Annotated in this window: 45 protein-coding genes; 21 read left to right on the plus strand and 24 right to left on the minus strand. The window is 31.7% G+C overall.

Features of this window, described 5'->3' with window-relative positions:
• Positions 1 to 150 precede the first annotated feature (150 nt).
• From ACIQ06_RS13590 to ACIQ06_RS13600, 3 genes are all read right to left on the minus strand, one after another.
• The gene (locus ACIQ06_RS13590; RefSeq protein WP_396147195.1) at positions 151 to 660 is read right to left on the minus strand and encodes a hypothetical protein; all 510 of its coding nucleotides are present in this window, start codon (positions 658 to 660) and stop codon (positions 151 to 153) included.
• Positions 661 to 842: 182 nt separating this feature from the next.
• Positions 843 to 2,171 (minus strand): anion permease, encoded by a 1,329-nt coding sequence (locus tag ACIQ06_RS13595; protein WP_396147197.1) that lies wholly within the window; start codon positions 2,169 to 2,171, stop codon positions 843 to 845.
• A 26-nt stretch (positions 2,172 to 2,197) separates the two neighbouring features.
• On the minus strand, positions 2,198 to 2,842 hold the full coding sequence (locus ACIQ06_RS13600) for a DUF47 domain-containing protein (RefSeq protein WP_396147199.1): 645 nt from the start codon (positions 2,840 to 2,842) through the stop codon (positions 2,198 to 2,200).
• A gap of 159 nt (positions 2,843 to 3,001) precedes the next feature.
• Here ACIQ06_RS13600 and ACIQ06_RS13605 point away from each other — a divergent pair, with 159 nt between their 5' ends.
• Together ACIQ06_RS13605 and ACIQ06_RS13610 are read left to right on the plus strand one after the other, a co-directional pair.
• Positions 3,002 to 4,630 (plus strand): acyl-CoA carboxylase subunit beta, encoded by a 1,629-nt coding sequence (locus ACIQ06_RS13605; RefSeq protein WP_396147201.1) that lies wholly within the window; start codon positions 3,002 to 3,004, stop codon positions 4,628 to 4,630.
• Positions 4,631 to 4,753: 123 nt separating this feature from the next.
• Complete coding sequence (locus ACIQ06_RS13610) at positions 4,754 to 6,373, plus strand: M1 family metallopeptidase (RefSeq protein WP_396147204.1); 1,620 nt, start codon at positions 4,754 to 4,756, stop codon at positions 6,371 to 6,373.
• A 9-nt stretch (positions 6,374 to 6,382) separates the two neighbouring features.
• Here the strand turns inward: ACIQ06_RS13610 and ACIQ06_RS13615 are convergent, their stop codons facing one another.
• Genes ACIQ06_RS13615 through ACIQ06_RS13635 form a run of 5 tightly spaced genes read right to left on the minus strand, consistent with a single transcriptional unit; the run spans position 6,383 to position 9,407 of the window.
• Positions 6,383 to 6,772 carry a hypothetical protein gene (locus tag ACIQ06_RS13615; protein WP_396147206.1) on the minus strand — a complete coding sequence of 130 codons (390 nt, stop codon included), beginning with the start codon at positions 6,770 to 6,772 and terminating at the stop codon, positions 6,383 to 6,385.
• 24 nt (positions 6,773 to 6,796) lie between these two features.
• On the minus strand, positions 6,797 to 7,138 hold the full coding sequence (locus ACIQ06_RS13620) for a DUF5615 family PIN-like protein (RefSeq protein WP_396147208.1): 342 nt from the start codon (positions 7,136 to 7,138) through the stop codon (positions 6,797 to 6,799).
• Complete coding sequence (locus tag ACIQ06_RS13625) at positions 7,135 to 7,365, minus strand: DUF433 domain-containing protein (protein ID WP_396147210.1); 231 nt, start codon at positions 7,363 to 7,365, stop codon at positions 7,135 to 7,137. Before ACIQ06_RS13625 ends, ACIQ06_RS13620 begins: the two co-directional genes overlap by 4 nt.
• Before the next feature lie 58 nt (positions 7,366 to 7,423).
• Positions 7,424 to 8,470 carry an AMP-binding protein gene (locus ACIQ06_RS13630; RefSeq protein WP_396147212.1) on the minus strand — a complete coding sequence of 349 codons (1,047 nt, stop codon included), beginning with the start codon at positions 8,468 to 8,470 and terminating at the stop codon, positions 7,424 to 7,426.
• Entirely contained in the window at positions 8,463 to 9,407 is a 945-nt protein-coding gene (locus ACIQ06_RS13635) for a lysostaphin resistance A-like protein (protein ID WP_396147214.1), read from the minus strand. The genes ACIQ06_RS13630 and ACIQ06_RS13635 overlap by 8 nt, the downstream gene beginning before the upstream one ends.
• Positions 9,408 to 9,479: 72 nt before the next feature.
• On the opposite strand from ACIQ06_RS13635, the gene arsC reads away from it, so the two are divergent.
• On the plus strand, positions 9,480 to 9,821 hold the full coding sequence (arsC, locus tag ACIQ06_RS13640) for an arsenate reductase (glutaredoxin) (RefSeq protein ID WP_396147216.1): 342 nt from the start codon (positions 9,480 to 9,482) through the stop codon (positions 9,819 to 9,821).
• 101 nt (positions 9,822 to 9,922) lie between these two features.
• Positions 9,923 to 12,364, plus strand: a complete 2,442-nt coding sequence (locus tag ACIQ06_RS13645; protein WP_396147218.1) for a TonB-dependent receptor domain-containing protein — start codon at positions 9,923 to 9,925, stop codon at positions 12,362 to 12,364.
• Between the two features lie 67 nt (positions 12,365 to 12,431).
• Here ACIQ06_RS13645 and ACIQ06_RS13650 read toward each other — a convergent pair whose 3' ends face one another.
• Both ACIQ06_RS13650 and corA read right to left on the minus strand, forming a co-directional pair.
• Positions 12,432 to 12,599, minus strand: a complete 168-nt coding sequence (locus ACIQ06_RS13650) for a hypothetical protein (RefSeq protein WP_344816299.1) — start codon at positions 12,597 to 12,599, stop codon at positions 12,432 to 12,434.
• A gap of 96 nt (positions 12,600 to 12,695) precedes the next feature.
• Positions 12,696 to 13,766, minus strand: coding sequence for a magnesium/cobalt transporter CorA (gene corA / locus ACIQ06_RS13655; RefSeq protein ID WP_396147220.1), 1,071 nt, complete (start codon positions 13,764 to 13,766; stop codon positions 12,696 to 12,698).
• A gap of 69 nt (positions 13,767 to 13,835) precedes the next feature.
• On the opposite strand from corA, the gene hutI reads away from it, so the two are divergent.
• The 12 genes from hutI (at position 13,836) to ACIQ06_RS13715 (ending at position 25,454) form a co-directional block, all read left to right on the plus strand.
• Complete coding sequence (gene hutI / locus ACIQ06_RS13660) at positions 13,836 to 15,074, plus strand: imidazolonepropionase (protein ID WP_396147222.1); 1,239 nt, start codon at positions 13,836 to 13,838, stop codon at positions 15,072 to 15,074.
• A 126-nt stretch (positions 15,075 to 15,200) separates the two neighbouring features.
• Positions 15,201 to 15,770, plus strand: a complete 570-nt coding sequence (locus ACIQ06_RS13665; RefSeq protein WP_396147225.1) for a hypothetical protein — start codon at positions 15,201 to 15,203, stop codon at positions 15,768 to 15,770.
• 10 nt (positions 15,771 to 15,780) lie between these two features.
• Positions 15,781 to 15,963, plus strand: a complete 183-nt coding sequence (locus tag ACIQ06_RS13670; RefSeq protein WP_396147227.1) for a hypothetical protein — start codon at positions 15,781 to 15,783, stop codon at positions 15,961 to 15,963.
• A gap of 190 nt (positions 15,964 to 16,153) precedes the next feature.
• Positions 16,154 to 16,630: a hypothetical protein gene (locus ACIQ06_RS13675; protein WP_396147229.1), complete on the plus strand. Its 477-nt coding sequence runs from the start codon at positions 16,154 to 16,156 to the stop codon at positions 16,628 to 16,630.
• 243 nt (positions 16,631 to 16,873) lie between these two features.
• The gene (locus ACIQ06_RS13680) at positions 16,874 to 17,494 is read left to right on the plus strand and encodes a hypothetical protein (RefSeq protein WP_396147231.1); all 621 of its coding nucleotides are present in this window, start codon (positions 16,874 to 16,876) and stop codon (positions 17,492 to 17,494) included.
• Positions 17,495 to 17,774: 280 nt separating this feature from the next.
• Entirely contained in the window at positions 17,775 to 18,236 is a 462-nt protein-coding gene (locus ACIQ06_RS13685) for a GNAT family N-acetyltransferase (RefSeq protein WP_396147233.1), read from the plus strand.
• Between the two features lie 186 nt (positions 18,237 to 18,422).
• Entirely contained in the window at positions 18,423 to 19,508 is a 1,086-nt protein-coding gene (gcvT, locus tag ACIQ06_RS13690) for a glycine cleavage system aminomethyltransferase GcvT (protein WP_396147235.1), read from the plus strand.
• A gap of 115 nt (positions 19,509 to 19,623) precedes the next feature.
• On the plus strand, positions 19,624 to 20,340 hold the full coding sequence (locus tag ACIQ06_RS13695; RefSeq protein ID WP_396147237.1) for a YebC/PmpR family DNA-binding transcriptional regulator: 717 nt from the start codon (positions 19,624 to 19,626) through the stop codon (positions 20,338 to 20,340).
• Positions 20,341 to 20,443: 103 nt separating this feature from the next.
• A complete protein-coding gene (locus ACIQ06_RS13700; protein ID WP_396147239.1) occupies positions 20,444 to 20,836 on the plus strand; it encodes a hypothetical protein in 393 nt (130 codons plus the stop codon).
• A 351-nt stretch (positions 20,837 to 21,187) separates the two neighbouring features.
• Positions 21,188 to 23,098 (plus strand): SPFH domain-containing protein, encoded by a 1,911-nt coding sequence (locus ACIQ06_RS13705; protein ID WP_396147242.1) that lies wholly within the window; start codon positions 21,188 to 21,190, stop codon positions 23,096 to 23,098.
• A 120-nt stretch (positions 23,099 to 23,218) separates the two neighbouring features.
• Positions 23,219 to 25,003: an ABC transporter ATP-binding protein gene (locus tag ACIQ06_RS13710; RefSeq protein WP_396147244.1), complete on the plus strand. Its 1,785-nt coding sequence runs from the start codon at positions 23,219 to 23,221 to the stop codon at positions 25,001 to 25,003.
• A 70-nt stretch (positions 25,004 to 25,073) separates the two neighbouring features.
• Complete coding sequence (locus ACIQ06_RS13715; protein ID WP_396147246.1) at positions 25,074 to 25,454, plus strand: hypothetical protein; 381 nt, start codon at positions 25,074 to 25,076, stop codon at positions 25,452 to 25,454.
• 42 nt (positions 25,455 to 25,496) lie between these two features.
• Here the strand turns inward: ACIQ06_RS13715 and ACIQ06_RS13720 are convergent, their stop codons facing one another.
• The 8 genes from ACIQ06_RS13720 to ACIQ06_RS13755 all read right to left on the minus strand — a co-directional run bounded on the left by ACIQ06_RS13720 (position 25,497) and on the right by ACIQ06_RS13755 (position 32,584).
• Positions 25,497 to 26,666, minus strand: coding sequence for a proline dehydrogenase family protein (locus ACIQ06_RS13720; RefSeq protein ID WP_396147248.1), 1,170 nt, complete (start codon positions 26,664 to 26,666; stop codon positions 25,497 to 25,499).
• A gap of 48 nt (positions 26,667 to 26,714) precedes the next feature.
• Positions 26,715 to 28,007, minus strand: coding sequence for a DASH family cryptochrome (locus ACIQ06_RS13725; RefSeq protein WP_396147250.1), 1,293 nt, complete (start codon positions 28,005 to 28,007; stop codon positions 26,715 to 26,717).
• Positions 28,004 to 29,539: a cryptochrome/photolyase family protein gene (locus tag ACIQ06_RS13730; RefSeq protein ID WP_396147252.1), complete on the minus strand. Its 1,536-nt coding sequence runs from the start codon at positions 29,537 to 29,539 to the stop codon at positions 28,004 to 28,006. The genes ACIQ06_RS13725 and ACIQ06_RS13730 overlap by 4 nt, the downstream gene beginning before the upstream one ends.
• A 65-nt stretch (positions 29,540 to 29,604) precedes the next feature.
• Positions 29,605 to 29,748 carry a DUF2256 domain-containing protein gene (locus ACIQ06_RS13735; RefSeq protein WP_396147254.1) on the minus strand — a complete coding sequence of 48 codons (144 nt, stop codon included), beginning with the start codon at positions 29,746 to 29,748 and terminating at the stop codon, positions 29,605 to 29,607.
• The gene (locus tag ACIQ06_RS13740) at positions 29,714 to 31,222 is read right to left on the minus strand and encodes a deoxyribodipyrimidine photo-lyase/cryptochrome family protein (RefSeq protein ID WP_396147256.1); all 1,509 of its coding nucleotides are present in this window, start codon (positions 31,220 to 31,222) and stop codon (positions 29,714 to 29,716) included. Before ACIQ06_RS13740 ends, ACIQ06_RS13735 begins: the two co-directional genes overlap by 35 nt.
• Positions 31,223 to 31,225: 3 nt before the next feature.
• Entirely contained in the window at positions 31,226 to 31,867 is a 642-nt protein-coding gene (locus tag ACIQ06_RS13745; protein ID WP_396147258.1) for a flavin reductase family protein, read from the minus strand.
• A gap of 12 nt (positions 31,868 to 31,879) precedes the next feature.
• The gene (locus ACIQ06_RS13750) at positions 31,880 to 32,278 is read right to left on the minus strand and encodes a DUF2452 domain-containing protein (protein ID WP_396147260.1); all 399 of its coding nucleotides are present in this window, start codon (positions 32,276 to 32,278) and stop codon (positions 31,880 to 31,882) included.
• 3 nt (positions 32,279 to 32,281) lie between these two features.
• Positions 32,282 to 32,584 (minus strand): TIGR03643 family protein, encoded by a 303-nt coding sequence (locus ACIQ06_RS13755; protein ID WP_344816280.1) that lies wholly within the window; start codon positions 32,582 to 32,584, stop codon positions 32,282 to 32,284.
• A 149-nt stretch (positions 32,585 to 32,733) separates the two neighbouring features.
• Between ACIQ06_RS13755 and aroB the strand changes: the two genes are divergently transcribed.
• The 5 genes from aroB to ACIQ06_RS13780 all read left to right on the plus strand — a co-directional run bounded on the left by aroB (position 32,734) and on the right by ACIQ06_RS13780 (position 36,961).
• A complete protein-coding gene (aroB, locus tag ACIQ06_RS13760; protein ID WP_396147263.1) occupies positions 32,734 to 33,795 on the plus strand; it encodes a 3-dehydroquinate synthase in 1,062 nt (353 codons plus the stop codon).
• A 56-nt stretch (positions 33,796 to 33,851) separates the two neighbouring features.
• Positions 33,852 to 34,031 (plus strand): hypothetical protein, encoded by a 180-nt coding sequence (locus tag ACIQ06_RS13765; RefSeq protein WP_396147265.1) that lies wholly within the window; start codon positions 33,852 to 33,854, stop codon positions 34,029 to 34,031.
• 51 nt (positions 34,032 to 34,082) lie between these two features.
• Positions 34,083 to 35,483, plus strand: coding sequence for an arginine decarboxylase (locus ACIQ06_RS13770; RefSeq protein WP_396147266.1), 1,401 nt, complete (start codon positions 34,083 to 34,085; stop codon positions 35,481 to 35,483).
• Positions 35,484 to 35,563: 80 nt separating this feature from the next.
• A complete protein-coding gene (locus tag ACIQ06_RS13775) occupies positions 35,564 to 36,538 on the plus strand; it encodes a deoxyhypusine synthase family protein (protein ID WP_344816278.1) in 975 nt (324 codons plus the stop codon).
• 9 nt (positions 36,539 to 36,547) lie between these two features.
• Positions 36,548 to 36,961, plus strand: a complete 414-nt coding sequence (locus ACIQ06_RS13780; RefSeq protein WP_396147268.1) for a DNA primase — start codon at positions 36,548 to 36,550, stop codon at positions 36,959 to 36,961.
• 115 nt (positions 36,962 to 37,076) lie between these two features.
• Here the strand turns inward: ACIQ06_RS13780 and ACIQ06_RS13785 are convergent, their stop codons facing one another.
• From ACIQ06_RS13785 to ACIQ06_RS13810, 6 genes are all read right to left on the minus strand, one after another.
• Positions 37,077 to 37,595, minus strand: a complete 519-nt coding sequence (locus tag ACIQ06_RS13785) for a DinB family protein (protein WP_396147270.1) — start codon at positions 37,593 to 37,595, stop codon at positions 37,077 to 37,079.
• A gap of 351 nt (positions 37,596 to 37,946) precedes the next feature.
• Positions 37,947 to 38,438 (minus strand): hypothetical protein, encoded by a 492-nt coding sequence (locus tag ACIQ06_RS13790; RefSeq protein WP_396147272.1) that lies wholly within the window; start codon positions 38,436 to 38,438, stop codon positions 37,947 to 37,949.
• 46 nt (positions 38,439 to 38,484) lie between these two features.
• Positions 38,485 to 39,867 carry a serine aminopeptidase domain-containing protein gene (locus ACIQ06_RS13795; protein ID WP_396147274.1) on the minus strand — a complete coding sequence of 461 codons (1,383 nt, stop codon included), beginning with the start codon at positions 39,865 to 39,867 and terminating at the stop codon, positions 38,485 to 38,487.
• A 119-nt stretch (positions 39,868 to 39,986) separates the two neighbouring features.
• On the minus strand, positions 39,987 to 40,361 hold the full coding sequence (locus ACIQ06_RS13800) for a VOC family protein (RefSeq protein WP_396147276.1): 375 nt from the start codon (positions 40,359 to 40,361) through the stop codon (positions 39,987 to 39,989).
• A 144-nt stretch (positions 40,362 to 40,505) separates the two neighbouring features.
• Positions 40,506 to 42,866, minus strand: coding sequence for an alpha/beta fold hydrolase (locus ACIQ06_RS13805; protein ID WP_396147278.1), 2,361 nt, complete (start codon positions 42,864 to 42,866; stop codon positions 40,506 to 40,508).
• A gap of 56 nt (positions 42,867 to 42,922) precedes the next feature.
• Entirely contained in the window at positions 42,923 to 43,024 is a 102-nt protein-coding gene (locus ACIQ06_RS13810; protein ID WP_396147280.1) for a helix-turn-helix domain-containing protein, read from the minus strand.
• Between the last annotated feature and the right edge of the window lie 8 nt (positions 43,025 to 43,032).

Consider the following 43,032-nt stretch of genomic DNA (forward strand, 5'->3'; position numbering starts at 1 on the left):
CTACAATAAAAAACAGTTGCAAAAAGTAAAACGCTTATAACGGATGTATAAAATCCTACTATAAGCGTTTTTTTATTCTCTAAAAAACGGTGCTAATCAAAATAAACGATGTTTTTCAGTGCCCTCGAATTTCATCGGCTTTTATTATTATTATTTTTTAGACTTAGCTTTCTTTTTAGATTTAGCTTTTTTCTTTGCTTGCTCTTTCTTTTTAGCTTTCGCTTTGTCTTTTGCTTTTTGGTTTTTAGCTTTCTCTTTCTTTTTAGCTTTTTTCTTTTTCTCTTTATCTTTTTCTTTTTGCTTGTCTTTCTTAGCTTTAGCTTTCTTTTTGTCTTTTTCTTTTTTCTCTTTGTCTTTAGCTTTAGATTTTTTTTCTTTTTCTGAGTCTTTCATAATTTCAGTGTTTTCGCTATTTACAGAGACAGTTTCTTCAAGAACTTCTTCTGCTTTAGCTTCTGTTACTGTTGCTTCTTTAACAACTTTTGTTCTTGTTCGAGTTGGAGTTGCTTTAACTGTTGAAGTTCTAGTCGCTCTTGTTCGTGTTTTTGGTTTTTCAGAAACTACTTCTTCTTTAGAATCTACAACAATAGCTGTTGATTCTTGCAAATTTTCATTCGTTTCCAAGTTATTGTCTTCTGTGTTTTCTTTTTTAGTTATCATTGTGAGGTTGTTTTCGTATTTATTAAACGTAAATTCAATGTAAATTTTACGTTAACAAAAATACAATATAAAACAATTGCCCAATGTTAAGTTTTCGATTTTGGTGAAAACTTAACATTGGGCAATAAAACTTAATATTATATTTTAACTAGTAGTATTTGTAAAATAAGTTATTTTAACAATTAAAATAAATTTATAAAATAATAAACTATAGCAGCTAAAACAGCTGAAACAGGAATAGTTAGCACCCAAGCCCATAATAATTTTACAGTTACTCCCCAACGAACAGCAGAAACTCTTTTAGTTACTCCTACTCCAATGATAGATCCTGTAATAGTATGAGTTGTTGATACCGGAATCTTGAAATGCTCTGTTGTAAACAACGTTAATGCACCTGCAGATTCAGCAACAACTCCTTCAAAAGCCGTAACTTTCGTGATTTTTGAACCCATTGTTTTTACAATTTTCCATCCACCACTTAATGTTCCTAATGCAATAACTGTGTAACATGTAAGTGGAATCCATTCTGGCATAACTCCATCAAAATGAACACCATTAGAATCTGAAGGAAGTTTTACATTTAAATCTAACCAAAATCCTGATAAATTAAAATTTGGATTATCTTTTATAAATACAGCAACTGCAGCTGCTATAATTCCCATTACTTTTTGCGAATCATTACCTCCATGTCCTAAACTAAAGGCTGCCGAAGATAAAAGTTGCATTTTCTTTAAAACCTTTTCGGCAGTAGCTGTAGAAAAACTACTGAATAATAAATTAAAAATTGCCAAACTATAAAATATAAAAGCAACTAAAAACCATTTAATATTATGTGGTTCTGTAACTACACTCCAAAAATGACTTTCAAATCTTGGTTTTTTAATATCTTCATAGTTTACCATTACTGATACTAAAAACCAAGCTACTAATAGCATTAAAACAATAGTGAATATTTTTGGATAAATGTTCTTCTTAGAAGAATACATCAACCATAAAGAAATGAAATACGATATTATCATTCCTAACAATGGAGCCAAAACAATAAATAAAATAACTATAAATACACCCGATGGCAATAACTCGCCTTCTTTTGCTGCTTTAAACCAATTTACAATTTTGAATCCTGCATGCTCAATGTCGGTTACACCTGAAAATCCGTGAGCAACAGCTGCACCAGCAAAACCACCAATTAGTGTATGTGAAGATGATGATGGAATTCCTTTTAACCAAGTAATAATATTCCAAATGATTGCAGCAATAACACCGGCTAAAATTACAGTTAAATCAATACTGCTTGTATGTGCTGTTTTTGCAACTGTATCTGCTACTCCAAATCCGAAAACCCAATAAGCAAGAAAGTTAAAAAATGCAGCCCAAAGAACCGCTTGAAAAGGCGTCAAAACTTTAGTGGCAACGATTGTAGCAATAGAATTTGCTGCATCATGGAAACCATTGATATAATCAAATACTAAGGCAAGAAATATGATTACAATAAGTAAAGTAAAATCCATAAATATAGAATTTTAGATAAAATTATTTATGAATGTTTAACAGAGATTTGCTCCATAACGTTAGAAACACTTTTGCATTTATCAGATGCCATTTCTAAAGCTGAAAGTACTTCTTTATATTTAATGATATTTTTAGCATCGGTTTCATTTTCAAAAATATCAGCTACAGCTTTATCAAAAACTACATCAGCTTTACTTTCAAGTTTATTGATTTTTTTGCAAGTTTCCTTAATCATTTTGATATTATTCATATCTTTTAATTGCTTGATACCTTCACCAATTAATTGACATGCTTCCAAGTTTATCTCCGTTAATTTTCTAATTGATTTAGTGATTTTGTCAACTTGATATAATCTGATTCTACTTGCTGCACCATGCATATTATCGGCAACATTATCAATAGATTTAATAAGAGCATGAATATCTTCTCTATCAAATGGAGTAATGAAGTTTTTACTCAATTCTAAGTGTGTCTTGTGTGTGATTTCTTCAATTGTAGCTTCAAGTTCTTCAATTTTTTTAAAATATTCTTCACGTTCTGCTTTTGGTGCATTTACTGCTTCATGTAAAGTGTTGGCAAGAATAATTAAATTTGCAGCTGCTAGTTCAAATAAAGGAAAGAACTTTTTATCTTTCGGTACAAAAAATTGAAAAATACTATTTAGTGTCATTAGGTATAAAATTTTATGCAAATGTATTCAACTAATATTAAGAGAATGTTAAGTTACAAGAAAACTAGGTAAATAAATTTATTTCTGTTTTTTAAAGAACTATTCTGTTTTTTCAAACGTTTTCGTACTTTAGCAAAAACAAAATAAGCATCAAATTTTATGGACTTAAACTTCAACAAAAACGAAGATCATAACAAACTTTTATTATCTGATTTAAAACAAAAATTCGCCAAAGTTAAACTTGGTGGTGGTGAAAAACGAATCGAAAAACTTCATGCAGAAGGTAAAATGACTGCACGAGAACGTATCGATTATTTACTTGATAACAAATCAAATAGCATAGAAATTGGTGCCTTTGTTGGAGACGGAATGTATGCTGAACATGGTGGTTGTCCTTCTGGCGGAGTTGTAGTGAAAATTGGATATATTTCAGGAAAACAATGTATTGTTGTTGCCAATGATGCCACTGTTAAAGCTGGTGCATGGTTTCCAATTACCGGAAAGAAAAACCTTCGTGCACAAGAAATTGCTATGGAAAATCGTCTTCCTATTATCTATTTAGTCGATTCTGCTGGAGTTTATCTGCCAATGCAAGATGAAATTTTTCCAGACAAAGAACATTTTGGTAGAATTTTCAGAAACAATGCTATTATGTCAAGCATGGGAATTACACAAATTGCTGCTATTATGGGAAGTTGTGTTGCTGGTGGTGCATATCTTCCTATTATGAGTGATGAAGCCATGATTGTAGATAAAACTGGAAGTATTTTTCTTGCAGGAAGTTATTTAGTAAAAGCTGCCATTGGTGAAAATATTGATAATGAAACACTTGGTGGCGCAACTACACATTGTGAAATTTCTGGTGTAACCGATTATAAAGCAAAAGATGATAAAGACGCATTAGATAGAATAAAAAGCATCGTTGGAAAAATTGGTGATTATGAAAAAGCTGGTTTCAATAGAGAAAAACCTCAAAAACCTGCCTTAAATGAAGAAGATATTTACGGAATTATTCCAAAATCTCGTTCTGATCAGTATGATATGTTGGAAGTTATCAAACGATTGGTTGATAATTCAGAAATGGATATGTATAAAGAAGATTACGGAAAATCAATCATTACTTGTTATGCAAGAATTGATGGTTGGGCTGTTGGAATTGTAGCTAATCAAAGAACGGTTTCTAAAACCAAAAAAGGTGAAATTGAGTTTGGAGGTGTTATTTATTCAAGTTCTGCAGATAAAGCAACTCGTTTTATTGCCAATTGTAATCAGAAAAAAATACCGTTAGTTTTTCTTCAAGACGTTACTGGATTTATGGTTGGTTCAAAATCAGAACATGGCGGAATTATTAAAGATGGTGCCAAAATGGTAAATGCCGTTTCCAATTCTGTAGTTCCTAAATTTACAGTGGTTGTTGGAAATTCTTATGGCGCAGGAAATTATGCTATGTGTGGAAAAGCTTATGATCCAAGATTAATTTTTGCTTGGCCAAGTGCCGAATTGGCTGTTATGGGTGGAACGCAAGCTGCAAAAGTATTAGCTCAAATTGAAGCTTCATCACTAAAAGCAAAAGGCGAAACCGTTGACGAAAAAGTAGAACAAGAATTATTTGATAAAATCAAAGCAAGATATGATGCTCAAGTTTCTCCTTATTATGCAGCATCACGACTTTGGACTGACGCTATTATTGATCCATTAGAAACTAGAACATGGATTTCTATGGGAATAGAGGCAGCTAACCACGCTCCTATTGAGAAGAAATTTAATTTGGGTGTGATTCAGGTTTAATGTTTTAAACACAAAAGTCACAAAAGTTTTTTTTAGAAATTCTTTTGTGACTTTTGTGTTTATCATTTTTTTAAGTAACAAATCCCAAAAACCTTCTACTAATCAATTATAAATCACATCATCATGAAAAAATTCTTTATCATTGGTTTAACTTTAATTGGTTTTCAAGCAGTATTTTCTCAAAACTTTACGCGTAGAGATTCGCTTCAAGGTGGCTTGCGTCAAGAAAGAACTTGCTATGATGTGCAACGTTATGATTTGAATATCAAAATAAATCCTGATGAAAAAACGATTGTGGGTTACAATGAAATTGCATTTAAAGTAGTTGAGAATTCTTCAAAAATTCAAGTCGATTTGTTTGAAAACATGCAAATTGACAGTATCATTCACAACAATAAGAAACTAGAATACAAACGTGAATTTGACGCCGTTTTTATTGATTTCCCAAGTGGTTTAACTGTAAATTCTTCTGAAAAAATTCGCTTTTATTATTCAGGAAAACCTAAAGTTGCTAAAAATGCACCTTGGGACGGTGGTTTTGTTTTCAAAAAAGACAAACAAGGAAAACATTGGATTGGAGTTGCTGTTCAAGGAACTGGAGCAAGTTTATGGTATCCTGTAAAAGATTCACAAACCGATGAACCTGATTTGGGTTCGACCATAAAAGTTGCTGTTCCAAATGGTTTGATGAATGTTTCTAATGGAAGATTTATCGAAAGTGAAGATTTAAAAAATGGATATACACGATGGGATTGGGAAGTTAAAAATCCGATAAACAATTATGATATTACTGTAAATATTGCCGATTATGCTCATATTCACGACAATCACAATGGTTTAGATTTAGATTATTATGTGTTGCGTGACAATGAAGAAATTGCAAAAAAACATTTTGAAGAAGTAAAACCAATGATGGATTGTTTTCAAACCAAATTTGGGAAATATCCTTTTGCTGAAGATGGCTACAAATTGATTGAAACTCCTTATTTAGGTATGGAGCACCAAAGTGCTGTAGCTTACGGAAATAAGTACAAAAAAGGTTATATGGGAAGTGACTTATCTATGTCTGGCGTAGGTTTACTTTTTGATTATATCACTATTCACGAAAGTGGTCACGAATGGTTTGGAAACAGCATCACATCATCAGATATTGCTGATATGTGGATTCACGAAGGATTCACTCAATATACAGAATTGGTCTATATTGAATGTCAGTTTGGCTATGAAAAAGCCATGAAATATGCCAAAGGTTTAAAACTAAACGTGAGAAACGACCGACCAATTATTGGTACTTGTTGCGTAAATCATGAAGGTTCAGGCGATATGTATCCAAAAGGTGCTTTGCTTTTAAATACTTTGCGTCATGTAATAAATAACGATGAATTATGGTGGAAAATTATCCTAAAATACTCTGAAACGTATCGTCACAAAATTATTGATACACCAACTGTGATTGCCTTTTTCAATCAAGAAAGTAGCATGAATCTTACTCCTATCTTCAATCAATATTTGAGTTACAAAAAGATTCCTGCAATAGAAATAAAACTGAATAAAAAGAAATTGGAATTTCAATGGAAAACCGATGTATCCGATTTCAATATGCCAATAGATATCAAAGTAAACGGTAAAGAAATTAGAATCGAACCAACAAACAAATGGAAAAAATCTAAATTCAAAATCAAATCATTAGATGAAGTTGAAGTTTTGAATAATGAGTTTTTTGTACATGTTTGGAAATTATAAAAAATTTACCTAAATAATTGATTTAATAATCATTACTCCAATTAAAACTGAGAATGGAGAAATCAATTGAAAATAAATTGGCTTTAAAATATCAGCGGCTTTATTTGAAAAACCATGATGCAATTTCTTGGGAACAAAATAAAGTACCAGAGAGGTCGCCAACATAAACCAACCAAATACTTTAAAAACTTCAGGATATTTTGAATAATCTGAATAAATAATCAATGCAGCTGCAGGAATCATTCTAATGGTAATTTCACCATAGTTAATTAAGTTGGTACTTCCTGCTTTTCTTAAAGTTGCTCTAGCTGTTTTTGGTTTAAAAAACATCAAACCTCCAACAAAAATAAAAAAGACTCCAAATACAATTAGAGTCCATTTTGCAATTTCTATAATCATGATTTTATACTTTTTAGTAAATTGCTATTCTCCAAAAATTTCAAAAATATCATTCTCATCTGAATTTATAAACTCTTTAATTTTTATGTTATTAGCAATAATTAAATTAACAAGTTTTTCAGTATTCAAATTATAAGTTTTTAGAAACAATAATTTTGGTGGAGCTTTTCTTAAAAGAACGATTTTCTCAAAATCATCATCTTTACTAACAATTGTATAACCATTTTTCTTAGCAAAATCCCAAATAGAAATATCACTTGCAGGTTGCGAAATATTTAAAGATGTTACATGAACAACTTCTGGGAAAACTACACCTAGTTTATTAACCATTCGCCACGATAGATTTTCATCTAAAAGAAGTTTCACGAGGCAATGGCAATTTTAGTGATGTTTTCTCGGTGTGCAGCAAATGACAAAGCGGCAACAATTTTATCATTATCTAACTGAGGAAAATCTTCTATGATTTCTGAAAATGACATTCCTGATGCCAAATAAGATAGTACATCTGAAATTGTAATGCGAGTACCAATCAAGCATGGCTTTCCACTCCTAATTTCAGGATTAATAAAGATGTATTTTTGCCAATTTTCCATAATTAAATTATTGTAATATCAAAGGTATTGATTTTTTTATAAAATCGGATATAATAATTTAAACCAAACTCTCTTTTCTCAAAATCTTTCCGTTTTCTGTTTCTTTGAATTTAGAAACAAAAACAATTTCTTTTGGACGTTCGTATTTGTCTAAACCTTCAAAAATAGCTTTGTCAATATCAAACGATTCACCTTCAACTATTAAAACTACTTTTTCACCAAGTTCTGCATCATCTTTTGATGCGATGAAAAATCTTCTATCAATTTTTCCGTCAAGTTTTTTCTCTACTTGTTCGGGCATAATTTTAACGCCACCACTATTGATAATATTGTCAATCCTACCTAAAAACAAAAACTGATTTTCGTTTACTAATTCTACCAAATCATTAGTAATAACAGTTTCTTCTGCAATAATTTGTGGTGCGTGAATAACCAAACAATTTCTGTCGTCATAACTAATTGTAACATGTGGTAAAACTGTAAACTCCTTCTCACCAACTTTTTTAGCAGCAATATGCGTTATGGTTTCAGTCATACCATAAGTTTCATAAACTTCAGTTGGAAGCTTCATCAACTCTTTTTCTAAACTTTTACTAATTCTTGCGCCACCAACAATAAGCTTTTTAACATTTTTAAGTTCTTTCAATGAACTTTGTGCTTGCATTGGAACCATTGCTACAAAATCATAATGAGTATCGTCCAAATTTTCCATTGGATTAGAAGTTGGTGCAACATAATCTAAATCCAATCCAAGAATTATAGAACGAATTAACATCATTTTTCCGGCAACATATTTCACTGGAAGACATTGTAAAGCTCTATTTCCAGAATGCAAATCAAAGAAATCTCCTGTCGCTAATGCAGAATTTACCATGGCCTGCTTGTCTACAAGAATGGTTTTTGGTGTTCCTGTTGAACCCGAAGTTTTCATTTCGATATAGGTTTTTCCATCAAACCAATCTAAAAGAAAATCTCCTACAGGCTTTTCCCAATCGTCACCTTCTTTAATAAAACTATAAGCCACACGACACAAATCTTCTTTGTTAAGATGGAAACCATTTAATTTAAAATGATTGTGAACGTTATCGTAAGTTGGATTAATCATTATTTAATTCGTTAATTGTTGTTTTATATTTTATATCTCCAGTCAATTTTTCTTTCCAATCGGACCATTTGTATTTTTTACTAAACAAAAGCAATAGTAAAGGAAAAATCACAAAAACCGGAATAATAATTTCAAGTCCAGCCGATGGATCAGATATATCTTTAAATATGGAATTCGTTTGCAAAGCCGACCAATCTGAAGTAACCAATAATGCAGTCACCAAGTTATTCGCAGCATGAAATCCTAAAGCCAATTCCATTCCTTCATCCATTAGAGTTATGATTCCTAAAAACAAACCAGTACCGATGTAATAAACCAAAACAATATTTCCCATTTTATCAATCTCTGGATTGAAAATATGCATGGTTCCAAAAATTACAGAAGTCATTAGCAATGGGAACCATTTGTTTTTAGAGAGATTAGCAAATCCTTGCATCAAATAACCTCTAAATACATATTCTTCAGTACTTGTTTGAATTGGTATCAAAATGACTCCGATAAGCACTAAAATTGCAAATGGAATAGGTTTGAAATTCCAAATCATTTCTTCAGGACTTAAATAATAAGTCAACAAAACACTCGATATTGTAAAAACAGCCCACAATCCGAAAGAGAAAAACACTCTACTCCAATCTATTTTACTTCTTGATGTAGTTACTTCTAAAATGGTTTGTTTATGAAAATATTTGATTACGATAAAAACGCCTAATAATGCAAAAACAAACGAAAGCATCATCAAAAACAAAGATAAATTAGATTCCAAAACACGTAACATTCCAGCACTATCGGTTGGCATTGTTCCAGATTTCATGGTTTTCATCAAAACGGCAATACCAAAAGGTATTTGACCAATAGTTGAAGCTAAAATGATTAAAATAGATCCTACAATATATTTCCAAAAAGGATTTTCTTTCTTTACGCCTTGTTCTATAAACATAATTCTGTTAAATTTATTTTTTACTAAAATACTATATTTATTGCAATATTCATTTAATTTACAGAAAAAAAAATGATAACAATTTACCATAATCCACGTTGTGGAAAATCTAGAGAATGTTTGGCATTTATAGAAAATTCTAATCATAAATTTGAAGTGATTAAATATCTTGAAAAACCATTAAACTTCAATGAGTTAAGTAATTTAATAAAAAAACTAAAACTCAAACCAATAGAATTAATTAGAACCAAAGAATCTATTTGGATTGAAAACTTCAAAGGAAAAACTTTATCCGATAAAGAAATCATTCAATCTATGGTTGATTTTCCTATTTTAATGGAACGTCCGATTGCTGTAAATGGTGATAAAGCCGTCATCGCTAGACCATTTGAAAAAGTTAAAGAAATTATTTAGATTAATTCAATTTTACTTTTAACAAACCTTTGTGATTTGTTGCTTAAACGAAAGTTTATTTTTGCAGTCAAATGAGAACTGTGAAATATAAACATCAAATCATGAAAAAAATTAAATTCTTTTTAACTTTAGCTTTGTTATTAACGACTCTATTAAATTATTCGCAACAAAAACCTGAAGGTAAAAAGGTAAGAATAACAGGGAAAATTGTTGATAAAGTAAGTAATCAACCATTAGAATATTCTACAATATCATTGGTAAATACTACAACAAACAAAATTACTGCTGGTGGAATTACCGATGCAAAAGGTGATTTTAGTTTTGATGCATCTCCTGGAACATATAATGTAAAAGTAGAGTTTATTTCATTCAAACCGCTTGAAATTAAAGGAAAAGTTATCAAAGAAAACACAAATTTAGGCACAATTTCTCTTGAAGCTGAAGCTACAAAACTAGATGAAGTAGTAATTCGTTCAGAAAAAACATCTGTTGAAATAAAACTAGACAAAAAAGTTTATAATGTCGGACAAGATTTAATGGTAAAAGGAGGAACAGTAAGTGATGTTTTAGACAATATTCCCTCTGTTGCAGTAAGTGCTGAAGGTAATGTAAGTTTAAGAGGAAACGAAAATGTTAGAATTCTTATAGACGGAAAACCTTCTAACGCCATTAATATCAATGATGCTTTAAGAATGATTCCTGCTGATGCCATTGATAAAGTTGAAGTTATTACCAATCCATCAGCAAGATATGACGCTGAAGGTGGTGGAGGTTTATTAAACATCATCCTTAAAAAAGGTAAAACCAACGGATTAAATGGAGTAATAATAGCAACAACAGGTTATCCTGATAATCATGGTTTAAGTGGAAACTTGAATTACAAAACAGGCGAATTCAACTTATTTACAACACAAGGTTATAATTACAGAAATAATCCTGGTAACTCTTTGTTAGAAACTAATTATTTGAATGTTGGTGCATCTTCTCCTAATTTTATTAATGAAACAAGAGATAATGATAGAATAAATAAAGGTTACAACGGAAACTTTGGTGCTGAATGGTTTTTAGACAAAAATACTACTTGGACTAATACGGTTAACTATCGTAAAATATCTGGTGACAACCAAGATAATGTTTTCTTTGATAGACAATATGCTAATTCGAGTTTGAATAACAAACAAATACGTATTAACTTTGAAGATGGGAAAAGTGAAAACATTGAATTTTCATCTAATTTATTGAAAAAATTCAAAAAAGATGGTCATAAATTAACTATAGATACTCAGTTTTCTAAAAACAACGATGACAACATAGCAACAATTATAGATAGTCAAGATGGTACTGATGCAACAGTTAATATTCAAAGACAAAGTCGTAATTTAATTCAAGCAGATTATGTTTTGCCATTAGGTAAGTCAATGCAACTTGAAGCTGGATATCGTGGTGATTTTTTAGAACAAGGTACTGATGTAACTGTTTTTAATGAAGGAGTTGTAAATACCTTTTTCACAAATAATTTAGTTTATAAAGAAAAAGTACATGCTGTTTATTCACAATATGGATTTAAAGTAAAAAAATTATCGGTTTTACTAGGTATGCGTTGGGAAGATTCTAATATTGATGTAAATCAAATTACAACAAGTGATTTTAATAACAAAAGATACAATAATTTCTTTCCAAGTGCTTTCTTTACTTATGAAATATCAGATAAAACAAATGCTTCTATCAGCTATAGCAGAAGAATTCAAAGACCAAGAGGAAGACAAATTAATCCTTTTAGTAACTACTCAAGTAACATCAATATCTTTCAAGGAAATCCTGATTTAGATCCAGCTTTTACAGATGCTATAGATTTAGGATTCTTGAAAAGTTGGGAGAAGTTTACATTAAATACTTCATTATATGTAAATAAAACAACTGATGCATTTCAATTTGTAAGAAAAGAATCTGGTGCTTTTGTAAATGGAATTCCAGTTATCTTAAGTTCACCAATAAACCTTGCTACAGAATATAGAGCTGGTTTTGAATTCACTTTAAATTATTCTCCTTACAAATGGTGGAAATTAAACACCAACTTCAATTTATTTAGAGTAGAAACGCAAGGAGATTTTACTTACACTAATTTCTTAAACAATCAGGTAACTCAAAACTTTGATAACGTTGCAACCGCTTGGACAGCAAGACTAACATCTAAAGTAACTTTGCCTAAAAAGATTGATTGGCAAACCAATGCAACCTATAATGGTCCGCAAACCAATGCTCAAGGTAGAAGTTTAGGTGTTTTTGCTATGAATCTAGCTTTCAGTAAAGATGTTCTTAAAGATAAAGGAACACTTTCTTTAAATGTAAGTGACGTTTTTAATTCTAGAAAAAGAATTATGGAAACTAATATTCCTAATTTTATAAACTCTTATGCTGAAATGCAATGGAGAGTACGTCAAGTAACGCTTTCGTTTACTTACCGTTTCAACAAACCTAAAAATGAAAGAGATAGACAACCTAAGAGAAATCAAGACGAAGGTGGTGGAGATTATCCAGGTTAATAATAACCAAACTGCATAAAAAAAAGTCCCAATTACTTGGGACTTTTTTATTTTTAAAACAAAACAATTAAGCTTGTTCTAATTCTCTGTTAGCTTTTCTTTCTTTCAACAACTCTCTTGTAGCACCAAATATCCAATAGAATACGAAGTGAATTAAGAAAATCATTAACCAAAAACCAATGGTTAAAATGGTTAAGAAAAGTAAGAAGCCTAAATACTGTTGTAAAGTAAACATGTTTTACAGAATTTAATGTATATACAGGTCAAAGGTAATTGATAATTTTCTTATGAGCAATAATTCTCAAATAATTATTAACTACTTTTTAAACAATCAATACCATTTCTTCTTTTTAAAATAATAAATCATTCCCAAAAGCAATAATAACATGAATCCAAGAACAATAAAATAACCATATTCCCAATGCAATTCAGGCATATTGTCAAAGTTCATTCCATAAATTCCAACAATAAAAGTTAGAGGCATGAAAAACACCGAAACCACAGTTAATGTTTTCATTACTTCATTCAACTTGTGATTTTGAGTTGAAAAATAAAAGTTAGAAGCGCTATCTAATGAAGCTGAATCATATTCTATTTGTTCCAAAAGTTCTAAACACTTTTGATGCAAACGATCAAAGAAACTGTAATTTTCTAATTCAATACTATTAAAAACATTGTCGTCTTTCATACTTTTTATAGAATACAAAGAATCTCTTAATGGAATGATAGAACGTTTTAGAAAATTAAAGTTGTCACGATGTTTTTCAATTTGAATTAAAATTTCTGGACTTGTACTTGTTTTAGAAATATTAATCAACTCTTCTACTCTATCTTCTTCGTTTTCTATAGTAATGTAGAAATTTTCCATTACAGCATCTAACAATAAATAAAGTAAATAGTCTGCTTTTTTCTCACGTACAATTCCTGAATGAGTTCGAATGCGTTCACGAATATGAGTAAAAAAATCACTGCGTTTCTCTTGAAAAGAAACCAAAATATCATTTTTTAAAAGGAAACTAATTTGCTCGACATTAATATTATCAGAGTTTTCAACTGGCAACAACGATTTGATATTAAAAAATAACACATCGTGATATTCATCTAGCTTGGTTCGTTTTGTAGTGTTTAAAATATCACCAAGCATAAAATTGTCTACTTTCAAATAGTCTCCAACTGATTTTATAACTTCAATATTATTTAATCCATGAACATTAAGCCAATTTACTTTATTCAAATCTACATTTGAGCCTATTTCATGAACGTTTAATTCTTCAAATTCCGTAATATCGTTAGTATCATAAACAAACAATTGCAATTCTGTTTTTATTTGCTTGTGAACTCCAGTATAGTCAAAAAAACTAGGGATTACTTTTCTGCCTTTTTTATATTTTATTTTTCTCACAAATTCAAATTTTGTCTAAATTTAGAAATTATTATTATTTAAAAAGTAATTTTACGGAAATTTAGTTTCATGACAACACTAATCACCAACATTCAAGAGCTACTTCAAATTAGAGACGCATCCATTAGAAAAGTTTCTGGCAGCGAAATGGCTATTTTACCTTCTATAAAAAACGCTTATTTATTAATAGAAAACGACCTAATTGCCGACTTCGGTTTAATGGAAAATTGCCCAAAGATTAATACTGATGAAACTATCGATGCCACCGGAAAAGTAGTGCTTCCAGCTTGGTGCGACAGTCATACACATATAGTTTATGCTGGCAATCGTATTCAAGAATTTGTAGATAGAATCAATGGATTGAGTTACGAAGAAATAGCCAATCGTGGTGGTGGCATCTTAAACTCAGCCAAAAAACTAAACGAAACTTCAGAAGAAGAACTTTACAACCAATCGAAAGCTCGTCTTGAAGAAGTCATGAAACAAGGAACTGGAGCTGTCGAAATCAAATCGGGATATGGTTTGACTGTTGATGGCGAAATCAAAATGCTTCGAGTGATTAAGAAACTTGCTCAAAATTATCCAATTGCTATAAAAGCTACTTTTCTTGGCGCACATGCATTTCCTGTTGAATACAAAGAAAACCATTCTGGTTATATTGATTTGATTGTTAACGAAATGCTTCCAAAAATTGCTCAAGAAAATCTAGCAGATTATATCGATGCATTCTGCGAAACTGGTTATTTCTCTGTAGCAGAAACCGAAAGAATCATGGAAGCTGGAAAAAAATACGGATTGCGTTCCAAAATACACGTTAACCAATTCAACGCCATTAACGGAATTGCAGCTTGCGTAAAACACAACGCACTTTCGGTAGATCATCTTGAAGTAGTTACCGACGAAGATATTGAAGCTCTAAAAAATACCGAAACCATGCCAGTGGCTTTGCCTTCTTGCTCCTATTTTATCAGCATTCCTTACACGCCAGCACGCCGAATGTTGAAGGCAGGTTTACCTTTAGCTTTAGCCACCGATTTCAATCCAGGAACTACTCCATCTGGTAATATGAATTTTGTAGTTGCTACAGCTTGCATCAAAATGAAAATGACGCCAGAAGAAGCCATAAATGCAGCCACAATAAACGGCGCCTACGCCATGGGATTAGAAAAAACACACGGAAGTATCACTTTAGGTAAAAAAGCCAATGTCATTATAAGTAAAGAAGTTACTTCATTCTACCAACTACCCTATTGCTTCGGAACCGATTTAATTGATAGCGTAATTATTGAAGGAAAAAAGATAGTTTAGTATTTTAATATATACTAATGCTTACTGACGATTACAATCAATTTTATGAATTTACATTATAAACATGCTCCTATTTACAAGTTACTAGTCAGTTTGGCGGAACACAGAAAAAACAAAAACATAAATATGAAAATCATATTTTTAATTTTAGTTTTAGTTACTTACGGTTGTGAAACTAAAACAAAAAATAGAATTTCGAAAAACTCGAAAATAGAAAAACCTGTTCAAAAGAAAATCGAAACCGAGAACAGAAAGTTTTTTGTTGGAGATTTTGATAATGATAAAATTAATGACACTGCATATGTGAATTATAAATGGAATATTGAAACAAATGAAATTGAGTGCGGAAAAAATAATTGCGACATAAATATTGAATTTAAAAAAAATATTCCGAAAATTAGTTTTGCGCAAAGCTTAGGGATTGTTGTTGTGAAAACTGAAGATGTTAATAATGACAACGCAAATGAAATATTAGTTTTTTCCCGAACAAATGAAGGTTGGTGGAATAACATTTCCGTTTGGTCTTATAAAAACAAAACTTGGAAAATGATTGCAGAAACTGATGCATTCATATCAGAAGACAAGGATTTTGAAAATCGAATAATTAAAGAGAAAAAGAAATATTATTTAATCGGAGAAGATAAATGGAATGAAGTTGAAAACGGAAATTTCAAAAAAGTAAAAATTAAATTATAAAACTGATTAAATGAACTTATATAATTTATTACTTGGTCTATTTTTATCGATTGTTTCTTTTTGGCTTTTTGTGAGAGAAATGACAAAAAGTAAGAAACCAATAGATGGTTATAAAATACGAATAATTGGAGGTCTATTTGGACTTTTTCTATTGGGAATCTATCTTGTTTTTTCTGAACTTATGAAATTATAATGATATATATTTTGGATACTACTGAAAGCGAAAAGAAATGGTTGTAAATTATTTTTTACCTCTTTACGGTTTTCCGTAAAATACTAACAAAACACTTTTATATCTTTGAATAAAATAGGTAGTTCTACTTAGTTTTAGAAATAAAAAAAGAAATACTTTAGCGACCTAATCAACTAGAAAAAATCAGTATATGAATAAAATAATTTACCTTAAAGAAGTACCACTTTTAAAAAAGATTCTGGGTTATAGCATTGTTGTGCTTGGATTACTATCTTTTACAGCCAGCATTGTTTTTGGCGCTATTTTTATTGCCATAGGCATTAATTTCTTGTTAACCGAAGGCTCCGAAATTGATTTAGATAATTCCACTTATAGAAGCATTCATTCCCTATTTGGATTTCATTTTGGCAAATGGAAACCTTGTCCTAAGTTTGAGTACGTATCGGTTTTTAAAACTAGCGAAAACCAAACCGTACGCGTGATAACCGCCGAAACCACCTTACAAAACGACATCATTTTGCTCAACCTATTTTACAACAGCAACAAGCACATTACCTTTTACAAAACACAAGATAAAAACGACGCTTTCAAAGTAGCCGAAAAGTTCAAATTAATCTTTAATATCGATGTTTTGGACGCTACTGAAAGCGAAAAAAAATGGTTGTAAATTATTTTTTTACCACTTTACGGTTTTCATTAAAATAAAATTCAACTACGTGTTTACATTTAAAAAGTGTGCTTAACCCTAATCTATATAAAACGAAAAGCACCCAAAAGCAAAATAGCAAAGGCAATACAAGAAAGACTTTTGCACATATAAACATAAATAATAACCTCTAAATAATAACTTTAATTAAAAAAATCTATGAATTTATTAAAATTAACTTTGGGAATGACTCTTGTATTACTAATGAGCAGTTGTGTAAGTCTTATTCCTCTAAAACAAGAATTTTATAACAACAAAAAAGTAGGCATCATCCTGCAAGTAGATAGTATCGGTATGGCGAAGGCTGGAGGACAAGGTTTACTTGATATGGCACTAACACCAGGAAACCGTTTTACCGAGCCCTTGAAGAAAGTGGAACCAAAATTCAATGTAAAAGAAACCTTAAAAGCCGAAATCACGAGTATTTTAAAAGAAAAAAATAAGGATTTTGTCTTCATTGAACAAAGATTAGATTACAAAAACATGATACAATTTAACAAACCCAACTCTGATAAAAAGTACAGTAAAAAGGACTTTAGAGACTTAAAAGCAGCGCTCAATGTAGATGAAGTCATGTACATCAATGTGAAGTACGGTTTACTAGTAAGCTATTATGGTCTTATAGAACTAGAAAAAGACGGCTATGTTAACGTTGTTACAGAAACAGTAGATTTGAGTGACAATTCTTTGTTGCAACAAGACAACTTTCAGACGGTGGCTAAGATGGATGGTAATTGGAAAAAAGGCGAAGACTATGAAAACCTAAGAAATGCTATTCAAGGCGCCATCAACAATGCAGCTACCGCTATAAGAACAAGATTCTAATAGTAAAAATACATAAACCAGAGCTCCTCAAAGTGTTCCCATGAAAAGCTACGCAAATGTCTCCTGACTTTGCGTTTTTTTATTTCAAAAAACCGTCAACTAAATTTCCATTCCAATCACGTCAATCTTACTATTTTATCTTCGTGGACGATAAGCTGGTGATTTCAATTTTATCTTTCAATTTAATTACGTAGTTTTGTTTTGGTCAGTGTTTGCAGCAGACTCAAAGCTATATAATGTTAGCTGTTATTTTGAAAACGTAAATTGTCAAAAGAAAAAAATGGAAGTTCAGATAAAAAAATATTTAAATACAGACAGACTTGGTTGCATAAACGCTTTTAAGAGTAATGTCCCTATTTATTTCACAAATGATGAGATACAAGACTTCGAGGCCTTTTTAACAAGACTTGAAAACATCGATAACAAAGCTCAATTTTATGTAATCTATTATGAAAACAAAATAATTGGTTGTGGTGGGTTTGGAGATAAAGACAATAATGGTATAATTTCATTGGCTTGGGGATTTGTTCACAAAGATTATCATAAAATGGGATATGGCGAAAAGCTATTAAAATATAGAATTGAACAAATAAAACTACTTAACCCTAAGTTTCCAGTAATTATTGATACAACACAATATTCATATGGTTTCTTTGAAAAATATGGATTTAAAGTAACAAAAATAACAAACGATTATTATGAAGTAGGAATGCACAGATACGATATGACCTTAGAAATTTAGTTAACAAATAATGGCTATTAAATTATTGATACTCGGTAAAGTGTTCCCATAAAAAGCTACACAAATGTCTCCTGACTTTGCGTTTTTTTATTTCCAAAAACCCATAAATAAATTTCCATTCCAAGCAATGTCAATTCTACAAAAATCACTATTTTAGCGCCTCAAACATACAAACTAAAATAGGTAATGAAAAATACAGCTTTAACGCACATTCACGAAGAATTAGGAGCAAAAATGGTTCCGTTTGCAGGTTACAATATGCCTGTTTCATACGAAGGAGTCAACGCAGAACACGAAACTGTTAGAAATGGTGTTGGTGTTTTTGACGTGTCTCACATGGGCGAATTTCTAATTTCGGGTGAAAATGCTTTGGCTTTAATCCAAAAAGTTACGTCTAACGATGCTTCAACGCTTGAAAACGGTAAAGCACAATATTCTTGTTTACCAAACAACGATGGCGGAATTGTAGATGATTTAATTGTGTACAAAATCAAAGACGAACAATATTTATTAGTAGTAAACGCATCCAACATCGATAAAGATTGGGATTGGATTTCGTCACACAATACTTTTGGTGCAGAAATGAAAAACCTTTCTGATAACTATTCATTGCTTGCTATTCAAGGTCCAAAAGCGGTTGAAGCTATGCAAAGTTTGACTTCTGTAGATTTGTCTGCTATAAAATACTATCATTTTGAAGTAGCTGATTTTGCTGGAATTGAGCACGTAATCATTTCTGCAACAGGTTACACTGGTTCTGGTGGATTTGAAATTTACTGTAAAAATTCAGAAGTAGAACAAGTTTGGAACAAAGTTTTTGAAGCTGGTGCAGCATTCGGAATCAAACCAATTGGATTAGCTGCAAGAGATACATTGCGTTTAGAAATGGGATTCTGTTTATACGGAAACGACATCAACGATACAACTTCACCATTAGAAGCAGGTTTGGGTTGGATTACAAAATTCACAAAAGAATTCACCAATTCTGAAAACTTAAAAGCTCAAAAAGAAGCTGGAGTTTCTAGAAAATTAGTAGGATTTGAATTAATCGACAGAGGAATTCCAAGACACGATTACGAAATTGTAGATGCAGACGGAAACAACATCGGAATTGTAACTTCAGGAACACAAGCACCAAGTTTAGGAAAAGCCATCGGAATGGGTTACGTAAAAACCGAGTTCGCAGCAGCAGATTCTAAAATTTACATCGTAATTAGAGATAAAAAAATTGCTGCTAAAGTGGTGAAAATGCCGTTTTATAAAAAAGCGTAAGTTTCTTTTGAAATTTTGTTGAAAAAAGTACTTTTGCAATCTGTAAATAATAAGTAAATGTTGAAACGTTGAATATTCAATGTTGAATGTTCAATGTTGAAATAAAAAATAAGAAATGGGAAGAGCGTTCGAATTTAGAAAAGGTAGAAAAATGAAACGTTGGTCAGCAATGGCTAAAGCGTTTACTCGTATCGGAAAAGATATTGTAATGGCTGTAAAAGAAGGTGGTCCAAATCCGGAAGCCAACTCTCGTTTACGTGCTGTTATTCAAAATGCGAAGGCAGCAAACATGCCAAAAGAAAACGTAGAACGTGCCATCAAAAAAGCAACTGACAAAGATACTGCCAACTATAAAGAGCAACTTTTTGAAGGTTATGCACCACACGGAATTGCACTTTTAATTGAAACAGCAACTGACAATAATAATAGAACGGTTGCAAACATTAGAAGTTACTTCAATAAATGCAATGGAACTATGGGAACGCAAGGTTCGGTAGAATTTATGTTTGACCATACATGTAATTTCAGAATTCCAAACAACAATATTGACATTGAAGAAATGGAATTAGAATTCATCGATTTTGGAGCAGAAGAAATCTTTGCTGACGAAGACGGAATTTTAATCTACGCACCTTTTGGAAGTTTTGGAGCCATCCAAAAAGAATTAGAAAACAGAGGAATTGAAATTTTATCTTCTGGTTTTGAAAGAATTCCACAAGTAACTAAAAAATTAACCGCAGCTGAAATTGCTGACGTAGAAAAACTAATCGAAAAGATTGAAGAAGATGATGACGTAATGAACGTTTATCATACTATGGACGAATCGGAATAGATTTAATTTTAGATTTTAGATTTTAGATTTTAGATATTAGATATAAACTTCAGGGAAACTTGGAGTTTTTTTTTTATATTTGAATATCTTTAAAATTAAAAATATGAAGCCATTTAAAACGATTTTCACTTTTCTTTTATTTTTTGTATGCACAAATTCCATTGCACAAAGCACCAATTCACAAAAAATTATTGGCTGTTGGAAAGTAACAAAGTTTGAATTGAAAACAGAAATTGAGAACTCGTCAGAAATTATAAAAGACGCAATTAATAATGAAGTATGTTTTGATGCTAAAGGCAATTTTATCACTACTAATGCTGAAGACAAAACTATTGGTAATGGAACATTTAATTTATCTGAAGATGGTAAAACCATATTTCAAAAATCCAATGATGAAATCAATGATATTGGAGGAAATGCAGAAATCGAATTATTAAATGAAAAAACTATAATTCTTAAAAGTGATTATTTTACTATGAGTTTTGAGAAAAAGTAAATTGTATAACTGAGATAAATTTGTAACTATTCTATTTCAAATTTAACACGTAAACTTCAAGACAACTTGGAGTTTTTTTTTTATTTATAAAATATTGATAATTAATTTATTATACTTTTTATAAAAATAATTGTATCAAAAATTTGTAACTTTTTAACAAGTACATCGTATAATTAGAGATTTAAAAATAGAACTAGAATGACACAATAAAGTGTTGTAATTCAAAAACTAAATTCAAAACCAACTAGTACTTTGAATTTGTGGTAAGCAAACTACCTGATTTACTATTTATTTCCAAATCGGATTCTATCAAAATCAAAAACCTTTTTTTTATTTATTAAATTTTATAACATGACAACATTTTTTACTTTGTGGTGGTTGATACCTATTGTATTATCTATTATTTTTTACAAATTTGTTTTAAGAGTTTTCTTCGGAATGGTCATCGTTCCTGAAGACAAAATTGGTTTGGTTACTAAGAAATTCGTGCTTTTTGGAACAGACAAATCGCTACCTGATGGAAGAATTATTGCTACCAAAGGTGAAGCTGGTTTTCAAGCACAAACACTTGCTCCAGGTTTATATTGGGGAATGTGGATTTGGCAATATTCTGTTGATATGACAGCATTTACAATCATTCCGGAAGGAAAAATTGGATTGGTTTTAAGTAAAGACGGAAAAGAAATTCCAACAGGACGCATCTTAGCAAGAAAAGTGGATAGCGATAACTTTCAAGACGCAACAGCTTTCTTAAACAATGGTGGACAAAAAGGACGTCAATCGGCTTTTATTACAACTGGTTCGTATCGTATTAATACCTTTTTATTTGAAATTGTAATGGCTGACCAAATCAAAATATTTGAAAACATGGTCGGAATTGTAACAGCTCTTGATGGTGATCCAATTCCACAAGGACAAATTGCAGGTAAATATGTAGACGGACACAATAACTTTCAAGACTTTGATTTTTTCTTGGAACAAGGCGGAAACAGAGGTTTGCAACCTCAAGTGATGTTAGCTGGATCCTATTACATCAATTCTTGGGCAATTCAAATTGAACAAAACCCAATGACCGATGTGCCAATTGGTTATGTAGGAGTAGTTATTTCTTATATCGGTGAAGACGGAAAAGACGTAACAGGCGAAACTTTCAAACACGGAAATATTGTTTCTAAAGGACAACGTGGTGTTTGGATGGAACCTTTTGGTCCAGGAAAATATGCCTTGAATAAATACACGACAAAACTTGAACCTGTTCCAACAACAAACTTAGTTTTGAATTGGGCAAATGCTAGAAGTGAATCACATGATTTAGATAAAAACTTATCTACTATCACAGTGCGTTCAAAAGATGGTTTCCCATTTAATTTAGATGTGGCACAAATCATTCACGTTCCGGCAAATGAAGCACCAAAAGTTATTGCACGTTTTGGAAGCATGACCAATTTAGTTTCACAAGTTTTAGAACCAACAATTGGTAACTATTTTAGAAACTCTGCACAAGATAGTGATGTGATTTCGTTCTTAAGTACACGTAAAGAAAGACAAGAATCGGCTAAGAATCATATCAAAGCAGTTTTAGATGAATACAACGTAAATGCAGTAGATACCTTGATTGGAGACATTGTTCCACCAGATTCATTAATGAAAACTTTGACCGATAGAAAAATTGCTGAAGAAGAGCAAAAAACATATCAAACACAAAGAATGGCGCAAGAACAACGTCAAGGTGTAGAAAAAGAAACTGCGATTGCAGATATGCAAAAAGAAATTGTAAAAGCTTCTCAAAGTGTTGAAATTGCTCAAAGAACAGCTGATGCAACCGTTAAAAAAGCAGAAGGTGATGCAACAAGTTTAAAGTTAAACGTAAATGCTGAAGCAGAAGCTACAAAAATGCGTGCAAATGCAGAAGCGGAAGCTACAAAAGCAAGAGCTGGAGCACAAGCAGAAGCTACAAAACTTAATGCAAGTGCAGAAGCTGAAAAAATCTCGAAAACAGGTTTAGCAGAAGCTGAGAAAATTATGGCAATTGGTAAATCAACTGCAGAAGCTTATCAGTTACAAGTTTCAGCAATGGGTGGTGATAACTTTACTAAATACAAAATTACCGAAGAAATTGGTAAAGGAAACATCAAAGTGATTCCAGATGTATTAATTTCAGGTGCAAATGGTTCCGAAGGTGGAATTAGCGGTTTACTTGGAATGAAATTAATGGAAATGATGGATACCAAAAATGATAAAGACGAAACTAAAAAGAAATAAGTAGTTTCTGAGTAAATTCAAATCCGTTTTGTGAAAGCAAAGCGGATTTTTTTTCACAAAATATTAGCATTTGTAAAAAAAAATGGCACAGCAATATTAGTTACTTTTACAAGAAAAAAAATGGCGCGATTTCAAGAAAACGACCTTCCAAAAGCCAAACTCAACGCAAGTACATTAAGTAAAGCTCTTTTAATATTCAAATATGCTGATAACCATAAATGGAAATTCTATTTGGGATTGTTTTTCCTTTTACTAACTGGCGGAACAGCATTAGCATTTCCAAAACTTATGGGAATTTTAATTGATTGTGTAAAAAACAACGATTTATCAAAAGCCAATTCGATAGCTTTAGGATTAGTCGGAATATTATTTCTACAATCTTTTTTCTCCTTTTTTAGAATCTCATTATTTGTAAATTACACCGAAAATACATTAGCAAATTTACGATTGGCTCTTTACAGTAATTTGATAAAACTGCCTATGCCATTCTTTACTCAAAAAAGCGCAGGCGAATTAAACAGCAGAATTAGCACTGACATCAATCAGATTTCAGATACTTTGGCAACTACAATTGCTGAATTTTTAAGACAATTTATTCTAATTATCGGAAGTTTTATTTTATTGGCAAGCATCAATTTAAAATTAACTTTAATGATGATTTCGATTGTGCCTTTAGTTGCTGTAGCTGCAGTAATTTTTGGTAGGTTCATCAGAAAATATTCTAAAAACTTACAAGATCAAGTTGCCGATAGTCAAAATATTGTGGTAGAATCTTTGCAAGCAATTACCGTTGTAAAAGCTTTTGCGAACGAATGGTACGAAATTGCACGCTATAAAAACAAGATTTCAGAAGTTGTAAAAGTTGCTATCAAAGGAGGAAACTATCGCGGATATTTCGCTTCATTCATCATCTTTTGCCTATTCGGGACTATAGTTGCCGTAGTTTGGTATGGAGTTACCTTGAGTATTAAAGGTGAAATGACCGTTGGTGATTTAATTTCCTTCGTATTATATTCCACTTATGTTGGTGCCTCTTCTGGCGGAATTGCGGAATTGTACACTCAAATTCAAAAAGCAGTTGGAGCAACCGAACGTGTTTTTGAGTTGTTAGACGAAACTCCAGAAAAGATAAACTCCAATCAAAATCAATCCACTGAAAAAATAAAAGGAAATGTTTCATTTCAAAATGTACAATTTAGTTATCCATCACGACCAGAAATTCAAGTGTTGAAAGATGTAAATTTTACAGCAAACTATGGTCAGAAAATTGCCATTGTTGGTCCGAGTGGTGCCGGAAAATCAACAATCTCTTCACTCCTATTGCGTTTTTATGATATTGATGCTGGACAAATTTTAATTGACGACAAGAATATCTACGATTATGATTTAGAAAATCTTCGTGGCAATATGAGTATCGTTCCGCAAGATGTGATTTTATTTGGTGGAAGCATTCGTGAAAACATTGCTTACGGAAAACCAAATGCCACCGAAGAAGAAATTATGATTGCAGCCAAACAAGCCAACGCCTTAGATTTCGTAAACGGATTTCCAGAAAAATTCGATACATTGGTTGGAGAACGCGGTATAAAACTTTCTGGTGGACAACGTCAACGTATTGCAATAGCAAGAGCTTTGTTGAAAAATCCAAGTATTCTAATTTTGGACGAAGCAACTTCATCATTAGATAGTGAAAGTGAAAAATTAGTACAAGAAGCTTTAGAAAATTTAATGGAAGGTAGAACGAGTATTATAATTGCACACAGACTTTCAACAATAAGAAGTGCAGACGCAATATTAGTTTTAAACGAAGGAAAAATAGCAGAAAAAGGAACGCACAAAGAACTACTCGAAATTGAAAATGGTATTTATAAGAATTTGAGTAATTTGCAGTTCAGTGAATATTAGAAATAATTAGCAATTAAGAATTATGAAAAGACATTTATATATTTTATTCCTCACAATACTATCAAATACAGTGTTTTCTCAAGAAAATAATAAAAAAATAGATTATGATTGGAATTCAATTAAAAGTATTAAACTAATTGAAGTTGATAAAAAAATTGATTTGAAAAATTATAATGATATCAATAATTTATTTATCAATAAAAAAGAAATTTCTAATAGAGAACTTATTGAATTAAAATCTGTGTTTAAGTATAAAGATGACTGTTGTGATGTTTTTGTAGAAGACAGAAAAATATTGATGAATATTAAGTTTAAAAATGAATCTATAATTTTCCTTGTACATTTAAATCAAGCTGCTCTTTTTGACTTAAGACCAAATAAGTTTAATTTTTTGACAATTATTAATAAAAAAAAGTTTCAGGATATAGTAACTGAATTATTAAATAAATAAACAAATAAAAATCCCAAGCTATTCACTTGGGATTTATTTTTTTTATTTTGATTTTCTTCGTTCTCTTTCTGCTTTCAATAAATTCAACTCTCTACTAGTTTGTCCGGCAACAGAAGTATTTTCTTCGGCACGTCGAATTAAGTAAGGCATCACATCTCGAACTGGTCCAAAAGGTAAATATTTTGCAACATTGTATCCGTGTGAAGCTAAGTTATAACTGATGTTATCACTCATTCCGTAAAGTTGTCCAAACCAAATTCTTTGATCTTTTATTTCAATATTATTGATTTTCAACATTTCCATCAATTTATAAGAGCTTTCTTCATTGTGCGTTCCAGCGAAGATCGCCATTTTATCGATGTGTTTCATCATGTAATCAACAGCAACATTATAGTTATCATCCGTTGCTTGTTTAGAAGCACAAATTGGAGTTGGATAACCATTTTCTTCGGCACGTTTGTGCTCTTTTTCCATATAAGCTCCACGAACTAGTTTCATTCCGATATAAAATCCATCAGCTTTTGCTCTTTCGTGCAATGCTTTTAGATAATCCATTCTGTCCCAACGGTACATTTGTAAAGTATTGAAAACAATCACTTTTTCTTTGTTGTACTTGCGCATCATGTCTTCTACCAAATCATCTGCTGCATCTTGCATCCAACTTTCTTCAGCATCAATTAATAAGGCTACATCTTTACTATGAGCTGTTTTACATATAATTTCAAAACGTTCTTTAACTTTATCCCATTCTGCTTGTTCATCTGCAGAAAGTGGTTGCTTCTCTCCTACTTTTGTATATAAATCTAAACGACCTAAACCAGTTGGTTTAAAAACCGCAAACGGAATCGCCTGACGTTCTTTAGCAAACTCAACTGTTTTTAAAGTCATTTCTAAAGCCGCATCAAATTGCGTTTCTTCTTCTTTACCTTCTACTGAATAATCCAAAACCGATGAAACACCTTTGGTATACATTTTATCAACAACTGAAAGGCAATCGATTTCATTTACACCACCACAAAAATGGTCGAAAACAGTGGCACGTATCAAACCATCCACTGGTAAATGTGCTTTTAAAGCAAAGTTGGTAACTGCAGTTCCAATTCTAACCAATGGTTCATTGGCAATCATTTTGAAAAGAAAATAAGCTCTGTCTAATTCAGTATCACTTTTTAATGAGAAAGCAACTTCAGTATTGTTGAAAATTTTGTCCATCGAAATTTTATTAATTATGCAAATATAAATAGAGTTTTAGAATTAATTTTATGATTTTAACCACAAATTCCTATACTTTTTATCTTTATCATAATCGGAAGCCTGTTTTTCAATATTAAAATAACGATTTCCTCTAGGATCGTTTCCTACTCCAGCCAAATAAGCCCAATTACCCCAATTGCTACAAACATCATAATCAATTAGTTGCTGTTCAAAATAAGCTGCTCCATAACGCCAATCGAGTTTTAAATCATTACATAAATAACTTGCCACATTTTGACGACCACGATTACTCATGAAACCTGTTAACTTTAATTCAATCATATTGGCGTCAACAAAATCGACTCCTGTTTCGCCATCAATCCATTCTTGGAGTTGACTTGTATTGTGTTTGTTTACAGGAATTCCTTTGCTTTGAATTCCAGCTTGTTGAAAGAATTTAGCGTTGTATTTTTTCATCATAAATCTAAAATAATCACGCCACAACAACTCAAAAACCAACCAATAAGTCGATTCATTGGCTCCGAATTCTTTTTCGTATTTTTTCAATTCATCATGAATAAATCTTGGTGAAATACAACCCAAAGCCAACCAAGCCGAAAACTTTGATGAATAATCGGCGCCAACCAATCCGTTTCGAGTTTCTTTATATTCTGAAATGCACTTAGTTTCGAAAAAATAGTGATTTAGTCTAGCTATTGCATCTGTTTCACCACCTTTAAATGGTAAAACTGCTCTTGAATCTATTGGCTGAAAATCCAAACCTAATTCTTCTAAAGTTGGTAATTTTAAAGATTGTATTTCAGGAGATTTTAACTCTTTTGGTTCTTCAAATGATACTCTGATAAAAGAATCTTTCTCTGTTTTTTTTCTGAAATTGGTAAACACATCTGGAATATCTTTTATTGAAAACGGCAAATCTTCAGCATGATATAATGTACTTGTGCTGAATGTTTTAAGTTCACATTTCAATTTGAATAATTCCTCTTGGACTCTAGCTTCTGTCTGCTTTTCTTCATAGGAAACTTCACGTTTTGCAAAAACTTTTGATACTTTGTATTCTTGTACAATTTTCGGAATTTCAACTTCAGGTTTTCCTTTTAAAATCAATAATCCTGAACCAATTGCTCGTAAGTTTTTATCCAAATCAAATAAGGATTCTAATAAAAATTGGGCTCTAAAATTTCCAGTTTTCTTGAAACCAAATTCTGTAGTTTCAAATTGAGAGTCATCAAAACAATATACTGGAATAATTTCATCGCTTTGAGCAATCGCTTTGATAAGTGTTTCATTATCATGTAATCTTAAATCAGTTTTAAACCAAACTATACTCCTTCTCATAATTCATTTATATTTTTCAAATAATAATCAGCTTGTTCTAATAGGGCTGTTTTGTCTTCGGGTTTCATTTTTCGCCAAACGTTGTACATCATTCCGATTCGTGGATTTTTCCCTAATTTATCTTCATTTCTGTCATAAAAATTCCAATACAAACTATTGAATGGACAAGCTTTATCTCCAGTTTTTAATGCTTTTTTGTAGAAACAACTTCCGCAATAATGACTCATTTTATCGATATAACTTGCCGAACTTACATAAGGTTTTGTGCCTACAATTCCGCCATCAGCAAACTGACTCATGCCACGAGTATTAGTAATTTCAACCCATTCGAAGGCATCGATGTAAATTCCGAGATACCATGCATCAACTTCGTCTGGATGAATTCCTGCTAAAAGTGCAAAATTTCCTGTAATCATTAAGCGTTGAATGTGATGAGCATACGCATAATTTAAGGACTGATTTATGGCATCTTTCATGCAATTCATTTTGGTTTTTCCTGTCCAAAACCAATTTGGTAATTTTTCTTGATTGTTGAAGAAATTCATTGAGGCAAATTCAGGCATTTTGTTCCAATAAATGCCTCTCATGTATTCGCGCCAACCAATTATTTGACGCACAAAACCTTCTAACTGATTGAATTCTATTTCATTTGGACGCTTTTTCCATTCTTCGATACATCTATCGATTACTTCTTTAGGTGAAATCATTTTTACGTTCATCGAAAATGAAATTCGAGAATGATATAATGACCATTCGTTTGGCGTCATTGCATCTTGATAACTTCCAAACAATTGCAAACATTCTTCAGCAAAAAAATCTAATAATTGTAATGATTGTTCTCTGTTTATTGGCCAAACAAAGTTTTTAGCATCTATAGTTCCAATGGTTTTGACATCGGTTTTTGTAATCTCATTATAAATTTCAGAAACATCATTATTGAAAACTAAAGGTGCAATTGGTTTATGATTTTTTGGTAATTTCTTTCGGTTTTCTCCATCATAATTCCATTGTCCTGTGAGCGGTTTATCGCCTTCCATCATGACATTGTGTTTTTTTCGCATGGCACGATAAAAACTTTCCATTAGATAGATTTTCTTGCCTTCAAAGAAATCTCCGAGTTCATTTCGAGAAGTAAAAAAATGTTCTGAATCAACTGCAGCACTAGAAATTGAAATAGATTTACAGAGATTTTTTAAATCCAAATCAACGCGATATTCATCTGGTAATTGGTATTCAAAATGTTTAAAATTATGTTTGGAAATTAAGTTTTGAATATTTTTCTCAAAGAATTGGAAGTTGTTTTTATCATTTAGATGAATATAGATAACTTTATGATTGTTAGTTAGTAAATTATTTTTAAAATCTTGCATTGCAGCAAATATCCCAACTACTTTTTGAATGTGATGTTTAGCATAATCGGTTTCGGAACGAATTTCCATCATCACATAAGTAACCGATTCATCTACAGTTTTAAACCAAGAATGATTACTATTTAATTGATCTCCGAGAATTAATCTTAAGGTTTTTGGCATTATCATTTTTATTTGCCACTGATTCACAGATTTTTTTATTTAGTTACTAATCTGTGAATCTGTGGCTATTTTGTTTTATTCATTTTACACTTATCACTACAATACTTTACTTCGTCCCAAACTTTCTCCCACTTTTTGCGCCAATTAAATGGTTTTTGGCAAACAATACATGTTTTACTTGGAAGGTTTTGCTTTTTTACTCCTCGCATTTTTAGGTTTATTTGGGTTACTAACGTGTTTCTTTAAGATTCGTTTTCCTTCTTCTTTGACAGCATCATTTTTACGGAAACTCCAAACGATATCACTAGCTTTTTTTCGAGTTTCATCAATATCCACAATTGGAAATGGATAATCATTACCAATTTCGCAATTGTAAAATTGTTGTTCTATTGCATTTAATTTCCAAGGCTCGTGAATCAATTCTACAGGAACTTCAGCCAATTCTGGAATCCATTTTTTGATAAAAATACCTTCTGAATCGTGTTCTTCGGAGTTTTTAATTGGATTATAAATTCTAATTGTATTAATTCCTGTGGTTCCCGATTGCATCTGAATTTGTGGATAATGAATTCCTGGTTCATAATCTAAAAATTGTCTTGCCAAAAAATGCAATTCACGCCAATCCTGCCAGAGATTAAAAGTAAAAAATGAAACTACCATGGCTCGCATTCTGAAGTTGATATAACCAGTTTGAACCAAACATCGCATACAAGCATCTACGATTGGAACTCCTGTTTTGCCTTCTTGCCAAACTTTTATATAGGTTTCATTTTTAGGTTTTATTAAAGAATCATAAGCTCGATTTGCATTTTCAAATTCCATTTGGCATTCGTCTTCAAATTTTTGCATAAAATGGCAATGCCAATGCAAACGTGAAACAAAATTCAACATAGCTCTTTTGTTTTTGGACACTTCGTAATGCTGATTTGTGTATTGGTAAACCATTCGCATACTGATGTTTCCATAAGTCAAATAAGGTGACAATCGGCTGCAACCTGTTCGACTTAAATTGGGTTTGGAAATGTGTTTGCTATAATTCACATGACGTTCTTTAACAAAACTATCTAAATAACGCCAAGCCCAATATTCACCGCCTTGTTGAAAGTCTTTATTTCGTGTTGTTATTTCTGTTGGAAGTTCATTTCCTTTTAAATTTTGATACAAATTAGCCTCCAAATTTTCGAATAGGAACGAATTCAAATCAATCATTTTGGGTTCTGCTCGCATCACATGTTCCCAACGTTTATCCCAATTGATTCTAGATTTCAACTTGCGAATCACACCATGCATTTGTGATTGTTTCCAATAAATTTCATTAGAATCAAAAAAACGTTGCATTGCGATATCTCTATCGAAAGTGACTTTATTTCCAATTTCTTGATGTGAGAAAACCGATTTGATATCGTATATTTTTGCTAATTCTTCAAAAACCTCATTCACTTCATTATGAAAAAGGTAGATTTCAGTATCAACAGATTTTAATCTGGTTTGCATTTCTTGAATCGATTCGTAAACAAAACGCCAATGACGCACATCAGAATCATCAAATTTCATTACCGAAGGTTCGAAAAAGTAAACAAAAACAACCGGAATTTCCTCTTTTTGAGCCAAATAAAGTGGTTCGTGATCTGTAAAACGTAAATCACGTTTGAACCAAACAATATTTATAGCTTTTTTATTCAATTTTTAGAGTAATGAGGTAATTTCTTTATCTGGTTTTGCGTAGCTTAATCGGTCTAATTGTATGGTTTTATGATAACTATCTAAACCCGAACAGGTGATAGTATTGGCTTTTTCTAAATCAATAAATCCATCTTCTAGCAAACAATTTTCAGGAATATAAATTTGAGTAATTTCTCCTATAATCATAGATGTACTATTTATAGAAATATCAATTATTTCTTTAAATTCTACTCCTAATTGAATATTACTTTCTGCTACAAATGGCGCATGAAAGTTGTTTTTATATTCTGATTTTAAATTAGTTGCATCAAATTCAGAAATTCCTTTATCGTATCGAGCTGAAGTTTGATGTGCTTGCTTGTAAATGGATTCATTAATATGATTGATTGTAAAAAACCCTGTATCCAAAATATTTCGCATCGAATCACGCTCTGGTGGACTTGGTCTAAAAATCAATCCTATCAATGGTGGATTGGCTCCAATGTGAAAAAACGAACTAAAAATCGCTAAGTTTTCGTTACCATTTTCATCAGAAGTTCCAACTAAACTTACACTCTTAAAACCTCCTAAACTATTTATTAGATGAACTCTTTTTTGTTTTTCAAGTTGTTCTATTTGGTCTTTATTGATATGAATTTTACTCATTTGAAATTTAATTTATAAAAGATGAACCCATTTTCTTTCACTATTCAATTTGAAAGTTCCAATATGTTCTTTATTCCATTCGTTTGGAGCTATTAATGAAAGAGAATTTGTTCCGTCATTATTTGCATACAAGTGATAAATCTCACCAATAACTGGTTCAAATGAGAACTTGGAGTTGTAAACCAATTCGTTCCATTCAAATTCTTGCATCAATTTTTCGTATTGGATTTTAAGCTCATTAAACTTATTTTCAAACTCTTTATTTACATTGCTTATTCCTCTACTTTTCCATGATACAACATCGTCCATTTTGATAACTGGCGCGCCAACACTTGTAGAATAAGACAACAAACTCGCATTGTAACCTTCTTCTTCTGAAAAAACTACATTATCTGGTTTCTTACTTTCCATTTTTTAACGTTTAGAAATTTTATTGTTTGAAATTGAACGTTGCAAATTGCATTTAAATCGGTCAATGCCTTCAACACGTTTAGCCACATGTTTTGTTTTGCAATTTTCAACTCTTTCACGCCACAATTTATAGCTGCTAAATTTCAATTCTTTTTTCATTAAAGCCTTTACTTCGGCTTCTGTTAAGCCAAACTGAAACTTAATAGCATCGAATGGTGTTCGGTCTTCCCAAGCCATTTCTATTATTCTATCAATCTGAATATCAGTTAAATTTTCTTTTTCTGAGGTTGCAATTATCGGTTTCAAACTATATTTTGTTTAACTTTTATAAATTTTAATTAAACAAAAGTAATCATTTTACACTAAGCTAAAAGAATTTTAACTAAAAAATAAGTTATCGCTAAAGTTTAAATGGATAAAATATTATCTCTATTTTTGTTCAAAATAAAATTTGTATGCAATCTATCGAAGCCAACGGTTACCAAATATTTTTCAATGAAACTGGATATGAAAAAATAAACCTCGTTATATCTAAAAATAATTATTCCTCTATTTTCATTTTAGTTGACGAGCATACTAATGAGTATTGTCTTCCAAAATTTTTACCCAATTTGGCTACAGAAATTCCGATTGAAATAATTGAAATTGAAGCAGGTGAAGAAATCAAAAATATTACAACTTGTGTTGAAATTTGGTCAATTTTATCTGAACTTGGAGCTGACAGAAAAAGTTTGATAATTAATCTAGGTGGTGGCGTTATCACAGATATTGGCGGTTTTATTGCTTCTACTTTCAAAAGAGGAATTGATTTTATAAACGTTCCAACTACGTTATTAGGAATGGTTGATGCCTCAATTGGTGGAAAAAATGGAGTTGATTTAGGAAATTTAAAAAACCAAATCGGTGTAATTAATGTTCCGAAAATGTTGTTGATTTCTACCGATTTTCTTGAAACTTTGTCTCAAAGAGAAATGCGTTCTGGATTAGCAGAAATGCTAAAGCATGGTTTGATTTATGATAAAAATTATTGGGAACAATTTTTAGATTTAACTAAAGTTGATTTTGCTGATTTTGATGCTTTAATTTACCGTTCTATTGAAATTAAAAACGAAATTGTAAAACAAGATCCTACAGAAAATGGCATTCGAAAAGCATTAAACTTTGGTCACACTCTAGGTCATGCAATTGAAAGTCATTTTTTAGAATCGGAAAGACCGCTTTTACATGGTGAAGCCATAGCTATTGGAATGATTTTAGAAAGTTACCTTTCAAAAGAAAAAGGATTACTTTCTAACGAGGAGTTTCATCAAATTAAATATATTATTTCTAACATTTATGAACCTCATAATTTTAGTGATGAAGACATTATTTCTATCCAAAATTTACTCATTCACGATAAGAAAAATGAGTACGGAAAAGTTCAATTTGCATTAATAAATGGTATTGGAAAAATCATCATAAATCAATCTGTTGAAAATGAATTAATTATTAATAGCTTTCGAGATTATAAATCGTAATATATTTTTATAAAAATTATTGCAATTCGGTAATTTTATTTTTTACATTTGTCCTGATGAAAAACAATACTAACACTACTACCAATAGCACTTTCACGCTAAAAACCAATTCTGGTTTTCAAGTACTATGTGTTGCGTTTTTAACATCTATTCGGACTATTTTAGGCTTGTTTTTAGAATTATTCAAATCTGAAACTGAAAAACTTCCTATAGTTTATGCTAATATTAGGGTTTGAGAAAATTAGATTAACTGTTATTTAAATAATCTAATTAATTTTCAAAATCAAATGAATACAAAATATTTCGACCTAATTAATCAAACTTATTATTTTCCTCAAGAAGAATTTACATTAAATAAAGATAGTGAACTCCTTTTTCATAACATCGATTTAATGAAATTGGTTGAGCAATATGGTACACCATTAAAATTTACTTATTTACCTCAAATTTCTAATAACATTAAAAGAGCTAAAAATTGGTTCCGTAATGCAATGGAAAAAAATAATTATGAAGGTAAATATTACTATTGTTATTGCACTAAGAGCTCTCATTTCGAATACATCATGAGTGAAGCTTTTAAAAATAATATTCATGTTGAAACTTCATCTGCATTTGACATTAACATTGTTGAAAATTTATTAGAGAATGGTAAAATCAACAAAAGCACTTATGTAATTTGCAATGGTTTTAAAAGAGATCAATATGTTACCAATATTGCAAGATTAATCAATAATGGTCATAAAAATACAATTCCAATTATTGATAACTATGAGGAATTGGATTTACTTCAAGCAGAAATTAAAGGAAAATTCAAAATTGGAATTAGAATTGCTGCCGAAGAAGAACCAAAATTTGAGTTTTATACGTCACGTCTTGGAATTGGATATAAAAACATAGTTCAATTTTATAAAAAACAAATTCAAGAAAATGATCGATTGGAGTTGAAAATGCTTCACTTCTTCATTAATACAGGAATAAACGATACTGCTTACTATTGGAATGAATTAGTAAAATGTATTAAGGTTTATATTCAATTAAAAAAAGAATGCCCTTCGTTAGACGGATTAAATATTGGTGGTGGTTTTCCAATCAAAAACTCTCTTGCCTTTGAATATGATTATCAATATATGATTGATGAAATCATAAATCAAATAAAAATTGCTTGTGAAGAAGCTGAAGTTGATGTGCCAAATATTTTTACAGAATTTGGTTCGTTTACCGTTGGTGAATCAGGTGGAGCCATTTATCAAGTTTTGTATCAAAAACAACAAAATGATAGAGAAGCTTGGAACATGATTGACTCTTCATTCATAACTACATTGCCTGATACTTGGGCAATCAACAAACGATTTATCATGCTTGCTGTAAATAGATGGAATGATACTTACGAAAGAGTTTTACTTGGTGGAATGACTTGTGATAGTGATGATTATTACAACTCTGAACAAAATATGAATGCCATTTATTTACCAAAATACAATAAGGAAAAACCATTGTATATAGGTTTCTTCAACACTGGAGCTTATCAAGAAACTATTGGTGGTTTTGGAGGATTGCACCACTGTTTAATTCCACAACCAAAGCATATTTTAATAGACCGAGATAAAAACGGAATTATAGCTACCGAATTATTTTCTGAGCAGCAAACAGCTGAAGATGTAATGAAAATTTTAGGATATAGTAAATAATAAATAAAACAGTTTGAAGTTTTCAAAAAATAGTTTTTCTTTGAGGACCAAACTACAATAATAAACATTAAACACACAAAATGAGCAAAGGACCAATAAGTCAGTTTATTGAGAAGAATTATCTTCACTTCAATGCAGCTGCTTTAGTAGATGCTGCCAAAGGATATGAGCAACATTTACTAGAAAATGGAAAAATGATGATAACTTTAGCTGGTGCCATGAGTACTGCTGAGTTAGGAAAATCGCTAGCAGAAATGATTCGTCAAGATAAAGTACATATTATTTCATGTACTGGAGCCAATCTTGAAGAAGATATCATGAATTTAGTTGCTCACAATTCATACAAAAGAGTTCCAAACTACAGAGATTTATCTCCGCAAGAAGAATGGGATTTGTTAGAAAATCACTACAATAGAGTTACCGATACTTGTATTCCTGAAGAAGAAGCTTTCAGAAGATTACAATCGCACTTATATGATATTTGGAATAATGCCGATTCAAAAGGTGAGCGTTATTTTCCGCATGAATTTATGTATCAAATGATTAACTCTGGAGTTTTAGAGCAATATTATGAAATTGATCCTAAAGATTCTTGGATGGTTGCGGCAGCAGAAAAAAACCTTCCTATTGTAGTTCCAGGTTGGGAAGACAGTACCATGGGTAATATTTTTGCTTCTTATTGTATTAAAGGTGAATTCAAACCAACTACAATGAAAAGTGGAATTGAATACATGATGTGGTTAGCCGATTGGTATCCAAAAAATTCAAGTGGTAAAGGTGTAGGTTTCTTCCAGATTGGTGGAGGAATTGCAGGAGATTTTCCTATTTGCGTAGTACCAATGTTGTACCAAGATATGGAAATGCATGATATTCCGTTTTGGAGTTATTTCTGTCAGATTTCAGATTCAACCACTAGTTATGGTTCGTACTCAGGTGCGGTTCCAAATGAAAAAATCACTTGGGGTAAATTGGATATTCATACTCCAAAGTTCATCATTGAGTCGGATGCAACCATTGTTGCTCCATTAATTTTTGCATATTTATTAGACCAATAAAATACATTTATGAGAAGAGTTATTGTTGATTATGCTAAGCTAACTGGCGATATTTTAAACTTATTAGTAGAGAAATTTCCTGAAGGATATGATGATAGCGATATCATCCGATTTAGAAATGCACAAAACGAATTAGTTGAAGCTGTTGAAGTACGTACAGAAGATACTATTTATTTAGTTAAAGTAAGTACTAAATTGGCGAGCAGAATGGAAAAATTTGATGAAGATGACGATTTAGATTCAGTAATCGAACCAATCATTCCAATTGCAGGAATTGATGAAGATGATGATGCATCAAGCGATGATGATGATATTGAAGAAGATTTGCTAAAAGATAAAGGTGGATCTGACGATGGCGATGACGACGATGACGACGATGACGAACCATCTGACAACTTTGACGATGATGACGACGAAGAATAGTTAAAAAATATTTCAATATTTTAAATCCCAAATTCCAATTGATAACTTTTATTGGAATTTGGGATTTTTTATGGACCAAATTTTGGAATATGGTTTTTATTCTTTTGGAATTTTCCTAAAGATATCTTTCTTCAAAAATTCGTTGGTGGTGATTTTGATGTCCAATTATTATAAAACCTAAAGCTCTAACCGACATTTGATTGTTATTTGCAGTTCCAATTCGAAGTAATTTATCTTCATTGAAAGATTTGAAAAGTAATAATGTTGCGTGTCTTACCGCCGATAATTCGGTTAGCAAGTCCATGATGCTTCTCGAATTTGCATTGGCTTCATCCACATAATCGTTTTCTTCAAAACCAGGTAAATCGGTTTTATCATTTCTTGCAAATCGCAATGCACGATAGGCAAATATTCGTTCGGCATCAATTAGGTGCAAAATAATATCTTTGATAGTCCATTTACCTTCGGCATAACGGTAATCAAATTTATCCATCGGAATATCTTGTACAAATTTGATAAAGCGATGCAAGGAAATTTCTAACTCTTCAACAAGCGTATATTCATCAGAAACTTGTGCGATGTAGTTTGCGTAAAATGGTGCGTATTCGTTGTTGTTTAGTCGGGTTGGTTTCATTTGTTTATTGAGTAAATGATTTGATATGTCAGAAACTTTGGGTTAAGACTTGAAAATCAAAAATACAAAACAAACTTTAAATTGATCCCTTAAAACCGAAATTTCTTATAGGTGCGATCAGCCATTGCCTCATTTATTCACCAGCCCAGTCATCCATGATTACCTGTTTGATATTTGGGTTTGGATATAAAGTTAAAATGATTATAAAAACAGTAATTCCAATCAAAATTTACAAATAAAAGAAGTTTATTTATTCTTTTCTTGACTTCTTTTCCCTCCAAAATGAATAAACAAATTAAATGCAATATTTGTCACTTTTCTATCCGTAGTTTTTAAAATCGAATTTAGTCCCTATTCATATCTTGTCCCTAAACTAATTTTATTACTAATCTGATATCTAAAATCAAAAAATAAGGAAGAAAAATTTGTGGTTTCAGTACTTATATTTTTAGTGCCAGTTGCGGTTTTAAGTTCGGGATTAAACAAATAATTTTGCATGAGCCCTGTACTTAAATTCATACTCTTGCCAATGTCAAACATGGGCCCAATATATAAGGCTAAATTTCCAGTTGTAAATTCTCCGCTTAAGCCTGGACTTATTGCTACATCTCCATAATTACGCCATGAGCCATCAATCTGGGAATAGATAGATAGCCTATTGGTAATTTTTCTGCTAAAATAAAAACCGCCTCCTACGCCAACATGATTAAGATCATCATTCAAGCCAAAAAAATTGGTAGATAATATAGCGCCAAATTTATTTTTTGATGGTGTGATGTCTTGTGCAACTAATGTTGTTATTGTTGCACAAAGTAATGTGAGTGTTAAAAATGATTTCTTCATAAATTGAATCTAAAGATTATTGATTTATTTAGAATTAAACTTTAACTTAAAACGATGCCAACCATTCAGCTGTTTTAGTCACTAATAATGGGTTAAATTTATCTTGCATAATTTGGGCATAGTTGCCTGAATGCTTAAGCTTAATCCCTTCCTCCATAGAACCTACTAAGGCAAATGCATGATCGGTACCTTCTAAAATAATGGCTTTAGAGTGCTTGGCATTTTTTGCGTTTGTCCAACCAAGCATAGCGGTTGCATACTCTTTATCAATCGCCTCAAAATCGGAAGTTCCATATATGGTAAGGATTGGGCAGGTAACTTTTTCCCAGTACTTTTTAGGGTCTATCTTATTCAATTCTCTATTAAAAGCTAATGACCTATAAATAATGATGTTGTCATTTTCATTCCAGCCAAAAACTTGTTGTAGCACGGCATCATATTCTGGTTTATCTTTAATGATTTGCTGTGGTGTTTTATTCTCGTCAAAAATTGCTGTAATCACTTCTTTAGTGTAATTTTTATATTCTAAAGCTACTTCTGGACTATTGCCAGATTGCAACAAACTTCTGTTTATAATTTCGGGATAATAGCTTCCAAAATTGGTAGTTAATGTGCCATAAACCATTGCCCCTTTAACAGTAGGATTAGTACTTGCAAGTATTGGTGTAATCATACCGCCCATACTGTGTCCAAAGAGGTAGATTTTTTTGGAATCGATGGTTTTGTTTTTCATTAAAGATTCTAAACCTGTTTGAAATTGCTCAAGTTCTTGATTAAAAGTCATTTGATCGCAGGTAGTAAATTTTCCCTCACTATCACCTGCTCCTGGTTTGTCAATTCGCATAACGGCATAACCTTGCAATGTCATTTCGTTGCAAAATTGTTCATAAGGGTCTTTTTCTGGTACTTCAATCACCGATTCGCACATATTTCCTTGAATAAAAAGGATAGCTGGTAATTTACCCGAAGCATTAACCGGTTTTGAGAGTAAGGTTCTTAAATAACCGAATGATGTTTTAATTTCACCATATTCATAATGAATACCTTGTTTAGTTTTGCTTACTTTTGCTTTTGCAATTGTTTGTAACTGAACAAAAGCTTTATTTCTCCAAATTTTATATACAACAGAAGTACCTTCCGTTATTTCTGATAATGGTGACTTGGTAAATGCACTTACATCAGAAATAGCAGTTCCGTTGATTTCTACAATGATATCTCCTTCTTTTATTCCTGCAGTTTCAGAAGTAGAGTTTGGAACAACGCCTTCAACAAAAACTCCTTGATCACCGTTAAAAGATTTTTCTTGCTTTATTTCAGTAGTTAAGATTTGGTAACGAAACCCATTTGAATATTTTCTTTTTAGAACTTGCGCATTTAGAGAATTCGTAATTGAGCAAAGTAGAAGTAGTATATAAATTGTTTTTTTCATAATTTTTTTTAAGATTATTAATTCATTTTTTTGATCTTAACCTTTTAAATTTGTTATTTTGTTTTTACGGTTGTGTCATCTAGACTTTGGTTGTTAGCGGTTGTTTTTTTCAGTAGTCATTATTTAGTTTGATATAATGCAATTCTGTTTCCTTCTGTATCTTCAAATTCGGCAACAAGTCCAATTCCATTGTCTGTTTTGGGATATAAAATTTGTCCACCATTTGAGGTAGCTAATTTGAGTGTTTCATCAATATTTTCTGTTTTGAAGTAAATCACAACTCCATCTTTTGTCGGTTTATAGATTTCTCCTTTTGCTAACGCACCTGAAATTCCTGAATTTTCGACAGCAAATGGAAACAATGCCATTTCATTATTGTCAATGGTTTCTTTGTCAAAGTCAAAGTGGAATACAGCATTGTAAAACTTTATTGCTCTTTGAATGTCAGTCACTGGGATTTCAAAATAAACAACTGGGTTTGATTTTTTTTTCATAAGATTTTTGTCAGTTTGTTTAATTGTTGTTTTTGGATTGACGCCACAAGAAGTTAGAAGTTGCATTAACACTCCAAAAATTATTGTTGTCAATATGTTTTTATTTCTGTTCATTTAACTTATTCTGTCCATTTACAGGTCGTTTTAAAATTCACCTTTCAACACATCTACACCAATTGCATAACCATAAATTTTTCCATTGGCATCTTTGTAAATTCTGATTTTATTGCAAGCCATTCCTAAATTGACCTTAGTCCAGGTTTTACCACCGTCTTTGGTTTCGTAGCCTGTATTCATGGTGCCTACAAAGCCGTGGTTTTCGTCTATAAAACCAATACCAAATTCTCTTGATCCAGCATCTTCCACTAAGTTGATTTCATTCCAAGTTTCACCGCCATCGGTTGTTTTGGCAATACGTTGTTGTTTTACGTTTGGATCTGGATTATAGGATTGTATGGTTACATAGCCAACTTCTTTTGTTGGAAAAGAGGCTTTCCAAGTACCTTCAAACGGTCGATTGGATTGGTACACCTTTTTCCAGGTTTTTCCGCCATCGCTGGTTTTTAAAATTAAGGCGTTGGATTTTTCCATATCTTCATCAGAGGCAGCACAAACAAATCCGTTGTTTTTATCAAACATTTTGATATCGAATAGCATTTTACAGTCGTTGTTCATGCTATTGGAAGTCCAAGTTTCGCCACCATCGTGTGATACCATCATGTTTGCAGGAGAACCTACACGACCAACTGCATAAATATGTATTTTGTAGTCTATTTTTCCGTGATTAATGTATTGTTCTTTAACAATATCAATGGCACAAAGTCCTTTAACATAAGGTCCTTTATAGTCAACCGGCTTCCAAGTTTTACCACCATCTCTCGTTCCATACAAAGGAATTGAGTCGGTAACATTAGGAAAATAATCTGTTCCAACCGTACCCGCAAAACCAACTAAATTATCCACAAAGGCAATGGTTCGGAAAAAAGTTCCTTTTTTTTCCAATTGTTTTTCCCAAGTTTCGCCGCCATTTTTTGTGTTATAAATGCTTCCGTAACCGTTTACATACCAGCCTTCTTTTTCATTAATGAAAGTGATATCGTCTTGTTTCCCAGGATAGCGCTCTGTATTCAATTTTTTCCATCCTTTTTCGGGAAGTGTCGTTACATCCTTTTTGGAAAGTACTTCGTTGCTCCATTTTACTGCCGAAAGACCTACTTCTTGATTGTATTCATCAAATAATTGTTGAATCTGACCATTTGAAAATTTGTTGTATGCTTCTTGCATTGTACCCGATTTTGCGAAATAATGATCCGTTGAAGGATAAGTCATTAACGTTGCATTACCAGGGTTGAAGAAATTAACGGTATTCACAATTTGCTGATGATCTGCTTTAGAAAATGCTTCAAAATCAGATTCTCCATATTGTACTAATACTTTTGCAGTTGTATTTTTCCAATTTTCTAAATGAGGGTAATCCTGAATTTGTCTCCAGTACTCTGCATTCCTCGAATAAATTTTTCCTTTGCCATCGTATTGCCAACTTGTGCGTAAAATACTGTCGGCCTTAGTGTCTTTAGCAATATCTTCTAGTTTTTCTTTCTTAACGAAATAACGATAGTTTAAATCATATTGAGCAATTACAGATTGTTCTACTTCAATCGGGTTCATGCCTGCCAATGCATTTTGAACGCGATACATTTCGATTTGATACTCAAACCAAGATTTAGCAGTAGTTCCATATACTACAACACCCGCAACCTTATTTTTTGCACTAATTGCTGGCGCAACAATTCCACCCATAGAGTGACCAACAATGATAATTTGGTTGGGATCTACATAAGGAAGTGACTTCAACTTTTTTAAACCTGCCTCAAAATTTTCAATTTCATCTAGCAAATCACAAGACTCGCAAGGAGGTGTATTTTTGCTGTCACCCAAGCCACTTTTCTCGACGCGAAGCGTCACATAACCAGCATCTACATAAGCATCCACAATGCGTTTGTAGGGATGATAATTTGGTAAATCATCAATACTGCTGCAGGTATATCCCGGAATGAACAACATGGCCGGCATTTTATTTTCTTTAAAGGGCTTGTTAATGATAACGCGCAATTGTCCGCCTTTGTAGGCTACCTCGTCGTAAATAACGCTCGCGTTGTCGTCTGTTTCGTAACGACGGGCAACAGCTTTTGCTTTTAACACAAGTTTCTTTTTGCCACGCAAGACCGTTAATTGAACTTCTTGATCGGGGGAATAACCGGTAAACAGACGGGTGAATTCGTCTGTTGAAGCGAAGGTGGAATTACCAATTTTTAAGATCAAATCCTTTTCTTGCAATTTAAGTGCAACACTGGTGCCGCGAACAACTTGCAACACTTTACAACCAGAACTTCCATTTTCGGTGACATATTCAACTCGTGCACCGAATTGCACTTTACGCTGAAGTTGGGAATACCCATTAAAACTAATAAAGAATAGAAAACAAAGAAAAATTAATCGTATCATAGCTTTTTTATAACAAAAAAAGACATAGTCAGTAACTTTTTCTTGTCAAAAATTGCTTATTTCATAAATTGACTTGGGGCTTGCCCAAACGCTTGTTTGAAAGCTTTAGAGAAAGAAGCTAAATCAGCATAGCCATAAGCAAAAGCAGCATCAAGAATAGAAACAC

The sequence above is a fragment of the Flavobacterium sp. genome (assembly GCF_044341265.1).
GTDB lineage: Bacteria > Bacteroidota > Bacteroidia > Flavobacteriales > Flavobacteriaceae > Flavobacterium.

Excerpts from the sequence above, each read along its gene's own strand:
- ACIQ06_RS13590 (WP_396147195.1), bottom strand. The coding sequence starts at position 660 with ATGATAACTAAAAAAGAAAACACAGAAGACAATAACTTGGAAACGAAT.
- ACIQ06_RS13595 (WP_396147197.1), bottom strand. The coding sequence starts at position 2,171 with ATGGATTTTACTTTACTTATTGTAATCATATTTCTTGCCTTAGTATTT.
- ACIQ06_RS13600 (WP_396147199.1), bottom strand. The coding sequence starts at position 2,842 with ATGACACTAAATAGTATTTTTCAATTTTTTGTACCGAAAGATAAAAAG.
- ACIQ06_RS13605 (WP_396147201.1), top strand. The coding sequence starts at position 3,002 with ATGGACTTAAACTTCAACAAAAACGAAGATCATAACAAACTTTTATTA.
- ACIQ06_RS13610 (WP_396147204.1), top strand. The coding sequence starts at position 4,754 with ATGAAAAAATTCTTTATCATTGGTTTAACTTTAATTGGTTTTCAAGCA.
- ACIQ06_RS13615 (WP_396147206.1), bottom strand. The coding sequence starts at position 6,772 with ATGATTATAGAAATTGCAAAATGGACTCTAATTGTATTTGGAGTCTTT.
- ACIQ06_RS13625 (WP_396147210.1), bottom strand. The coding sequence starts at position 7,365 with ATGGAAAATTGGCAAAAATACATCTTTATTAATCCTGAAATTAGGAGT.
- ACIQ06_RS13630 (WP_396147212.1), bottom strand. The coding sequence starts at position 8,470 with ATGATTAATCCAACTTACGATAACGTTCACAATCATTTTAAATTAAAT.
- ACIQ06_RS13635 (WP_396147214.1), bottom strand. The coding sequence starts at position 9,407 with ATGTTTATAGAACAAGGCGTAAAGAAAGAAAATCCTTTTTGGAAATAT.
- arsC (WP_396147216.1), top strand. The coding sequence starts at position 9,480 with ATGATAACAATTTACCATAATCCACGTTGTGGAAAATCTAGAGAATGT.
- ACIQ06_RS13645 (WP_396147218.1), top strand. The coding sequence starts at position 9,923 with ATGAAAAAAATTAAATTCTTTTTAACTTTAGCTTTGTTATTAACGACT.
- ACIQ06_RS13650 (WP_344816299.1), bottom strand. The coding sequence starts at position 12,599 with ATGTTTACTTTACAACAGTATTTAGGCTTCTTACTTTTCTTAACCATT.
- hutI (WP_396147222.1), top strand. The coding sequence starts at position 13,836 with ATGACAACACTAATCACCAACATTCAAGAGCTACTTCAAATTAGAGAC.
- ACIQ06_RS13665 (WP_396147225.1), top strand. The coding sequence starts at position 15,201 with ATGAAAATCATATTTTTAATTTTAGTTTTAGTTACTTACGGTTGTGAA.
- ACIQ06_RS13670 (WP_396147227.1), top strand. The coding sequence starts at position 15,781 with ATGAACTTATATAATTTATTACTTGGTCTATTTTTATCGATTGTTTCT.
- ACIQ06_RS13675 (WP_396147229.1), top strand. The coding sequence starts at position 16,154 with ATGAATAAAATAATTTACCTTAAAGAAGTACCACTTTTAAAAAAGATT.
- ACIQ06_RS13680 (WP_396147231.1), top strand. The coding sequence starts at position 16,874 with ATGAGCAGTTGTGTAAGTCTTATTCCTCTAAAACAAGAATTTTATAAC.
- ACIQ06_RS13685 (WP_396147233.1), top strand. The coding sequence starts at position 17,775 with ATGGAAGTTCAGATAAAAAAATATTTAAATACAGACAGACTTGGTTGC.
- gcvT (WP_396147235.1), top strand. The coding sequence starts at position 18,423 with ATGAAAAATACAGCTTTAACGCACATTCACGAAGAATTAGGAGCAAAA.
- ACIQ06_RS13695 (WP_396147237.1), top strand. The coding sequence starts at position 19,624 with ATGGGAAGAGCGTTCGAATTTAGAAAAGGTAGAAAAATGAAACGTTGG.
- ACIQ06_RS13700 (WP_396147239.1), top strand. The coding sequence starts at position 20,444 with ATGAAGCCATTTAAAACGATTTTCACTTTTCTTTTATTTTTTGTATGC.
- ACIQ06_RS13705 (WP_396147242.1), top strand. The coding sequence starts at position 21,188 with ATGACAACATTTTTTACTTTGTGGTGGTTGATACCTATTGTATTATCT.
- ACIQ06_RS13710 (WP_396147244.1), top strand. The coding sequence starts at position 23,219 with ATGGCGCGATTTCAAGAAAACGACCTTCCAAAAGCCAAACTCAACGCA.
- ACIQ06_RS13720 (WP_396147248.1), bottom strand. The coding sequence starts at position 26,666 with ATGGACAAAATTTTCAACAATACTGAAGTTGCTTTCTCATTAAAAAGT.
- ACIQ06_RS13725 (WP_396147250.1), bottom strand. The coding sequence starts at position 28,007 with ATGAGAAGGAGTATAGTTTGGTTTAAAACTGATTTAAGATTACATGAT.
- ACIQ06_RS13730 (WP_396147252.1), bottom strand. The coding sequence starts at position 29,539 with ATGCCAAAAACCTTAAGATTAATTCTCGGAGATCAATTAAATAGTAAT.
- ACIQ06_RS13735 (WP_396147254.1), bottom strand. The coding sequence starts at position 29,748 with ATGCGAGGAGTAAAAAAGCAAAACCTTCCAAGTAAAACATGTATTGTT.
- ACIQ06_RS13745 (WP_396147258.1), bottom strand. The coding sequence starts at position 31,867 with ATGAGTAAAATTCATATCAATAAAGACCAAATAGAACAACTTGAAAAA.
- ACIQ06_RS13750 (WP_396147260.1), bottom strand. The coding sequence starts at position 32,278 with ATGGAAAGTAAGAAACCAGATAATGTAGTTTTTTCAGAAGAAGAAGGT.
- aroB (WP_396147263.1), top strand. The coding sequence starts at position 32,734 with ATGCAATCTATCGAAGCCAACGGTTACCAAATATTTTTCAATGAAACT.
- ACIQ06_RS13765 (WP_396147265.1), top strand. The coding sequence starts at position 33,852 with ATGAAAAACAATACTAACACTACTACCAATAGCACTTTCACGCTAAAA.
- ACIQ06_RS13770 (WP_396147266.1), top strand. The coding sequence starts at position 34,083 with ATGAATACAAAATATTTCGACCTAATTAATCAAACTTATTATTTTCCT.
- ACIQ06_RS13775 (WP_344816278.1), top strand. The coding sequence starts at position 35,564 with ATGAGCAAAGGACCAATAAGTCAGTTTATTGAGAAGAATTATCTTCAC.
- ACIQ06_RS13780 (WP_396147268.1), top strand. The coding sequence starts at position 36,548 with ATGAGAAGAGTTATTGTTGATTATGCTAAGCTAACTGGCGATATTTTA.
- ACIQ06_RS13785 (WP_396147270.1), bottom strand. The coding sequence starts at position 37,595 with ATGAAACCAACCCGACTAAACAACAACGAATACGCACCATTTTACGCA.
- ACIQ06_RS13790 (WP_396147272.1), bottom strand. The coding sequence starts at position 38,438 with ATGAAGAAATCATTTTTAACACTCACATTACTTTGTGCAACAATAACA.
- ACIQ06_RS13795 (WP_396147274.1), bottom strand. The coding sequence starts at position 39,867 with ATGAAAAAAACAATTTATATACTACTTCTACTTTGCTCAATTACGAAT.
- ACIQ06_RS13800 (WP_396147276.1), bottom strand. The coding sequence starts at position 40,361 with ATGAAAAAAAAATCAAACCCAGTTGTTTATTTTGAAATCCCAGTGACT.
- ACIQ06_RS13805 (WP_396147278.1), bottom strand. The coding sequence starts at position 42,866 with ATGATACGATTAATTTTTCTTTGTTTTCTATTCTTTATTAGTTTTAAT.